General features: G+C 69.0%; 61 protein-coding genes, 4 tRNA genes and 1 pseudogene (1 of these 66 cut by a window edge). 62 read left to right on the forward strand and 4 right to left on the reverse strand.

The genetic code is table 11. From position 1 onward, the window contains the following. Positions 1-182, reverse strand: a pseudogene (locus ACZ6QQ_RS34835) (SigE family RNA polymerase sigma factor); the annotation flags it as partial. Positions 183-311: 129 nt separating this feature from the next. Between ACZ6QQ_RS34835 and ACZ6QQ_RS34840 the strand changes: the two are divergent. Together ACZ6QQ_RS34840 and ACZ6QQ_RS34845 are read left to right on the forward strand one after the other, a co-directional pair. Next, on the forward strand, positions 312-875 hold the full coding sequence (locus ACZ6QQ_RS34840) for an NADH-quinone oxidoreductase subunit B (RefSeq protein ID WP_465882158.1): 564 nt from the start codon (positions 312-314) through the stop codon (positions 873-875). A 53-nt stretch (positions 876-928) separates the two neighbouring features. Then, positions 929-2239, forward strand: a complete 1311-nt coding sequence (locus ACZ6QQ_RS34845; protein WP_465882160.1) for a DUF2252 domain-containing protein — start codon at positions 929-931, stop codon at positions 2237-2239. Between the two features lie 28 nt (positions 2240-2267). Here ACZ6QQ_RS34845 and ACZ6QQ_RS34850 read toward each other — a convergent pair whose 3' ends face one another. Then, positions 2268-3311, reverse strand: a complete 1044-nt coding sequence (locus tag ACZ6QQ_RS34850; protein WP_465882162.1) for a glucose 1-dehydrogenase — start codon at positions 3309-3311, stop codon at positions 2268-2270. A gap of 194 nt (positions 3312-3505) precedes the next feature. Here ACZ6QQ_RS34850 and ACZ6QQ_RS34855 point away from each other — a divergent pair, with 194 nt between their 5' ends. From ACZ6QQ_RS34855 to ACZ6QQ_RS34905, 11 genes are all read left to right on the forward strand, one after another. Beyond that, positions 3506-4081 (forward strand): NADH-quinone oxidoreductase subunit C, encoded by a 576-nt coding sequence (locus tag ACZ6QQ_RS34855; protein ID WP_465882230.1) that lies wholly within the window; start codon positions 3506-3508, stop codon positions 4079-4081. Further along, positions 4081-5043 carry a complex I subunit 1/NuoH family protein gene (locus ACZ6QQ_RS34860; protein WP_465882163.1) on the forward strand — a complete coding sequence of 321 codons (963 nt, stop codon included), beginning with the start codon at positions 4081-4083 and terminating at the stop codon, positions 5041-5043. Before ACZ6QQ_RS34855 ends, ACZ6QQ_RS34860 begins: the two co-directional genes overlap by 1 nt. 51 nt (positions 5044-5094) lie before the next feature. Further along, on the forward strand, positions 5095-5526 hold the full coding sequence (locus tag ACZ6QQ_RS34865; protein ID WP_465882164.1) for an ester cyclase: 432 nt from the start codon (positions 5095-5097) through the stop codon (positions 5524-5526). A 217-nt stretch (positions 5527-5743) separates the two neighbouring features. Continuing rightward, on the forward strand, positions 5744-6349 hold the full coding sequence (locus ACZ6QQ_RS34870) for a NuoI/complex I 23 kDa subunit family protein (RefSeq protein WP_465882165.1): 606 nt from the start codon (positions 5744-5746) through the stop codon (positions 6347-6349). Positions 6350-6416: 67 nt separating this feature from the next. Then, entirely contained in the window at positions 6417-6920 is a 504-nt protein-coding gene (locus ACZ6QQ_RS34875; protein WP_465882166.1) for an NADH-quinone oxidoreductase subunit J family protein, read from the forward strand. Further along, on the forward strand, positions 6917-7312 hold the full coding sequence (gene nuoK / locus ACZ6QQ_RS34880; RefSeq protein ID WP_465882168.1) for an NADH-quinone oxidoreductase subunit NuoK: 396 nt from the start codon (positions 6917-6919) through the stop codon (positions 7310-7312). Before ACZ6QQ_RS34875 ends, nuoK begins: the two co-directional genes overlap by 4 nt. After that, positions 7309-9204, forward strand: coding sequence for an NADH-quinone oxidoreductase subunit 5 family protein (locus ACZ6QQ_RS34885; RefSeq protein ID WP_465882170.1), 1896 nt, complete (start codon positions 7309-7311; stop codon positions 9202-9204). Before nuoK ends, ACZ6QQ_RS34885 begins: the two co-directional genes overlap by 4 nt. Further along, entirely contained in the window at positions 9201-10724 is a 1524-nt protein-coding gene (locus ACZ6QQ_RS34890; RefSeq protein WP_465882171.1) for a complex I subunit 4 family protein, read from the forward strand. Before ACZ6QQ_RS34885 ends, ACZ6QQ_RS34890 begins: the two co-directional genes overlap by 4 nt. Next, a complete protein-coding gene (locus tag ACZ6QQ_RS34895) occupies positions 10721-12265 on the forward strand; it encodes an NADH-quinone oxidoreductase subunit N (RefSeq protein WP_465882173.1) in 1545 nt (514 codons plus the stop codon). The genes ACZ6QQ_RS34890 and ACZ6QQ_RS34895 overlap by 4 nt, the downstream gene beginning before the upstream one ends. A gap of 151 nt (positions 12266-12416) precedes the next feature. Further along, complete coding sequence (gene htpX / locus ACZ6QQ_RS34900) at positions 12417-13298, forward strand: zinc metalloprotease HtpX (protein WP_465882174.1); 882 nt, start codon at positions 12417-12419, stop codon at positions 13296-13298. A gap of 227 nt (positions 13299-13525) precedes the next feature. Next, entirely contained in the window at positions 13526-14794 is a 1269-nt protein-coding gene (locus ACZ6QQ_RS34905) for an MFS transporter (RefSeq protein ID WP_465882175.1), read from the forward strand. A 99-nt stretch (positions 14795-14893) separates the two neighbouring features. Here the strand turns inward: ACZ6QQ_RS34905 and ACZ6QQ_RS34910 are convergent, their stop codons facing one another. Further along, complete coding sequence (locus tag ACZ6QQ_RS34910; RefSeq protein ID WP_363598879.1) at positions 14894-15388, reverse strand: YajQ family cyclic di-GMP-binding protein; 495 nt, start codon at positions 15386-15388, stop codon at positions 14894-14896. Positions 15389-15534: 146 nt separating this feature from the next. On the opposite strand from ACZ6QQ_RS34910, the gene ACZ6QQ_RS34915 reads away from it, so the two are divergent. Continuing rightward, positions 15535-15618, forward strand: a tRNA-Tyr gene (locus ACZ6QQ_RS34915). A 136-nt stretch (positions 15619-15754) separates the two neighbouring features. On the opposite strand, the gene ACZ6QQ_RS34920 is transcribed toward ACZ6QQ_RS34915, so the two are convergent. After that, positions 15755-15994: a hypothetical protein gene (locus ACZ6QQ_RS34920; RefSeq protein WP_465882177.1), complete on the reverse strand. Its 240-nt coding sequence runs from the start codon at positions 15992-15994 to the stop codon at positions 15755-15757. Positions 15995-17174: 1180 nt separating this feature from the next. On the opposite strand from ACZ6QQ_RS34920, the gene ACZ6QQ_RS34925 reads away from it, so the two are divergent. From ACZ6QQ_RS34925 to ACZ6QQ_RS35160, 48 genes are all read left to right on the forward strand, one after another. Continuing rightward, positions 17175-19730 carry a putative bifunctional diguanylate cyclase/phosphodiesterase gene (locus ACZ6QQ_RS34925; RefSeq protein ID WP_465882179.1) on the forward strand — a complete coding sequence of 852 codons (2556 nt, stop codon included), beginning with the start codon at positions 17175-17177 and terminating at the stop codon, positions 19728-19730. Between the two features lie 112 nt (positions 19731-19842). Next, positions 19843-19915: transfer RNA gene (locus ACZ6QQ_RS34930), tRNA-Thr, on the forward strand. A gap of 26 nt (positions 19916-19941) precedes the next feature. Next, positions 19942-20014: transfer RNA gene (locus tag ACZ6QQ_RS34935), tRNA-Met, on the forward strand. 131 nt (positions 20015-20145) lie between these two features. After that, positions 20146-20313: a 50S ribosomal protein L33 gene (gene rpmG / locus ACZ6QQ_RS34940; RefSeq protein WP_013288652.1), complete on the forward strand. Its 168-nt coding sequence runs from the start codon at positions 20146-20148 to the stop codon at positions 20311-20313. A gap of 146 nt (positions 20314-20459) precedes the next feature. Next, on the forward strand, positions 20460-20906 hold the full coding sequence (locus ACZ6QQ_RS34945) for an FAS1-like dehydratase domain-containing protein (RefSeq protein WP_465882181.1): 447 nt from the start codon (positions 20460-20462) through the stop codon (positions 20904-20906). Between the two features lies 1 nt (position 20907). Then, the gene (locus tag ACZ6QQ_RS34950) at positions 20908-21309 is read left to right on the forward strand and encodes a MaoC family dehydratase (RefSeq protein WP_465882183.1); all 402 of its coding nucleotides are present in this window, start codon (positions 20908-20910) and stop codon (positions 21307-21309) included. 206 nt (positions 21310-21515) lie between these two features. Then, a tRNA-Trp gene (locus ACZ6QQ_RS34955) sits at positions 21516-21588 on the forward strand. Positions 21589-21847: 259 nt separating this feature from the next. Continuing rightward, positions 21848-22243, forward strand: a complete 396-nt coding sequence (gene secE / locus ACZ6QQ_RS34960; protein WP_121158390.1) for a preprotein translocase subunit SecE — start codon at positions 21848-21850, stop codon at positions 22241-22243. 38 nt (positions 22244-22281) lie between these two features. After that, positions 22282-23013 (forward strand): transcription termination/antitermination protein NusG, encoded by a 732-nt coding sequence (gene nusG / locus ACZ6QQ_RS34965; protein ID WP_465882184.1) that lies wholly within the window; start codon positions 22282-22284, stop codon positions 23011-23013. Positions 23014-23212: 199 nt separating this feature from the next. Beyond that, a complete protein-coding gene (rplK, locus tag ACZ6QQ_RS34970) occupies positions 23213-23641 on the forward strand; it encodes a 50S ribosomal protein L11 (RefSeq protein ID WP_329107110.1) in 429 nt (142 codons plus the stop codon). Positions 23642-23730: 89 nt separating this feature from the next. After that, the gene (gene rplA, locus ACZ6QQ_RS34975) at positions 23731-24447 is read left to right on the forward strand and encodes a 50S ribosomal protein L1 (RefSeq protein WP_465882185.1); all 717 of its coding nucleotides are present in this window, start codon (positions 23731-23733) and stop codon (positions 24445-24447) included. A gap of 102 nt (positions 24448-24549) precedes the next feature. Beyond that, positions 24550-25434, forward strand: coding sequence for an ATP-binding cassette domain-containing protein (locus tag ACZ6QQ_RS34980; RefSeq protein ID WP_465882187.1), 885 nt, complete (start codon positions 24550-24552; stop codon positions 25432-25434). Beyond that, the gene (locus tag ACZ6QQ_RS34985) at positions 25431-26123 is read left to right on the forward strand and encodes a hypothetical protein (RefSeq protein WP_465882189.1); all 693 of its coding nucleotides are present in this window, start codon (positions 25431-25433) and stop codon (positions 26121-26123) included. The genes ACZ6QQ_RS34980 and ACZ6QQ_RS34985 overlap by 4 nt, the downstream gene beginning before the upstream one ends. Positions 26124-26432: 309 nt before the next feature. Beyond that, positions 26433-26978: a 50S ribosomal protein L10 gene (gene rplJ / locus ACZ6QQ_RS34990; protein WP_465882190.1), complete on the forward strand. Its 546-nt coding sequence runs from the start codon at positions 26433-26435 to the stop codon at positions 26976-26978. A gap of 57 nt (positions 26979-27035) precedes the next feature. After that, on the forward strand, positions 27036-27419 hold the full coding sequence (rplL, locus tag ACZ6QQ_RS34995; RefSeq protein WP_465882192.1) for a 50S ribosomal protein L7/L12: 384 nt from the start codon (positions 27036-27038) through the stop codon (positions 27417-27419). Positions 27420-28006: 587 nt separating this feature from the next. Next, on the forward strand, positions 28007-31438 hold the full coding sequence (gene rpoB, locus ACZ6QQ_RS35000; protein ID WP_465882193.1) for a DNA-directed RNA polymerase subunit beta: 3432 nt from the start codon (positions 28007-28009) through the stop codon (positions 31436-31438). An 87-nt stretch (positions 31439-31525) separates the two neighbouring features. Then, a complete protein-coding gene (locus ACZ6QQ_RS35005) occupies positions 31526-35413 on the forward strand; it encodes a DNA-directed RNA polymerase subunit beta' (protein WP_465882194.1) in 3888 nt (1295 codons plus the stop codon). 80 nt (positions 35414-35493) lie between these two features. Then, positions 35494-35850 (forward strand): hypothetical protein, encoded by a 357-nt coding sequence (locus ACZ6QQ_RS35010; RefSeq protein ID WP_465882232.1) that lies wholly within the window; start codon positions 35494-35496, stop codon positions 35848-35850. A gap of 213 nt (positions 35851-36063) precedes the next feature. After that, a complete protein-coding gene (locus tag ACZ6QQ_RS35015; RefSeq protein ID WP_465882196.1) occupies positions 36064-36489 on the forward strand; it encodes a hypothetical protein in 426 nt (141 codons plus the stop codon). Between the two features lie 463 nt (positions 36490-36952). Next, a complete protein-coding gene (gene rpsL / locus ACZ6QQ_RS35020; RefSeq protein ID WP_007465318.1) occupies positions 36953-37327 on the forward strand; it encodes a 30S ribosomal protein S12 in 375 nt (124 codons plus the stop codon). Between the two features lies 1 nt (position 37328). After that, complete coding sequence (gene rpsG, locus ACZ6QQ_RS35025; RefSeq protein ID WP_121158400.1) at positions 37329-37799, forward strand: 30S ribosomal protein S7; 471 nt, start codon at positions 37329-37331, stop codon at positions 37797-37799. A 71-nt stretch (positions 37800-37870) separates the two neighbouring features. Then, a complete protein-coding gene (gene fusA, locus ACZ6QQ_RS35030; protein ID WP_465882198.1) occupies positions 37871-39967 on the forward strand; it encodes an elongation factor G in 2097 nt (698 codons plus the stop codon). A gap of 235 nt (positions 39968-40202) precedes the next feature. Beyond that, positions 40203-41396, forward strand: a complete 1194-nt coding sequence (gene tuf / locus ACZ6QQ_RS35035) for an elongation factor Tu (RefSeq protein WP_326561097.1) — start codon at positions 40203-40205, stop codon at positions 41394-41396. A gap of 348 nt (positions 41397-41744) precedes the next feature. Continuing rightward, the gene (gene rpsJ, locus ACZ6QQ_RS35040) at positions 41745-42053 is read left to right on the forward strand and encodes a 30S ribosomal protein S10 (RefSeq protein ID WP_007073037.1); all 309 of its coding nucleotides are present in this window, start codon (positions 41745-41747) and stop codon (positions 42051-42053) included. Between the two features lie 11 nt (positions 42054-42064). Then, positions 42065-42730, forward strand: coding sequence for a 50S ribosomal protein L3 (rplC, locus tag ACZ6QQ_RS35045; protein ID WP_465882200.1), 666 nt, complete (start codon positions 42065-42067; stop codon positions 42728-42730). After that, on the forward strand, positions 42727-43398 hold the full coding sequence (gene rplD, locus ACZ6QQ_RS35050) for a 50S ribosomal protein L4 (protein ID WP_465882201.1): 672 nt from the start codon (positions 42727-42729) through the stop codon (positions 43396-43398). The genes rplC and rplD overlap by 4 nt, the downstream gene beginning before the upstream one ends. Then, positions 43395-43697: a 50S ribosomal protein L23 gene (gene rplW, locus ACZ6QQ_RS35055; RefSeq protein WP_329107134.1), complete on the forward strand. Its 303-nt coding sequence runs from the start codon at positions 43395-43397 to the stop codon at positions 43695-43697. Before rplD ends, rplW begins: the two co-directional genes overlap by 4 nt. A gap of 12 nt (positions 43698-43709) precedes the next feature. Continuing rightward, positions 43710-44549 (forward strand): 50S ribosomal protein L2, encoded by an 840-nt coding sequence (gene rplB / locus ACZ6QQ_RS35060; protein WP_465882202.1) that lies wholly within the window; start codon positions 43710-43712, stop codon positions 44547-44549. A 15-nt stretch (positions 44550-44564) separates the two neighbouring features. Further along, entirely contained in the window at positions 44565-44846 is a 282-nt protein-coding gene (gene rpsS, locus ACZ6QQ_RS35065; RefSeq protein ID WP_465882203.1) for a 30S ribosomal protein S19, read from the forward strand. Positions 44847-44882: 36 nt separating this feature from the next. Further along, positions 44883-45356 (forward strand): 50S ribosomal protein L22, encoded by a 474-nt coding sequence (rplV, locus tag ACZ6QQ_RS35070; RefSeq protein ID WP_326561092.1) that lies wholly within the window; start codon positions 44883-44885, stop codon positions 45354-45356. Next, entirely contained in the window at positions 45356-46234 is an 879-nt protein-coding gene (rpsC, locus tag ACZ6QQ_RS35075) for a 30S ribosomal protein S3 (RefSeq protein WP_465882205.1), read from the forward strand. Before rplV ends, rpsC begins: the two co-directional genes overlap by 1 nt. Before the next feature lie 3 nt (positions 46235-46237). Continuing rightward, on the forward strand, positions 46238-46663 hold the full coding sequence (rplP, locus tag ACZ6QQ_RS35080) for a 50S ribosomal protein L16 (RefSeq protein ID WP_121158410.1): 426 nt from the start codon (positions 46238-46240) through the stop codon (positions 46661-46663). Beyond that, positions 46663-46899, forward strand: a complete 237-nt coding sequence (gene rpmC / locus ACZ6QQ_RS35085; RefSeq protein WP_326561090.1) for a 50S ribosomal protein L29 — start codon at positions 46663-46665, stop codon at positions 46897-46899. The genes rplP and rpmC overlap by 1 nt, the downstream gene beginning before the upstream one ends. Next, complete coding sequence (gene rpsQ, locus ACZ6QQ_RS35090) at positions 46896-47189, forward strand: 30S ribosomal protein S17 (RefSeq protein ID WP_465882207.1); 294 nt, start codon at positions 46896-46898, stop codon at positions 47187-47189. Before rpmC ends, rpsQ begins: the two co-directional genes overlap by 4 nt. A 136-nt stretch (positions 47190-47325) precedes the next feature. After that, positions 47326-47694, forward strand: coding sequence for a 50S ribosomal protein L14 (gene rplN / locus ACZ6QQ_RS35095; RefSeq protein ID WP_007465279.1), 369 nt, complete (start codon positions 47326-47328; stop codon positions 47692-47694). Continuing rightward, positions 47691-48011: a 50S ribosomal protein L24 gene (gene rplX, locus ACZ6QQ_RS35100; RefSeq protein WP_363598836.1), complete on the forward strand. Its 321-nt coding sequence runs from the start codon at positions 47691-47693 to the stop codon at positions 48009-48011. Before rplN ends, rplX begins: the two co-directional genes overlap by 4 nt. Next, entirely contained in the window at positions 48011-48595 is a 585-nt protein-coding gene (gene rplE, locus ACZ6QQ_RS35105; RefSeq protein WP_396808542.1) for a 50S ribosomal protein L5, read from the forward strand. The genes rplX and rplE overlap by 1 nt, the downstream gene beginning before the upstream one ends. Before the next feature lies 1 nt (position 48596). Further along, positions 48597-48782, forward strand: coding sequence for a type Z 30S ribosomal protein S14 (locus ACZ6QQ_RS35110; protein WP_007465272.1), 186 nt, complete (start codon positions 48597-48599; stop codon positions 48780-48782). Positions 48783-48886: 104 nt separating this feature from the next. After that, positions 48887-49294, forward strand: coding sequence for a 30S ribosomal protein S8 (gene rpsH, locus ACZ6QQ_RS35115; RefSeq protein WP_161685893.1), 408 nt, complete (start codon positions 48887-48889; stop codon positions 49292-49294). A gap of 16 nt (positions 49295-49310) precedes the next feature. Then, positions 49311-49853, forward strand: coding sequence for a 50S ribosomal protein L6 (gene rplF / locus ACZ6QQ_RS35120; RefSeq protein ID WP_465882209.1), 543 nt, complete (start codon positions 49311-49313; stop codon positions 49851-49853). Continuing rightward, positions 49850-50239 (forward strand): 50S ribosomal protein L18, encoded by a 390-nt coding sequence (gene rplR, locus ACZ6QQ_RS35125; protein WP_465882211.1) that lies wholly within the window; start codon positions 49850-49852, stop codon positions 50237-50239. Before rplF ends, rplR begins: the two co-directional genes overlap by 4 nt. A 72-nt stretch (positions 50240-50311) precedes the next feature. Next, positions 50312-50926, forward strand: coding sequence for a 30S ribosomal protein S5 (gene rpsE / locus ACZ6QQ_RS35130; protein WP_121158417.1), 615 nt, complete (start codon positions 50312-50314; stop codon positions 50924-50926). Beyond that, on the forward strand, positions 50926-51108 hold the full coding sequence (rpmD, locus tag ACZ6QQ_RS35135) for a 50S ribosomal protein L30 (RefSeq protein ID WP_121158418.1): 183 nt from the start codon (positions 50926-50928) through the stop codon (positions 51106-51108). Before rpsE ends, rpmD begins: the two co-directional genes overlap by 1 nt. Next, complete coding sequence (rplO, locus tag ACZ6QQ_RS35140) at positions 51108-51551, forward strand: 50S ribosomal protein L15 (RefSeq protein WP_465882212.1); 444 nt, start codon at positions 51108-51110, stop codon at positions 51549-51551. The genes rpmD and rplO overlap by 1 nt, the downstream gene beginning before the upstream one ends. A gap of 234 nt (positions 51552-51785) precedes the next feature. After that, positions 51786-53108 (forward strand): preprotein translocase subunit SecY, encoded by a 1323-nt coding sequence (gene secY / locus ACZ6QQ_RS35145; protein WP_465882233.1) that lies wholly within the window; start codon positions 51786-51788, stop codon positions 53106-53108. Next, complete coding sequence (locus ACZ6QQ_RS35150) at positions 53109-53762, forward strand: adenylate kinase (RefSeq protein WP_465882214.1); 654 nt, start codon at positions 53109-53111, stop codon at positions 53760-53762. It abuts the gene before it with no gap. A gap of 191 nt (positions 53763-53953) precedes the next feature. Continuing rightward, a complete protein-coding gene (gene map, locus ACZ6QQ_RS35155; RefSeq protein ID WP_465882216.1) occupies positions 53954-54805 on the forward strand; it encodes a type I methionyl aminopeptidase in 852 nt (283 codons plus the stop codon). 96 nt (positions 54806-54901) lie between these two features. Beyond that, positions 54902-55159 carry the 5' end (the start) of a DUF1707 SHOCT-like domain-containing protein gene (locus tag ACZ6QQ_RS35160; protein WP_465882217.1) on the forward strand. It continues 420 nt past the right edge of the window, so only the first 258 of its 678 coding nucleotides appear in the window; the start codon lies at positions 54902-54904; its stop codon lies off the right edge, out of view.

Here is a 55159-nt window from a genome sequence, read left to right on the forward strand (position 1 = left end):
TGCACCAGATCCTGGGCCTGCCCCAGATCCCCCGTGTACGCACACAGATGCACCGTCATCGCCCTGAAATGAGCGTGGTAGAACGCATCGAACTCGACCCTCTCGCGTCTTTCCGGGCCCGCCTCCTCGGCGGGTCTCACCGGCGGTGAAGCGTCGACGCCCGGACCTGTCGTCACCGTCACTCGTTCCTCCCCGTCCGGGCCCCTGCCCGAGGACGCCGGTTACACGTGCCGGCGACGGCACCGGTTGCAGGCAAGTGGTACGGCGATGCTGTGGTTCACTGTCGGGTGCCGGACCGAGAGGGGGAGACCATGCAACTGCCCGGAGTGCTCGGCGAGCCGATCCGGTTCGTGCTCAACTGGGGCCGCCGCTACTCGTTGTGGGTCTTCAATTTCGGGCTGGCCTGCTGCGCGATCGAGTTCATCGCCACCAGCATGGGACGGCACGACTTCATCCGGCTCGGGGTCATCCCGTTCGCCCACGGCCCGCGCCAGGCCGACCTGATGGTGGTCTCCGGCACGGTCACCGACAAGATGGCGCCGGCGATCAAGCGGCTCTACGACCAGATGCCCGAACCGAAGTACGTCATCTCGTTCGGCGCCTGCTCGAACTGTGGTGGCCCGTACTGGGACTCGTACTCGGTGACCAAGGGCGTCGACCAGCTCATCCCGGTCGACGTCTACGTGCCCGGCTGCCCGCCCCGGCCGGAGGCGCTGCTGCACGGCATCCTCCGCCTCCAGGAGAAGATCGCCGCCGAGCAGTCCGGCCTCGGCGGGGTGTCCCGCCCCGATCCGCTCAGCGCACCCGTCGACGCCGGCACCGGTCGCAGCGTCGCGTCGCTGACCGCACCACCCGTGCGCCCGCCCACGAGCTGACCGCGTCACCGGTCCACCGGTGGGCCTGGTCGGGGCGGACTAGCCTGCGGAGCATGAACACTGATCAACGGGCGGACCAGCTGGTCGACGTCCTGACCGCCGAGTTCGGCGAGTCGATGGCCCTGGACCCGGCCGCGTTCCGGCGCAAGTTCCGCAAGATGGCCGCCACCCCGTTCGCCTTCTACCGGGGCAGCGCCTCGGTCTTCTACGCGGACCTGACCGGCGACTTCGCCGACGACCGCTTCCTCAACCCGCGCACCAGCCGGGTCTGGATCCACGGTGACCTGCACGCCGAGAACTTCGGCACCTACATGAACGGCTCCGGCCAGCTCGTGTTCAACGTCAACGACTTCGACGAGGCGTACGTCGGGCCGTTCTCCTGGGACCTGAAACGGTTCGTGGCCAGCGTCGCGCTGATCGGGTACGCCAAGGCCCTCTCGGATGACGTGATCACCGAGCTGGTGACCCGGTTCGCCGCCGCGTACCTGACCGAGCTGCGGGCGATCGCGGCCGGCGGGGAGGAGGCGATCGGGTCGATCACCCTCGACAACGCCGACGGGGTGTTGCGCACCGTGTTGCAGCGGGCCCGGTTGAGCACCCGGGTCGACCTGCTCTCCAACCAGACCACGATCGACAACTACGAGCGCCGGTTCGCGCTCGGCGACGGCGTGTTCGAGATCGACGACACGGCCCGCGCCGAGGTGGTGACCGCGTACGAGCGCTACCTCGGCACCCTGCCGGTGTCGACCACCGGCCTGCGTCCGGTCGCCGCGCAGATCAAGGACGTGGTGCTGCGCAAGGGGGTGGGCATCGGCTCGGCCGGTCTGCCGTCGTACAACCTGCTGCTGGAGGGGCACACCCAGGCGCTGGAGAACGACGTGGTGATCTACATGAAGCAGGCCCAGGTGCCGGCGGTCGCCCGGTACGTCGACGATCCCGGCGTACGCGGCTACTTCCAGCACCAGGGGCACCGGACCGCCGAGTCGCAGCGGGCGTTGCAGGCGCACGCCGACCCGTGGCTGGGCTTCACCGAGCTGGGCGGGGTCGGCCAGTTGGTCGCCGAGGTCTCCCCGTACGCCGCCGACCTGGACTGGTCCGACGTCAACGAGCCGGCGGAGCTGGCCGGGGTGATCGGCGACCTGGGCCGGGCGGTGGCCCGGATGCACTCGGTGGCCGACGACGAGTCCAGCCACGACCTGGTCGACTACTCCACCGAGGAGGAGATCGTGGCGGCGGTGGACAAAGACGAGGCCGGTTTCGTGGCCCACCTGGTCGAGTTCGCGCACACGTACGGGCTGCGGGCCCGCGAGGACCACCAGATCTTCGTCGACCTGTTCCGCAACGGCCGCCTGCCGGGCCTGTAACCGGGCCGGATCCCGCTGACGGCCGGACTCAGGCGAAGTCGAGTACGGTCTTGATCTCGTCGGGGCCGGGGGTGTACGCCTCGGCGTACGCCCCCAACGGCACCCGCCGGCTGATCAGGGAGCCCAACCACTGCCGGTCGGCCCTGGCCAGCGCGGTCGCGGCGAGGTCCCAGTGCCGCCGGTTGGCGTTGACCGAGCCGAACACCACGTTGTTCTCCAGCACCAGCTCCCGGTTGAGCGCCCCGGCGTCGAAGTCGATCATGCGGCCGCCGGTGGAGACTCCGGTGAGGCAGACGATCCCGTTCGGTGCCGCCTGGCACATCACGTCCAGGACCACCGACGGCGCACCGGTGCATTCGAGTACCACGTCCGGGGCGAAGCCGAGCGCGGCCATCCCCTCGGAGTGGTACTGCGCGCCGAGCGCCCGGACCAGCTCCGGCTTCGGTCCCGTCTGGGCGAGGTCGAGCACGTGCACGGTCAGCCCACGCTGGCAGGCCAGCAGGGCGGCCAGCAGGCCGATCGGTCCGGCCCCGGTGACCAGTACGGTCTCCGGCTGCCACACCGAGCGCTTGCCGATCCGTTCGATGTGTTCCCAGGCCTTCGCCACCACACTCGTCGGTTCGAGCAGCGTGCCGACCTCGGCCAGCGCCGGCTCCAGCAGGATGGCGTACTCCGGGTCGACCCGCCAGCGTTCCCGGGCGAAGCCGGCCCGGCCCTTGATGCCGTGTTCGGTGTACTGGCCGTTGCGGCACATGTCCCACTCGCCGGCCGCGCAGTTCGGGCAGGGGACCGGGTCGGGGTGCCGGACCACACCGGCGACCAGGTCACCGGCGCGCAGCGAACCGGTCGGGTCCTCGATCACCCGGCCGAGCGACTCGTGCCCGATGACGAGTTCCTGCGCGCCCGGCGGCGGCTCGCCGTAGTGCCCCGCGATGATTTCGTGATCGGTCCCGCAGATCCCCACCGCCAACGCCTCGACCAGCACCGGCCCCTCGTCGATCGGCGGCTCCGGATAATCCTCCGCAAGCCGCAACGAATTCCCCACCCCCGGAGTAACAGTCACAGCCCGCACACCCCCATCCTCCCCCACCCCCACCGCGATCTAGGGCGAATGCGTGTTTGTTGATCTCCGATCACCACCATTTGCCCTAGATCGCGGGAGGAGGGGCGGGAGGAGGGGCGGGAGGAGGGGCGGGAGGAGGGGCGGGAGGAGGGGCGGGAGGAGGGCATGGGGGGAGGGGGTTGGGGTCATAGGATCCGGGGGTGATGGCGGAGGAGATCGGTGCGCGGCTGGGGTCGGTGCTCGGGTGTGAGCAGGTCGCGGTCGGGGTGTCCGGCGGGCAGGCGTACGCGCGGGCGACCGTCGACGTGCCGCCGGGGCAGTGGCGGGACGCGCTCCGGGTCGCCCGCGACGACGCCGAGCTGAGCTGCGACTTCTTCGACTGGCTCTCCGCCGTGGACGAACTGGTGGACGGGTTCGACATCGTCGCGCACCTCTGGTCGACCCGGCACCGGCACGGGGTGCTGCTGCGTACCCGGGTGCCCCGGTCGCAGCCGCAGGTGCCGTCCGTCGTGGACCTCTTCCCCGGCGCCGCCTGGCACGAGCGGGAGACGCACGAGATGTTCGGCATCGGGTTCACCGGGCACGCCGACCTCCGCCCGCTGCTGCTGCCACCGGAATTCGAGGGGCACCCACTGCGCAAGGAGTTCGTCCTCGCGTCGAGGGTGGCCAAGCCGTGGCCGGGGGCGAAGGAACCCGGTGAGTCGGAGGCGGGGGCGGCCCGTCGGGCGCCGATGCGGCCGCCGGGCGTACCGGCGCCGGGTGAATGGGGCGACCGCTGATGCCGCTCTGGTTGGAACTGCTGATCCGGGTGGTGGCAGTGGTGGTCGCGTTCCTCACCCTGCCGCTCGTCGTCGGTCAGCTCGAACACAAGGTGATGGCGCACATGCAGGGCCGGCTCGGCCCGATGTACGCGGGCGGCTTCCACGGCTGGGCCCAGTTGATCGCCGACGGGATCAAGTTCGTGCAGAAGGAGGACATCACGCCCCGGGCCGCCGACCGGGCGGTGTTCCGGCTGGCGCCGGTGGTGGCGCTGGTGCCGTACCTGTTGGCTCTGCTGGTCATCCCGCTCGGACCGGGGGATCTGGTCGGGCAGCCGCTGGACATCGGCCTGTTCTTCGTCCTGGCCGTGATCGGCGTGGGTGTGGTCGCGGTGCTGATGTCGGCCTGGGCCTCGGCGAACAAGTACAGCCTGCTCGGCGGGTTGCGCGGGGCGGCCCAGCTGCTCGGCTACGAGCTGCCGCTGGTGCTGTCGGCGGCGAGCGTGGCGATCGCCGCCGGCACGCTGAGCCTGCCCGGCATCGTGCAGGCGTGGCAGCCGTGGTGGCTGATCTGGCAGGCGCCGGCCATGTTCGTCTTCTTCGTCGCCGGACTGGCCGAGATCCGCCGGCCCCCGTTCGACATGCCGATCGCCGACTCCGAGCTGGTCTTCGGGTACCTGACCGAGTACACCGGCCTGCGATTCGCCTTCTTCCTGCTCGCCGAGTACGTCGGCATCGTGGTGATCGCGGCCCTGACCACGGTCCTGTTCCTCGGCGGCTGGCAGGGCCCGTTCGGGGACGAGTACCTCGGTTGGCTCTGGACCCTGCTCAAGATCTTCGCGGTCTCCTTCGTGGTGATCTGGTTCCGGGTGGCCTACCCGCGCCTGCGCGAGGACCAGTTGCAGCGGCTCTGCTGGCTGGTGCTGGTCCCGGTGGCGCTCGGCCAACTGGTGCTCACCACGGCGGTTCGCGTCGTCCTCTGAGCGGAGCGTCGTTTTCTGGGCCCGGCCCTTCGAGGGCTAGGCTGACTCATCGTGGTCGACATCGACAGCGCGGTACGGCAGTTCGTCACGGACGTCTGGCACGACTCCCGCGAGGAGACGGCGTACGAGTTGGTCGCCGACGAGTGCCCCGGCCTCGGCGGCTCGGGGCCGGCGGCGGTGCTGGCCTGGCACCGGGAGCGTCGTACGGCCTTTCCGGACCTGCGCTACAAGATCGTCGACTTGATCGTCTCCGGTGAGCGGGCCGCCCTGCACTGGCGGGCCGCCGGCACCCAGCGGGGCGCGTTCGGCCCGGTGCCGCCGACCGGCCAGGTGGTCAGCTACTCCGGCGCGACGTTCCTGCGGTTCGACCCGGCCGGCAAGATCATCGACGTGTGGAGCGTCAACGAGCTGTTCCAGCTCCTGCAACAGCTCGGCGTCGAGGTGCTGCCACCGCTCGCCGGTGTCGGGGGACCAGCCGACTGATCATCGGTGTCAGGGGACCTGGTCCACCCGCCCGTCGGCGGGTAGGCGTCGCCGAGTGCGGAGGTCATGCACGTTCCTCTCACGCGGGACCCGATCCCCGAGCCCAGCGTACGGCACCCGGCACCGCCGGTAGGGCGGGAAGTGGCGGGTGGTGGTCGCGCCGGGGCGGGCGACAGTGCAGGATGGGCGGCATGAGCGAGCAGAGTGGGCCGGTGGCATGAAGGTGCCCGGAGAGGGTCTCGCGAAGGGGCTGGCGGTCACCCTCAAGACGATGGTCGGCCACTCGCACACCCAGCAGTACCCGGACGTCGAGCCCGAGCTGCCGCCGCGCTCGCGCGGGGTGATCGCCCTGGCCGAGGAGAACTGCACGGTCTGCATGCTCTGCGCCCGCGAGTGCCCGGACTGGTGCATCTACATCGACTCGCACAAGGAAGAGGTCCAGGTCCCCGGCGCGGCCCGGCCCCGGCAGCGCAACGTGCTGGACAAGTTCGACATCGACTTCTCCCTCTGCATGTACTGCGGCATCTGCATCGAGGTCTGCCCGTTCGACGCGCTCTACTGGTCCCCCGAGTTCGAGTACGCCGAGTACGACATCAAGGACCTGCTGCACGACAAGGACCACCTCGGGCAGTGGATGGCGACCGTACCGCCGCCGCCCGCGCACGATCCGAACGGTGAGCCGGCGAAGGAGGAGACCGCCGCCGCGCGCAAGGCCGTCACCCCGGCGCCGGGCGCGTCCCGCCCGACCGTCGCACCGGTACGCCCACAGCGTCCCGCCGCCCCGCCCGCCGCCAAACCGCCGGCCCCCACGGAGACGCCGTGACCGGGACGACAACCGTGACCGGGACGACAACCGGGGCCGGGACGGTGGCCGGCCGCAGGGAGCGGTCGTGACCGGGGCGGACGCGCTGCTGCTCGCCCTCGGGGCGGTCGCGGTCGGCTCCGGCGCGTTGGTGGTCAGCACCCGGCACCTGGTCCGGGCCGGCCTCTACCTGGTCGTCTGCCTCGGTGCGGTCGCCGGGCTCTACCTGGTGCTCACCGCCGAGCTGCTGGCCTGGGTGCAGGTGCTGGTCTACGTCGGCGCGGTGGTGGTGCTGCTGCTCTTCGCGGTGATGCTCACCCGCGCCCCGATCGGCGCCTCCACCGACCTGGACCGGCCCGGCTGGCCGGCCGCCCTGATCGGCGGCGGCACCGGGGCCGGGCTGACGTTGCTGCTCATCGACGCGTTCCGCTGGTCCACGGTGGACCTGCCGGAGCCGGGGACCGCCGAACGGCTCGGCGCGGAGATCTTCGGCCGCTGGGTGCTGCCGTTCGAGGTGCTCTCCGTGCTGCTGCTCTCGGCGCTGGTCGGCGCGATCGCGATCAGCGTACGGATTCCGGGGCGGCGCCGATGAGACCCGTGATCCCGTACGTCACCGCGGCGATCCTGTTCGGCCTGGGCGTCTACGGCGTGCTCCGCCGACGCAACGCGGTGCTGGTGCTGATGGCGGTCGAGCTGATGCTCAACGCGGTCAACCTGCTGCTGGTCACCGCCGACAGCACCACCCGGTCGGCGCTGCCGCACGGCGGGCAGGTGTTCGCCCTGTTCGTCATCGTGATCGCCGCCGCCGAGGTGGGCGTCGGTCTGGCCATCGTGTTGCAGCTCTACCGGCTGCGCGGCAGCGTCGCGCTGGACGAGGTGAGCCTGCACGAGCACCCACCGGACTCCGGACCGGAGCCGGCGGTCGCCGCCACCGGCAGCGGGAACGCCACCGGCTCCGCCGCCGACGGGGTGGGGGCCAGGTGACCCTCGACATCGTGCTCGGCTGGCTGCTGCCGGCCGTACCGTTCGGGGTGGCCCTGGCCGGGCTGCTGCTGCCGCAGCGGTCCCGGGCGGTCGCCGCCGGCCTCGGCATCGCCGGTGCCGCCGCGAGCCTGGTCATCGCGGTGTTCCTGCTCGTGTCCCTGGACGGCGCCGCCGCCGAGGGATCCGCGCTCTGGGTCGAGTTCGGTGACCTGGACGTGACCGCCGGGGTACGCCTCGACCCGACCGCCGCCCTGGTCGCGATCGCCGTGGCGGTGGTCGCTCTCGCCGTGCAGGTCTACTCGGTCGGCTACCTCGACCACGACGACCGGTACGCCCCCTACGCCGCCCAGATCAGCCTCTTCACCGCCGCCATGCTGCTGGTGGTCGTCGCCGGTGACCTGCTCCTGCTGCTGGTCGGCTGGGAGGTGATGGGCATCTGCTCCTACCTACTGATCGCGCACGACCGGCGGCTGCCGGAGGCACCGGCGGCGGCGGTGAAGGCGTTCCTGGTCACCCGGGTCGGTGACGTCGGCTTCCTGCTCGGCATCGCGGTGCTCGGCTTCACCGCCGGCAGCTTCCGGATCTCCGAGGTGCTCGCGCACGACTTCCACCCGACCACGCTCACCGTCGCCTGCCTGCTGCTGCTGGCCGGGGTGGCCGGCAAGAGCGCCCAGTTCCCGCTGCACACCTGGCTGCCGGACGCGATGGCCGGCCCGACCCCGATCTCGGCACTGATCCACGCCGCCACCATGGTCGCCGCCGGCATCTACGCGGTGACCCGGCTCTACCCGCTGTTCGTGAAGTCGCCGACGGCGTTGACCGTGCTCGGTGTGATGGGCGCGGTCACCCTGCTGCTCGGCGCGCTCGCCGCCACCGCCCAGGACGACATCAAACGGGTGCTGGCCTGGTCGACGGTTTCGCAGATCGGCTACATGGCCGGCGCGCTCGCCGTCGGCTCGCCCGCCGCCGCGCTGTTCCACCTGCTCAGCCACGCCGCCTTCAAGGCGCTGCTGTTCCTCGCCGCCGGCTGCGTCATCCACGCCACCGGCACCAACTCGATGGCGGCGATGGGCGGGCTGCGCCGCCGGATGCCGGTCACCTTCTGGTGCACGGTGATCGGGCTCGGCGCGCTCGCCGGGGTGCCGCCGCTGGCCGGGTTCTGGAGCAAGGACGGCATCCTCGCGGTCGCCGAACGGGCCGCGCTCGACGGTGCCGGCCCGGCCGGCGCACCGGTTGGCTGGCTGGTCTGGATCGCCGGCCTGGTCGGGGTCGCGGTCACCGCCTGGTACGCCACCCGCCTGCTGCTGCGCGCCTTCGCCGGCTCCTACCGGGGCGAGGCCGCGCCGCACGACCCGCCCGCCCTGCTCCGCTGGCCGGTGCTGCTGCTGGCGGTGCCGAGCACGCTGTTCGGGATGGTCGCGTTCGCCGGGCCGTTCGCCGGCTGGCTCCTGCCGCCGGCCACCGCCGAACACCCCTCGAACCTGATGCCGCTGGACGAGGAGCTGATCCACTTCGGCCCGCAACTGGTCTACCCGGTCGCCCTGCTGCTGCTGGGCGCGGGACTCGCCTGGTGGCGGTGGCGGCGGGACCCGGCCACCGACCCGGCGCTCGCGCTGGGCCCGCTGCGGCCCGCGTTCGACCGCGCGTTCTGGCTCGACGAACTCCAGCACACCCTGGTCGTACGCCCGGTGACGGCACTGGGCCGGATCGGGCGGCGCGGCGACGAGGTGCTGGTCGACGGGGCGGTCGAGGGCGTCGGCCGGGGCAGCGGTGCGCTCGGTGACTCCCTCGGCGTGCTGCACCGGGCCGGGCTGCCGAGGGCGGCGACCGCCGTACTGGCCGGGGCGTTGCTGATCGGGCTCGCCGCCGTGTTGATCGGAGTCGGCGGATGAACGCCGGACAGGTCGGACTCGTCGCCATCCTGGCCCTGCCGGCGGTCGGTGCGGTGATCGCCGCCGCCCTGCCCGAACGCCTCGACCGGGCGGGCCGGGCGGTCGCCACCGGTTTCGCCGCCGCCACGCTGGTGGTGAGCGTGCTGCTCTTCTTCGGTGTCGGGGGCGGCGGTTTCGCCCACCAGGTGCCGGAGCAGGGGCCGCCGGGCATCCACCCGTGGCACGAACTGGACTGGACCTGGGTGCCCGGCCTGGACCTGCGGTTCCACCTCGGCGTGGACGGGATCTCGTACCCGCTGGTCATCCTGACCACGCTGCTGACGCTGCTCTGCTGCGCGTACACCTGGTGGCGGGCACCGGCACCGGGCCGGGGCCGTACGCTGGCCGCCCTGCTGCTGGTCATCGAGGTCGGCATCCTGGGCACCTTCCTCGCCCTCGACCTGGTGTTGTTCTTCGTCTTCTTCGAGGTCGTCCTGCTCCCGATGTACGCGGTGATCGCGATCTGGGGCGGGGAGCGCCGGGTGCACGCGGCCCGGAAGTTCGCCCTCTACACCCTGTTCGGCTCGGTGCTGCTGCTGGTCGGCGTCTTCGTCGCGGTCAGCGCCGCCGGCACCGCCGACATCGTCGAGCTGACCGGCGGGACCGGGCTGTCCCGGACCACCCAACTGGTGGCGTTCACCCTGTTCGCGCTCGCCTTCGCGGTGAAGAGTCCACTCTGGCCGCTGCACTCGTGGCTGCCGGACGCGCACAGCCAGGCGCCGACCGTCGGCAGTGTCATCCTCGCCGGGGTGCTGCTGAAGATGGGCACGTACGGCCTGATCCGGATCGGGGTCGGGATCACCCCGGAGGGCGCCCGCTGGGCCGCGCCGGTGCTCGGGGCGCTCGCCGTCGCGGCGATCATCGTCGGCTCCCTGGTCTGCCTGGCGCAGACCGAGCTGAAGCGGCTGATCGCGTACTCCAGCGTCGGGCACATGGGGTTCGTCGTGCTCGGCATCGCCACCGTGACCACCACCGGAATCCAGGCGGCGCTGATCGGCAACATCGCCCACGGCGTCATCACCGGACTGCTCTTCTTCGTCGCCGGGGCGATCAAGGACCGGACCCACACCGGGGAGTTGGCCGCACTCGGCGGGCTGCGGGAGACCGCACCCCGGCTCGCCGGGCTGCTCGGCTTCGCCGCCATCGCCTCGCTCGGGCTGCCCGGACTCGCCGGCTTCTGGGGGGAGGCGTTCGCCATCGTCGCCGCCCTGCGGCACGGCGGACCGTACTGGACGACGCTCGGCGTGCTGGCCGCGTTCGGCGGGGCGCTCACCGCCGCGTACTTCCTGCGAATGCTGCGCCGGATCAGCCACGGCCCGGCGACGCCCGCCGTGGCCAACCTGACCCCCCGGGGGTACGGCGTCGAGCAGGCCATCTGGGCACCGCTGGTGGTGTTCACGCTCGCCATCGGACTGCTGCCGCCGATCGCGCTCGACGTCGCCGACGAACCGGTGAAGGCCCTGATCGAGGCGATCTCATGAACCTGACCCAGAGTGTGGACAACATCGCGCTGCTGCCGGCGTACCTGGCCGCCGGCACCGCCGTACTGGTGCTGCTGGCCGACCTGGTGGCGGGCCGGCGGGGCGCGACCAGCGCCGTGTTCGCGGTCGGCGCGGCCGCCACCGCCGTCGGGGCCCTGGTGGTCGGCGCGGGCGACAACCGGCAGACGTTCTGCGTCGGCGACGCCTGCTCGTTCCTGTCCACCGGCCGCAGCGGGCTGATCGGTGCCCTGTTCGCCCTGCTCACCCTCGGGGTGCTGGCGTTCTCGGTGCCGCTGCTGCGGGCCGGGGAGGTGCCGGCGGGGGAGTACTGCTTCCTTCTCGCCTGCTCGATGACCGGCGGTGTGGTGCTCGCCGGTGCCGGCGACCTGATCACCCTGATCGTGGCTCTGGAAACCCTGACCCTGCCGCTGTACGTGCTGGTCGGGCTCCGCCGCCGCAGCGTGGCCGGCGCCGAGGCCGCCGTCACCTTCTTCGTGGTGAGCGTGGTGGCGACCGCCGTCACCCTGCTCGGCGCGGCCCTGCTGTACGCGGTCACCGGGGCGCTGCACTTCCGCCTGCTGGCCACCGCCTTCGCCGCCGGACCGGACCTGCTGGACGTCCCGCTCACCTCGGCCGCGGTGGCGCTGGTGGTGCTCGGGCTGGCATTCAAGATCGCGGCGGTGCCGTTCCACGCCTGGGCCCCGGCCACGTACGACGGCGCCCCGCTGCCGGTCGCCGCGTACCTCTCCACCGCGTCGAAGCTCGGCGGTGTCGTCGCCCTGCTGGCGGTCACCGGGATCGTCGCCCCGGTGGCCGGTGCGGTGGTGTCGGACGGGTCGGTTCCGCTGGCGAACGCCGTACTGCCGGGGTCGGTGACCGGACCGGTGCTGGCCGCACTGGCGGTGCTGACGATGACCGTCGGCAACCTGGTCGCCCTCCGGCAGACCCGGATGGTCCGCCTGCTGGCCTGGTCCTCGGTCGCCCAGGCCGGTTACGTCATCGCCCCGCTGGGCGCGTTCGCGCTCGCCGACGGGCGCACCGGCGACGCGTTCGGGACGGCGCTGACCGCCGCGCTGGCGTACACCGTCTTCTTCGTGCTGCTGGAGCTGTCCGCGTTCGGTGCGGTGATCGCCCTGCGGGCCGGGCACGGTGACGGTGGGGAGATCGGTGACTACCGGGGCGCTGCCCGTCGCCGCCCGGCCGTCGGCATCGCGCTGGCGCTGGCGCTGGTCGGGCTCGCCGGGTTGCCACCCGGACTCGCCGGCCTGTTCGCGAAGGTCACCGTGGTCCGGTCGCTGCTGTTCGGCGGTTCCGACTGGCTGGCCCTGGTGGTGGCGGTCAACGCGGTGATCGGACTGGCCTACTACGTACGGGTCGCCGCCACCCTCTTCTCGCCCGCCGGGGACGCCACCGCGAGTGAGCGTCCGCCCGGCGTACGGGTGCCGTGGCCGGTCGCCGCGGCACTCGCCGCCGCCACCGTGGTGACGGTCGTCATCGGCTTCGCCCCACAACTCGTGCTGGACGCCGCCGCCGGTTGGTGACCGGTGGCGGCGAACCGGACTTCGGTGCCGAGAACTCCACCTCGTACCCCCGTCTTACAGGCAATTCTCAGCTATATGGGGATTGTTGATGGGTATCGAGTTGTTGGAACGGTCAGCGGTTTCACGAGAACCGCGCACCGAAGGAGTGATAGTGCACAGCCACCGCAACGGTCTCAAGACGGCCGCACTGCTCGGCCTGCTCACCGCGCTGATTCTCGGCGTCGGTTACGCGCTCGGCGGCAGCGGCGGTCTGGTCGTCGCCGTCCTGGTTTCGCTGGGTATGAACGCGGCCAGCTACTTCTGGTCGGACAAGCTCGCGCTCCGCTCGATGCGGGCGAAGCCGGTCACCGAGGCGGAGTTCCCGGCGCTTTACCAGATGGTCCGGGAGCTTTCCACCTCCGCCGGGCAGCCGATGCCCCGGCTCTACGTCAGCCCGACCATGCAGCCGAACGCGTTCGCGACCGGGCGTAACCCGCAGCACGCGGCGGTTGCCGTGACGACGGGCATCACCCAGATCCTCGACTACCGCGAGTTGCGGGGCGTGATCGGGCACGAGTTGTCACACGTCTACAACCGGGACATCCTGATCTCCAGCGTCGCGGCGGGTCTCGCCGGCATCATCACGATGCTGTCGTACTTCGCCTGGTTCCTGCCCATCGGTGGCGGGGACGACGACGACGGCCCGAACCCGGCGGCGCTGCTGCTCATGCTGATCCTCGGCCCGATCGCCGCCAGCGTGATCCAGCTCGCCATCAGCCGGAACCGGGAGTACGCGGCGGACGCCTCCGGCGCCACCATCACCCGTGACCCGCTGGCCCTGGCCAGCGCCCTGCGGAAGATCCACGAGGGTACGCAACGGCTCCCGTTGCCGGCCGACAACCGCCTCACCTCGACCGCCCACCTGATGATCGACAACCCGTTCAGGGGTGGCGGCCTGGCGGGTCTGTTCTCCACCCACCCGCCGATGCAGGAGCGGGTACGCCGGCTGGAGCAGATGGCCCAGAACTCCGGGCCGGTGCAGTTCCAGCGCTGAGCCGGTGCTGACTCGCTGAGCGCGTACCGACGCCACGGCGACCGGCGGGATCCCGAACCAGGGGTCCCGCCGGTTCGGTGTTCTCCGCGCCCGGTCCACCGCAACCTGGTACGCGTCGACGGCTTCCGGCCGGAGTAAGTCGTTTCACCCCGAGGCGACCGGGGCGTTAGGGTCGAGGGGCTTTCCGCTCGTTACACCCCCGTCCCGTGACCAGGAGGTCGATCCCCGTGGCTGCGCTGCGCCAGTATCTGTTGGTCTGGCGGATCCCCGGCGCGCCGATGCTGCTGATCACCGGCATCATCGGCCGGCTCGGCATCGGCATGACCCCGCTCGCGCTGCTCCTGGTCGTCGAACAGGTCACCGGCAGGTACGCGCTCGCCGCCGCGGCAGGAGGCGTGTACGCCCTGGCCGGCGCCGCACTCAGCCCGATCGCCGGCCGAATCGCCGACCGGATCGGCCCGACCCCGGTGCTCGTCGTCACCGCCGTGGCGCACCCGCTGGCCCTGGTCGGGCTCCTGCTCGCCAGCCGGGCCGGAGCGGACGCGCTCACCATGATCTACCTCATGTCGGGTGTCGCCGGTGCGACCTTCCCGCCGCTCACCGCCGCCATCCGGGGCGCCTGGAACGACCTCACCGAACCCGGCTCCGGCCGGTACGGGCTCCGCAACACCGCACTCGCCGCCGAGACCTCCCTGTTCGAGGTGGTCTTCGTACTCGGCCCGCTGCTGGTCGCGTTCTTCGTGCTGCTCGCCGACGCCACCGCCGCGCTGATCGGGGCGGCCGTGGTGACGCTCGTCGGCACCCTCGCCGTCGCGCTCGGGCGGGTCATGCGCGGCTGGCGCCCGCACCCCACCCACGCCCACGCCACCGGCCTCGGCCCACTGCGCTCCGGCGGCTTCTCCGCACTGCTGCTCTGCGCCGCCGGTCTGGGACTCGCGTTCGGCGCCGCCGGTGTGGCCGTGCCGGCGTACGCCTCCGCGCACGTCCCCGGCGACGCCGAGAGCCTGGCCGGTGTCCTGCTTGCCGTCTGGGGGGTCGGCAGTGCCATCGGCGGGGTCTGGTTCGGCACCCGGCGGCCGGCCCCGAACCTGACCCGACAGTTCGCGCTGCTGCTCGCCGCCGTCGCGGCCAGCTTCGCCGTCTTCGCGCTGATGCCGCACCCGGTCGCGCTCGGCGTCGCACTGGTGATCGGCGGGGCGACCATCGCACCGGCGCTGACCCTGGAGAACACCATGGTCGGGCGGATCTCGCCGGGCAGCATGCTCAATGAGGCGTACACCTGGTTGGTGACCGTGTCGGTGGCGGCGAGCGCCGCCGGTGGCGCGGCGGCCGGGTTGATCGTCGACCAGGTCGGCGTACCGTGGGCTTTTCTCTTCGCCGGTGCGGCGGTCGCCGTCGCGGCCGGGGTCGCGGCGCCCCGCCGGGGCCCGATCGCACGGGCCGAGGCCCGCGAGGCCGTACGCGTGGAGCAGGCGCTCGCCGCCGAACTCGTCTGACCCGCCCGGGCCGGTACGCGCTCCGGCGTGGACCGGCCCGGGTGACCCGCCCACGGCTCCGGCTGCGGCCCGCGCCGTCGGCGGGCCGCAGCGGACGTGTTACCGGTAGTTCGTGAATTGCAGGGCGACGCCGAAATCCTCGCTCTTGAGCAGCGCGATGACGGCCTGGAGGTCGTCCTTCTTCTTGGCGGTCACCCGCAACTGGTCGCCCTGGATCTGCGCCTGTACGCCCTTCGGCCCCTCGTCGCGGATCTTCTTGCCGATCGACTTGGCCTTCTCCGAGTCGATGCCCTGGATCACCTTGCAGTCGATCTTGTAGATCTTGCCGGAGGCGCGGGCGTCGCCGGCGTCCAGCGCCTTCATCGAGATGTTCCGCTTGACCAGCTTCTCCCGGAAGACGTCCAGCGCCGCCTTGACCCGCTCCTCCGTTTCGGCCTGCAGGCTGATCGCCTCCTCGCCGGACCAGGAGATCTCCGCGCCGGTGCCGCGGAAGTCGAAGCGCGTGCCGAGCTCCTTCTCCGTCTGCCGGAGGGCGTTGTCGATCTCCTGCCGGTCGACCTTGCTGACGATGTCGAACGACGGGTTGGCTGCCATGATCATGCTCCTGCTGGGTCGCGGTATGAAGATGTCCCGGACGGCTGCTGGGCTGTCCGACATGCCGACCATACCCAGTTGCGAAGGTGCCCGGTGCAACCGCTATCCTTGCTTCCGCTGCCGCGTTAACCGTGGCGGCACGCCCTGGCGGGTTGCCCGAGCGGCCAATGGGAGCGGACTGTAAATCCGTCGCGAAAGCTTCAGAGGTTCGAATCCTCTACCCGCCACCAGGTGCGGTTATCGCCCCTGACCAGCAGAGATGCCGGTCAGGGGCGATTCTCGTTGATCCAGCCGAGTCCAGCCAGATCCGGCCGTCCACGGCTCCCCGTGGGCAGACGGTGGGCGGGGGAGCCGCCCGGCAGCCGGTCACCGGTGCCAGAGTCGGCCCTCGCGCATCTTGTCGATCATCCACCGGCCGTACCCGCTGGCCTGTAGCACCGGCTCGATCTGCGCTGCGGACGCGTGCGCGGGAAGCAGTTGCGTGACGAGTCGTGCGATCGCGTCGCGGGTGTCCGCCAGTTCCACCGTCATCCGACGCTCCTCCTCGCACAGCCGGTGCAACTCGTCGTGACGCCAGTCGCTCCCGGAGCCAGGGGTATGGGGCATGGTGCGCACGCTAGAAGCCCGGCGGCCGGCTGTCACCCGCGTTTGCCGTCCGGCGGATCTCTGGTACGACCGCGCCGGAACCACCGACGGTCGAACGCGCCCGTGACGGGTAGCCGGAACCCCGGGAGCCACGTGACTTAGGTCACGTGGTGTCTGCCGCTGCTGTCCTCGTTTGCACTGTCGGTCGACGTCACCGAAGACCGGGCTCATGTCAAGACCTGCACCGGCACGAGCTGCCGATGCGCGGGTACGCCGGGAAAACAAGATCGGTGCGGGCGATCGGGTCGAAGGATGTTTCGTCGGCGATCGTGCCGATTGCCCACTCATGGTGATGTGGTGACCGCCGGCGGTGTGCTTATCGGGTGGCCGGCAACTGTCGTACCGGCTGACTCAATCACCGGTCCAAAGTGTACGAATACCTTCTGTGATTGGCGCCGCGACCTCGTATCGACTGTTTGTCGTACCCGATACCGAGATCTTTGCTCCGGCGGCACTCAAGTCGCCATGAATCGAGCCGTCGAGCGGTGGTCCGGAGGGGGCGTCCGCTGCCCGGAGGGCCTGGATTGCCACGCATTGTGTCGCCGGGGTGAGCGTTGCGTTGACGTCCGAGCTACGGTGCGGTGCAGCAGGTCGGAGGTCGGTTGGCCGGGGAAGACCGTCCGATATGGGGAGTCTTGAAGGCATAAGTTCGTTAGGTCGATTATGAGGTGGCACGCGATTTAGACCGGGTTTTCTGATTCGAGGAAAAGTTCACTTCGTGCGGTACGCGCACCAAGTCGGGGATCTGTGATACTTGGGGTTGCATCCAGCCGGCGGAGTTGTCCCTACCGTTCGGTTGGAATTTGCGGGATCGGCGGCGCGGCAGGCCCGTACCGCTTTGCTGCCTCCGGTAGCTGTGGCACCATCATGGAACCTCCACCTCCTCTCCGTCATTCTCTCGACAGGAGCCAACGATGTCTGCACGACGGCTGTGTCGGCTGCTTGGCCCAGCCCTTGCGCTGGCAGGTCTCTTCGGTGCGATGTTCGTCGCCGAGGAGGTTCATACCTTCACTCAGTTGACCTGGGAGTGGACGGCTGGCTTCGGTGCCGCATCTGCGGGGCCGGTGGGCGGGAGCGGCGTTTAGGACGACCTCGCGGCTCCGTCTCTCGGACCCGCTGGGAACGCAACCAAGGGAGCGGTATGGCCAGGCGGCAGTCCTCGTCACGACGACCCGCTGAGCACGCCTGGTTCCTCACCGCTCCGCTGGCCATCTTGGCGGTGCTCTGGTCCGTTGCGTTGGGGATCCTGGACATCCCGGCTACGGAGAGCCATCGCGTCGCCAGTTCCCCGGGCTATTGGCTGATCGCCATCATCCTGATGGTCGCCATGGTGGTGACCGAAGGGTCGATGACCCACTTCGTCATTCGGCGACAGACCTTCGGCGTCACCATCACCGAGATTCCACTGGTTCTGGCGCTGTACTTCCTGCATCCGCTGACCGTGGTGCTGGCCTACACCCTGGCGTCGGTGATCACCCAGCTCAGGCGCAAGTTCGGCACCGCGAAGGCCGTCTTCAATGTGGCGAAGACCGCGGCCGCGACCTCGCTGGCCGGACTGGTGCTGCAAGCGCTTCCCGCCATGGAGGGCGCCGGGCCGGCCACCTGGGGCATCCTGGCCGCCGGGGTCAGCACGATCACCCTCGTCACCGTTGCCGCCGTGGTCGGCGTGATCACGCTGATGCAGGGCCCTCAGGCGGGCTGGGAGGCGGCCCGGACCTCCCCACCGAGCCTCCTCGTTGCCGCAGCGAACGTGGCGCTCGGACTGATCGTGCTGATCGCGCTCGTCACCACCTGGTGGTCGGTGCTGCTGCTGGCCGTGCTCGGCGGCGGTCTGGCGTCACTCGGGCGGTCCTACGCACAGTTCTTCCGACAGCATCGCACGCTTGCCGACATATACGACCTCACCAGGGCGATCACCCGTAGCGGTCAGGACGGCACGTTGGCGGACGTGATGCTCGGCCGCGTCCGGTCACTGATGCAGGCCGAGTACGCGACCCTGTGGCTGCCCGCCCAGGGGCGTCACCCCGAGGTGCTGCTCACCGCGCGGGTGGACGATCCCGGCCTGCTCGACTTCGACCGGACACCACCGGTCCTCCGCGCCCGCGCGCAGCAGGAGATGCAGACCATCGCCGTCGGTAAACGAGTGGAGGACGACGAGAAGACGCGGCATGTGTTGCGCGCGGCGGGGGTCAAGGACGTGATCGTCGCTCCGCTCCGCTCCGGCCAGGCGGTGATCGGGACCCTTGAGGTGGTCAACCGGCTCGGTGGCGCCACGCATTTCGTGCCGGGGGACGTCCCCATCTTCGAGACGATCGCGGCCCACGTGGCGGTGGCGCTGGAGAATTCCCGGCTGGTCGACCGGCTGCGCCACGACGCGTACCACGACGGGCTGGTGGACCTGCCGAACCGGCGCCGGATGACCGAGGCCCTGGAAGAGGCGGTACGGGTCCGGGCGCCCGGTGAGGTGGTCGCCGTACTCCTTTTCGACGTGGACGGGCTGCGTCAGGTCAACGAGTCGCTCGGGCACGCGGCCGGCGACGAGGTGCTGACCGAGGTCGCCTCGCGGCTGCGGTCCTGCGCTCCGGCCGCCGCGCTGGTCGGCCGGGTCGGTGGGGACGAGTTCCTGGTGACTCTGCGGGTGGAGAACGCCGAGGCGGCCACCAACCTGGCCGCCGAGCTGCGCGAGCAGATCCAGGACCAGATGGTCTTCGGGACGCTGGTGCTCGACGTGGACACCGCCGTCGGGGTGGCGATCCACCCGGACCACGGCAACGACCCGGAGACGCTGCTGCGCCGGGTCGATCTGGCGGCCACCGCCGCGAAGTCCACCCCGGGCAGCATCCAACTGTTCAACCCGGCGCTGGAGTCCCGGTCGATGCACCGCCTCGGCCTCGCCGGTGACCTGCGCCGGGCGCTGGACAACGACGAGCTGGAGGTCTACTTCCAGCCCAAGGTGACCCTGGACGACCGGCGGCTGGTCGGGGTGGAGTGCCTGGCCCGCTGGGAGCATCCGGCGCACGGTCCGGTCTCGCCGGAGGACTTCGTGGCGGTCGCGGAGCACACCGGTCAGCTGGAGCGGCTGACCGAGGCGGTGCTGCGGGAGGGGCTGCGGCGCAGCCGGGACTGGACCGCTGGTGGCGAGCCGCTCGCGGTCTCGGTCAACCTCTCCGCCCGTACGCTGATCGACCAGCATTTCCCGGAACGGGTCCAGGAGTTGCTCGCCGAGTACGGCGTGGCGCCGGAACTGCTGACGTTCGAGATCAAGGAAGCCGGGGTGCTGGACGGGACCAACCGTCCGATGCCGACCCTGCGCCGGTTGCGCGAGGTCGGCGTACGCCTCTCGGTGGACGACTTCGGCACCGGTTACTCGTCCCTGTCGTACCTGCGCCGCTTGCCGGTGGACGAGGTCAAGGTCGACCGTTCCTTCGTGCAGGGGATGGCGACCGACCCGGTGGACCTGGCGATCGTGAACGCGGTGGTGACGCTCTCCCAGCAGTTCGGCCTCTCGGTGGTCGCCGAGGGCGTGGAGAGCGAGCTGACCCTGGAGCTGTTGCAGGACATCGGCTGCCAGATCGGCCAGGGGTTCCTGTTCAGCCGGCCGCTGCCGTACGAGCGGCTGGAGGCCTGGTTCGGTGCCCAGGCGGAGCCCGAAGCCGCCGCGGCCACCGACGTACGCCGGCTCCGCGCGGTCCCGTGAGGCCGGTCGGATGGCCGGTGTGCAGGTGTTACGCGACGCCCCGGGATCCGATTTCCCCACCGCTGGATCGCCGTGTACTCTTACCCCTGCGCGCCGAAAGCAAGATCGCGTCGCCCCCTTAGCTCAGTCGGCAGAGCGTCTCCATGGTAAGGAGAAGGTCTACGGTTCGATTCCGTAAGGGGGCTCAGAGGGTTCAGCTGGACCCGCCTGCGGCGGTGTAGCTCAGATGGTAGAGCAAGCGGCTCATAATCGCTGTGTCGCCGGTTCAAGTCCGGCCACCGCTACTCTCGGCGCCCGGGCCAGGTCCGGAAACCGAAGTGAAGGGCGCCAAGTGGCGCCCACTTTGCATGTCCGCGTAGTAGGCAGGTAGGCTGCTACGTCGTAGTTGATCCTTAAGCGAGGAAGGCACTCCGCCGTGGCGAAGGCGACCGATGTCCGTCCGAAGATCACTTTGGCGTGTGTGGAGTGCAAGGAGCGCAACTACATCACGCGTAAGAACCGTCGTAACGACCCGGACCGTATCGAGCTGAAGAAGTTCTGCCCCCGGGACGGCAAGCACACCGTTCACCGCGAGACCCGCTAGCACCGCTGGCCGGTTTGTCGCCGGCCGCGCAGTCTTTCCCACATCGCCGTACCGATCGGGCTTTCGCCCTCGGTGCGGCGATCGTGTTTGTCCGACCGGCGTCTCGCCAAACGGTGATCGAGGATCCGGGAGTGTAGGTTCGCGGCATGTCGTTGGACCCGTCTTTTGTTGGCCGCAGTTATCCGCCGACCGTCCCCTACCAGGTGGGGCGGGAGAAGATCCGTGAGTTCGCGACCGCGATCGGCGCGACCGATCCGGCGTACCACGATCCGGAGGCCGCGCGGGCGCTCGGACACGGCGACGTGGTCGCCCCGCCGACCTTCCCGGTGCTCATCACGATGGCGGCGAGCCAGCAGCTCATCGACGATCCCGCGCTCGGCATCGACTACAGCCGGGTGGTCCACGGCGACCAGCGGTTCGCCTACGCCCGCCCGGTGGTCGCCGGGGACGAGCTGGTCTGCGTCAACACCGTGGAGGCGATCACCTCGCGCGGTGGGCACGATTTCCTGACCACCCGGACCGACGTCTCGACGGCCGCCGGCGAGCCGGTGGTCACGGTCTGGTCAAAGCTTGTCGTACGCGGGGAGGGCTGACGTGGAGCTGCCGGTCAAGACGTTCCGGGTCACCAGGGCGGATCTGATCCGCTACGCGGGTGCCTCCGGTGACTTCAACCAGATCCACTGGAGCGACCGGGTCGCGACCAAGGTGGGGTTGCCCGGAGTGATCGCCCACGGCATGTTGACCATGGCGTTGGTCGGCCGGGCGGTCACCGAGTGGGCCGGTGCCCCCGACGCGGTGGTCGAGTACGGCGTCCGGTTCACCCGGCCGGTGGTCGTGCCCGACGACGACGAGGGCACCGAGATCGAGGTACGCGCGGTGGTCCGCGAGGGTGCCGAGCCGGGTCTGACCAGGCTCGACCTGACCGCGACCTGTCTGGGTGAGAAGGTGCTGGCGCAGGCGCGGGCGATCATCCGCGGCCCGATCGCCGCAGCCTGACCGTCGATCTTCGCCCGCGCCCGTCCGGCCCCGATCGGCTTGCCGCACCGGGCGTTCGGCTACTGCGGGTGAGGTGCCGGCGGGGAGTTCGGCACGCGGTGGTGGCCGGTTGGGAAAGTCGGTCGTCTACCCGTACACTGGTCCGCCGTGGGGCAAGTAGGCCCTACTCAGGCACGCATGCCCGGGTAGGAACGGCTTTCCCGCACAGGGGTGTAGCTCAATTGGCAGAGCAGCGGTCTCCAAAACCGCAGGCTGCAGGTTCAAGTCCTGTCACCCCTGCGCCTTAGGCCTGACCGTTCCCGGGGGTCGGAGTCGCTGACGCGACGATCGTCCCGTGGTGGTGGCATCGGCGGGGCTGTTCTGGAGCGGGTCGCCCCCGCCGAAGGCAGTTTCCGTCGGCTCCGCCGGCCGCGGCCCGTCCCGGGGGACGGTAGGGTCCGGGTTTCGGCCGAGCGCGGTACTCGTACTCGGTCGGCGTGACCAGCGTGTCGTGCGTCCACCCGACGTACGAACCCAGCACCCCCCGACGGAGGGCGAAGTGGCCGAGAGCAACCGGCGCGGCGAGGACGCCGCGGACGACGACCGTCTTGACGACGAGACGATCGACGACGCTGTCGACGATGACGCCGACGAGGGCGAGGAGCCGGTCTCGCGCGGTGGCACCGCCACCCGTTCCCGGACCAAGGCGGAGTCGGCGGACAGTCGGCCGAAGGCCAAGTCGGAAACCCAGCGGGTGGGATTTTTCGGCCGGATCGCCCGGTTCTTCCGCGAGGTCGTAGCCGAACTGCGTAAGGTCATCTGGCCAACCCGGAAGGAACTGCTGACCTACACCGCCGTGGTGGTCGTCTTCGTCGCCGTGATGTTGACGATCGTGGCCGGGCTGGACTACGGGTTCGCCCAGGGCGTGTTGTGGGTCTTCGGTAACCCCAGCTGACCAGCTGTCGCAGCTGATAGTGACGGAAGTGAGCAAGCGTGCCTGAGTACGACGAGACCGCCGGACCCGTGGACGAGCAGTCCGCGGTGGCGACGGCGGCCGGTGACGAGTCGGTCGAGGCCGCCAGCGAGCCGGATTTCGATGAGATCACCGAGTCGGAGCCGGACGAGGACTACGACCCCGTCGCTGAGCTGCGGCAGAAGCTGCGCTACGCGCCGGGTGACTGGTACGTCGTGCACTCCTACGCCGGATACGAGAACAAGGTCAAGACCAACCTGGAGACCCGGATCACCAGCCTTGACATGGAGGAGTTCATCTTCCAGGTCGAGGTGCCGACCCGCGAAGAGGTCGAGGTCAAGAACGGCAAGCGGTCCCAGATCCAGGCGAAGGTCTTCCCCGGTTACATCCTCGTCCGGATGGAGCTGACCGCGGAGTCCTACTCCTGCGTGCGGAACACTCCGGGCGTGACCGGCTTCGTCGGCGCGACCGACCGGGTCGACCGGCCGGCTCCGCTCTCGCTGGACGAGGTGCTCAAGTGGCTCGCGCCGGCGGTCGAGGCCGAGACCAAGGGCGGTAAGGCGAAGCCCGAGGTGCGGGTGCTCGACTTCGAGGTCGGTGACTCGGTGACCGTGACCGACGGTGCCTTCGCGTCGCTGCCGGCCACGATCAGTGAGATCAACCCGGACCAGCAGAAGCTCAAGGTGCTGGTGTCGATCTTCGGTCGGGAGACCCCGGTGGAGCTCAACTTCAACCAGGTCGCCAAGATCTGACGTACGTGGATGGGCGTCGGGTCCGGTCGGGCCCGGCGCCCATCGTCGTCTCGTCGGCCACGACGGCGACCTGGGCGGATCGCCGGGCTACGGCCTGCGCTATCCTAGAACGTCGCCCCGTTGGTCGCGCTGACCGTGCGCGCCCCGTGACGGCAACGTCCGGTGCACAACCACCAGATATCAAGCCCCAGGAAGAGACATGCCTCCGAAGAAGAAGCTCGTCAAGACGTTCACGCTTCAGCTGCCGGCGGGTCAGGCCACTCCGGCTCCGCCGGTCGGCCCGGCGCTGGGTCAGCACGGCGTCAACATCATGGAGTTCTGCAAGCAGTACAACTCGCAGACCGAGTCGCAGCGTGGTGACATCGTCCCCGCCGAGATCAGCGTCTTCGAGGACCGGAGCTTCAGCTTCGTGCTGAAGACCCCGCCGGCCGCGCGTCTGCTGATCAAGGCCGCCGGTGTGGCCAAGGGCTCCGGGGTGCCGCAGAGCGAGAAGGTCGGCTCGATCACCCAGGCGCAGCTCCGCGAGATCGCCGAGAAGAAGATGGTCGACCTCAACGCGAACGACGTGGAGCAGGCCGCGAAGATCATCGCCGGCACCGCCCGCTCGATGGGCATCACGATCAAGTGAAGCTCTCCACCCTCGGGGTGGCGAGTTCGGAATTCGTGGGAGGGCGCGCCGACGGTGCGACCCGCCAGACACCACAGGAGTGACGAGAGATGCAGCACAGCAAGAACTACCGCAAGGCCAGCGAGGTCATCGACCGGGACAAGCTCTACACCCCGGCCGAGGCGGTCAAGCTCGCCAAGGACACCAGCAAGGTGAAGTTCGACGCCACGGTCGAGGTCGCGATGCGCCTCGGCGTCGACCCGCGTAAGGCCGACCAGATGGTCCGCGGGGTGGTCAACCTGCCGCACGGCACCGGTAAGACCGCCCGCGTGATCGTGTTCGCCGCTGGCGCGAAGGCCGACGAGGCCGTTGCCGCCGGAGCGGACGAGGTCGGCACCGACGAGCTGGTCGCCCGGATTCAGGAGGGCTGGCTCGACTTCGACGCGGCGATCGCCACCCCGGACCAGATGGCCAAGATCGGCCGGATCGCGCGGATCCTGGGCCCGCGCGGCCTCATGCCGAACCCGAAGACCGGCACCGTGACCATGGACGTCACCAAGGCCGTCTCGGACATCAAGGGTGGAAAGATCACCTTCCGGGTGGACAAGCACTCGAACCTGCACCTGATCATCGGCAAGGCCTCCTTCACCGAGACCCAGCTGATCGACAACTACGCCGCCGTCCTCGACGAGGTGCTGCGGGCCAAGCCGTCGGCGGCCAAGGGCAAGTACCTGAAGAAGGTCACCGTCGCCACCACCATGGGCCCCGGCGTGCCGGTCGACCCGAACGTGGTGAAGAACCTGCGGGGCGACGCGGCCGAGGCCTGAGTCACCCTCGGGCCTCCGGGCCCGATCGCGTACGAGGTGAAGGGGCTCCACCCGCGACGGGTGGGGCCCCTTTCCGTACCCGGATCTGGCAAGCTCGTCGGCATGCGTCTCGACGATGTCTGGCTGCGCTACCGGCGGCGTACGCCGTGGGTGCTGCGGTCGGTCGAGCTCGACCTGGCGCCCGGTCGGGCGGCGGTGGTGCTGGGGCGCAACGGGGTGGGCAAGTCCACCCTGCTCCAGTTGACCGCCGGGGTGCTGCGGCCGACCCGGGGCGTCGTACGCGACCGGCCCCGGGTGGTCGGGTGGGTGCCGGAGCGTTTTCCGGCCGACCAGCCGTTCACGATCGAGGGATACCTGACCTCGATGGCGCGGGTGCGTGGCCTCTCCCCGGTAGCGGCCGGGCGGGCGACGGCGGCGTGGACGGAACGGCTCGGGGTGGCGCGGTACCGCGATGTCCGGCTGCCGGAGCTGTCCAAGGGCACGGCGCAGAAGGTCGGCCTCGCCCAGGCGCTGCTCGTACCGCCGGAGCTGTTGATCCTCGACGAGCCCTGGGAGGGGCTCGACGCGGCTTCCCGCGAGCTGGTGCCCGACCTGATCACGGAGGTGCTCGCGGCGGGCGGGTCGGTGCTGGTGAGTGATCATCGGGGCGAGACGGTGCGGCTGCCGCAGGCGGCGCACTGGATGGTCGACGACGGCACGGTCACCGTCGGCAGGCCGACCCCGGCCGCCGGCAGCACGGTGGTGGAGATCGAGGTCCCGACCGCCGACGCCACCGGCACCGTCGCCGCCCTGCGCGCCGCCGGCCACCGGGTGATCCGGGTACGCCCGGCGCCGACCGCGCCCGCCTCGGCCGCCGGTGGCCCGCCGCCCTCGTCGACTCCGGCCGCCGGTGGTGTGCCGCCCGCGCCGACCACGGCTGCCGGTGGCGCGCCGACCGGCGACCCGTCGAGCCGGGGCGAGTTGACCGGAAGCGAGCTGACGCCATGATCCCGTTGGCCCGGATGCGGCTGGCCGGGTTCGTCCGGACCGGTCGGGCGATCGCGCCCCTGATCGCCGGTCTGGTCGTGCTGACCGTGCTCTACGGCGGGGGGCGGGCTCAGGCGGGGGAGGCGTACGGCGTCTCCGCGGTGGTCCTCTTCCCGGTCCTGGCCTGGCAGACCAAGCTGCTGCTCGACGTCGAGCCGGACGTGGCCCGCCGGTTGGCCCTGGTGGCGGTCGGCAGCCGGGGCCGGGAGCTCTCAGCCGGTCTGGTCGCCGCCGCGGTGGCCGGGTTCGGCACGGTGCTGATCGCGTTGGTGCTGCCCTGGCTCGTCGGTGGGGTGACCGGCCCGGAGAAGCCCGAGCATCTGCCGCTGGCCGAGGGCATCGCCCTCGGCGTCTGGGCGCACCTGCTGGTGCTGCCGGCGGCGGTGGCGCTCGGCGCCCTGGCCAGCCGGGCCGCCACCGACAGCCCGTTGTACGGGGTGCTGATCCTGGTCGGCGGGGTGGTCGGGGCGATCGTCTTCGGGCTGCGGGACTCGGTGCTGCCGTGGGTGGCCCCGCCGCTGATGGCGACCGCACGGGCGACCATGGCCGGGCCGAGCGGAGTCACGGTGGCGGAGCTGACCGGACACGCCGTGGCCTGGAGCGCCGCCGCGCTGGCCCTGTACGCCTGGCTGCGTCGGCGCCGGGCGTGACCCGGCTCACCCGGCGTGGCCCGTTCGGCTACTGATTTGGTGGGAGCGGACGCGTCCCGTACGCTTGACAAGTTGCCTGAGCTTCGACTCGGGTGACCGTAACCACCAAAGACCGCTGGCCACCGTGCTCCGGCACGGTTGAAGGTCCCGTTCGACGGGCGGCCCGCGCAGGCGGAAACGGTAGCGCTCCGGTCATGATCACGTGACCCTGTCGCCCCGTGCGCCTCGCGCCGGGGCGTTTCTCGTTGCTGCGGTTCCTTCCTACCTTTCACGAAGGTAACCAGCCTTTAGCAATGAGAGAGGAGGGACATGGCGGACAAGCCGGTTCGGGCCGACAAGGCCACGGCCGTCGCCGAACTCACCGAGAGCTTCCGTAGCTCGGGTGCCACCGTGCTGACCGAGTACCGCGGCCTGACGGTCGCCCAGCTGACTCAGCTGCGGCGCTCGCTGGGTCGGGACACGACCTACTCGATCACCAAGAACACGCTGGCCAAGCGCGCTGCGACGGACGCTGGTATCCAGGGTCTCGACGAGCTGTTCACCGGTCCTACCGCGCTGACCTTCGTCGGCGGCGACGTCGTCGAGGCGGCGAAGGGCCTCCGGGACTTCGCGAAGGCCAACCCGAAGCTCGTCATCAAGGGTGGCGTCTTCGAGGGTCGGGCCATCTCCGCGGAAGAGGTCACCAAGCTCGCCGACCTCGAGTCCCGTGAGGTGCTGCTGGCGAAGCTGGCCGGCGCGATGAAGGGCAACCTGAGCAAGGCCGCGGCGCTGTTCCAGGCGCCGCTGTCCAAGACCGCCCGCCTGGCTGCGGCGTTGCAGGACAAGCGCGAGAAGGAGGGCGCCGAGGCGGCCTGACGGCCGGCTCGAGCGCACCCGATCAACTTTCGAAAGTACGAGGAAAGGACGCCAGCCATGGCGAAGCTCAGCACCGACGAGCTGCTCGACGCGTTCAAGGAAATGACGCTGATCGAGCTGTCGGAGTTCGTGAAGCAGTTCGAGACCACCTTCGAGGTCACCGCCGCCGCTCCGGTCGCCGTTGGCGTTGCCGGCCCGGCCGGCCCGGCCGCCGAGGCGGAGCCGGAGCAGGACGAGTTCGACGTCATCCTGGAGGCTGACGGCGGCAAGAAGATCCAGGTCATCAAGGTCGTGCGTGAGCTGACCGGCCTGGGCCTGAAGGAGGCCAAGGACCTCGTCGAGGCCGCCCCCAAGGCTGTCGTCGAGAAGGTCAACAAGGAGACCGCGGACAAGGCCAAGGCCAAGCTCGAGGCCGAGGGCGCGAAGGTCACCCTCAAGTAGTTCCACCCGGCGCACGGTTCCGGGTGGCGTTGGCGCCAGCACCACCCGCGTACGTGAGCTGACGCACACCGCGTCGTCGTGGGCGGCGGTCCGAGATCGGATCGCCGCCCGCTGCTGTCTGCTGACAGCAGGTGATCAGGGATTTGGCGCGCCGGCCCGGCTGCCGGGTGGGGCGTGGACCGGCACTGTCGGGGGAAAGACGTTGCTTGACCGGGGTTCCAGCCCTTGACGGGGCAGGGCACCGGCAGGCACGCTGACACAAGCAAGACCTTCCGCGCTTGCTACGGCCATCACCTGGGTCGTGCTGTCGGCACCCGCCGGCGACGCTCCTGGTGGCCCTGCGGGGAGCGTGCGAAAGACGTGCGAGCGCGTATCTGAACGCGTGGCGGCCTCGGGCCTCGGCACGTTTCGCAACGCCCTGCCGTGCCGGGCTGGACAGCGGTTAGCCGCTCGGCTACACTGCTAGTTTGCGCTGCCTTCCGACTTGACCCCTGCTCGGAATGTCCGATTGTGGATATTTCTAGTGGGGTCATTGGAGTGCACGCGAAACAGCCGTTCTGCAGCACCGGTCCTCGGAAGGACGCATCTTGGCAGCTTCCCGCCCTGCGAAGACCAGTCGTACGTCGAGCGCATTCGCGCCCCGCCGAATCTCATTCGGCAGGATTACCGAACACCTCGAGGTCCCCAACCTCCTCGCCATCCAGAACGAGTCCTTTGACTGGCTGGTCGGCAACGAGGCTTGGCAGGGCCGGTCGGCCGACGACCCGCACGCACGCTCGGGTCTCGCGGAGATCCTCGACGAGATCAGCCCGATTGAGGACTTCTCCGGCACTATGTCCCTGTCCTTCTCCGCTCCGCGCTTCGACGAGGTCAAGGCCTCGATCGAGGAGTGCAAGGAGAAGGATCTGACCTACTGTGCTCCGCTCTTCGTGACCGCGGAGTTCACCAACAACACCACTGGCGAGATCAAGAGCCAGACGGTGTTCATGGGTGACTTCCCGATGATGACGCCGAAGGGCACCTTCATCATCAACGGCACCGAGCGCGTCGTGGTCAGCCAGCTCGTCCGGTCTCCGGGCGTCTACTTCGACAAGCAGCCGGACAAGACCTCCGACCGCGACCTCTCCAGCGTCAAGGTCATCCCGAGCCGGGGTGCCTGGCTGGAGTTCGACATCGACAAGAGAGATACGGTCGGTGTCCGCATCGACCGTAAGCGCCGGCAGGCCGTCACCGTCCTGCTCAAGGCGATCGGTTGGACCGGCGAGCAGATCCGCGAGCGGTTCGGCTGGTCCGAGCTGATGATGACCACCCTGGAGAAGGACCACATCGCCGGGGTGGACGAGGCGCTGCTCGACATCTACCGCAAGCTCCGGCCGGGTGAGCCGCCGACGCGCGAGAACGCCCAGACCCTGCTCGACAACCTCTTCTTCAACCCGAAGCGGTATGACGTAGCCAAGGTCGGCCGGTACAAGTTCAACAAGAAGCTCGAACTGCAGGTGCCGATCACCACCGGCACGCTGACCGAGGACGACGTCGTCGCCACCGTGGAGTACCTCTGCCGGCTGCACGCCGGTGAGGACGGCTACGAGGCCGACGACATCGACCACTTCGGCAACCGGCGTCTGCGTACCGTGGGCGAGCTGATCCAGAACCAGGTCCGGGTTGGTCTTTCCCGGATGGAGCGGGTCGTCCGCGAGCGGATGACCACCCAGGACGTCGAGGCGATCACGCCGCAGACCCTGATCAACATCCGCCCGGTGGTGGCGGCGATCAAGGAGTTCTTCGGTACGTCGCAGCTGTCCCAGTTCATGGACCAGACCAACCCGCTGGCGGGTCTCACCCACCGGCGCCGGCTGAGCGCGCTCGGCCCGGGTGGTCTCTCCCGTGAGCGGGCCGGCTTCGAGGTCCGGGACGTGCACCCGTCGCACTACGGCCGGATGTGCCCGATCGAGACGCCGGAAGGCCCGAACATCGGCCTGATCGGTGCGTTGTCCACCTTCGGGCGGGTCAACCCGTTCGGCTTCATCGAGACGCCGTACCGCAAGGTCGTCGAGGGTCAGGTCACCGACCAGATCGACTACCTCACCGCGGACGAGGAGGACCGGTTCGTCAAGGCGCAGGCCAACGCCCCGTTGCGGGCCGACGGTCACTTCGCCGAGGACCGGGTCCTGGTCCGTCGGAAGGGCGGTGAGGTCGACTACGTCGCCCCCACCGCGGTCGACTACATGGACGTCTCGCCGCGGCAGATGACCTCGGTCGCGACCGCCATGATCCCGTTCCTCGAGCACGACGACGCCAACCGGGCACTGATGGGCGCGAACATGCAGCGCCAGGCGGTGCCGCTGGTCAAGGCGGAGGCGCCGCTCGTCGGAACCGGCATGGAGTACCGTGCCGCGGTCGACGCCGGTGACGTGGTCGTCGCCGAGGTCGGCGGTGTGGTCGAGGACCTGTGCGCCGACTACGTGACGGTGCACCAGGACGACGGCCACCGTCGTACCTATCTGCTGCACAAGTTCCGTCGCTCCAACGCCGGCTCCTGCGTCAACCAGAAGCCGGTCGTCTTCGAGGGCGATCGGGTCGAGGCCGGCCAGGTCATCGCCGACGGTCCGTGCACCGACGAGGGCGAGATGGCGCTCGGGCGAAACCTGCTCGTCGCGTTCATGCCTTGGGAGGGGCACAACTACGAGGACGCGATCATCCTGTCGCAGCGCCTCGTCCAGCAGGACGCCCTCACCTCGATCCACATCGAGGAGCACGAGGTCGACGCCCGCGACACCAAGCTGGGCCCGGAAGAGATCACCCGCGACATCCCGAACGTCAGCGAGGAAATGCTCGCCGACCTCGACGAGCGCGGCATCATCCGGATCGGTGCGGAGGTCGTACCCGGCGACATCCTGGTCGGCAAGGTCACGCCGAAGGGCGAGACCGAGCTGACCCCGGAGGAGCGTCTGCTCCGCGCGATCTTCGGTGAGAAGGCGCGTGAGGTCCGGGACACCTCGCTGAAGGTGCCGCACGGCGAGACCGGCACGGTCATCGGTGTGCGTACCTTCTCCCGCGAGGACGGCGACGAGTTGCCGCCGGGGGTCAACGAGCTGGTCCGCGTCTACGTGGCCCAGAAGCGGAAGATCCAGGACGGCGACAAGCTCGCCGGCCGGCACGGCAACAAGGGTGTCATCTCCAAGATCCTTCCGGTCGAGGACATGCCGTTCCTGGAGGACGGCACGCCGGTCGACATCGTGCTCAACCCGCTCGGTGTGCCGAGCCGGATGAACATCGGTCAGGTGCTGGAGACCCACCTTGGCTGGGTGGCCAAGACCGGGTGGCAGGTCGAGGGTGACGACGCCGACTGGAAGCGTCAGCTGCGCTCGATCGACGCCGACTCCTCGGTGCCGGACACCAACGTCGCGACGCCGGTCTTCGACGGTGCCCGCGAGGAGGAGATCGCCGGTCTGCTCTCGTCGACCCTGCCCAACCGGGACGGCAAGCAGCTGATCGGGGCGAGCGGTAAGGCACAGTTGTTCGACGGTCGTTCCGGCGAGCCGTTGCCGAGCCCGATCGCGGTTGGCTACATCTACATCCTGAAGCTGAACCACCTGGTCGACGACAAGATCCACGCTCGGTCGACCGGCCCGTACTCGATGATCACGCAGCAGCCGCTGGGTGGTAAGGCGCAGTTTGGTGGCCAGCGGTTCGGCGAGATGGAGTGCTGGGCGATGCAGGCGTACGGCGCCGCCTACGCCCTGCAGGAGTTGCTGACGATCAAGTCCGACGACGTTCTGGGCCGGGTCAAGGTCTACGAGGCGATCGTCAAGGGCGAGAACATTCCCGAGCCGGGTATCCCGGAGTCGTTCAAGGTGCTGCTCAAGGAGCTGCAGTCGCTCTGCCTGAATGTTGAGGTGCTCTCCAGCGACGGCGTGGCCCTGGAAATGCGCGAGACCGACGACGAGGTCTTCCGGGCGGCGGAGGAACTTGGCATCGACCTGTCCCGGCGCGAGCCGAGCTCGGTCGAGGAAGTTTGAGGTTGAGGGCTGGGGGTCGGCTCGTCCGACCTCCAGCCCCAACGGAAGCCAAGCAGTAAGTACGACACGACACGAGGGATACATAACGTGCTCGACGTCAACTTCTTCGACGAGTTGCGCATTGGCCTGGCTACCGCGGACGACATCCGCCAGTGGTCGCACGGCGAGGTTAAGAAGCCCGAGACGATCAACTACCGCACCCTGAAGCCGGAGAAGGACGGGCTCTTCTGCGAGAAGATCTTCGGTCCGCAGCGGGACTGGGAGTGCTACTGCGGTAAGTACAAGCGAGTCCGGTTCAAGGGCATCATCTGTGAGCGCTGCGGCGTCGAGGTGACTCGCTCCAAGGTGCGTCGTGAGCGGATGGGCCACATCGAACTGGCTGCCTCCGTCACCCACATCTGGTACTTCAAGGGCGTCCCGAGCCGGCTGGGCTACCTGCTCGACCTGGCTCCCAAGGACCTCGAAAAGATCATCTACTTCGCATCGTACGTGATCACGAGCGTCGACACCGAGGCACGTCACCGCGACCTGTCCACGGTCGAGAACGAGATCCTGGCCGAGAAGCGTCAGTCGGAGAACAGCCGCGACTCGGAGATCGAGAAGCGGGCCGCCAAGCTGGAGGCCGACCTCGCCGATCTCGAGGCCGAGGGTGCCAAGGCCGATGTGCGCCGCAAGGTCAAAGAGGGCGGCGAGCGCGAGATGCGCCAGATCCGCGACCGGGCGCAGCGCGAGATCGACCGGCTGGACGAGGTGCTCGACACCTTCCGCAAGCTGGACGCGAAGCAGTTGGTCACGGACGAGCTGCTCTACCGGGAGCTGCGGGACCGGTTCGGTGAGTACTTCACCGGCGGCATGGGTGCCGAGGCGATCAAGGCGCTGGTCCAGAACATGGACCTCGACGCCGAGGCGGAGAACCTCCGCGAGATCATCCGGTCCGGCAAGGGTCAGCGGAAGATCCGGGCGCTCAAGCGGCTGAAGGTGGTCGCGGCGTTCCTGAACACCCGCAACTCGCCGCTCGGCATGGTCCTCGACTGCGTACCGGTGATCCCGCCGGACCTGCGCCCGATGGTGCAGCTCGACGGTGGCCGGTTCGCGACCTCGGACCTCAACGATCTCTACCGCCGGGTGATCAACCGGAACAACCGGCTCAAGCGCCTGATCGACCTGGGCGCGCCGGAGATCATCGTGAACAACGAGAAGCGGATGCTGCAGGAGGCCGTCGACGCGCTGTTCGACAACGGCCGCCGTGGCCGGCCGGTCACCGGTCCGGGTAACCGCCCGCTGAAGTCACTCTCCGACATGCTCAAGGGCAAGCAGGGCCGGTTCCGTCAGAACCTGCTCGGCAAGCGCGTCGACTACTCCGGCCGTTCGGTCATCGTCGTCGGCCCGCAGCTCAAGCTGCACCAGTGCGGTCTGCCCAAGCAGATGGCGCTGGAGCTGTTCAAGCCGTTCGTGATGAAGCGGCTGGTCGACCTCAACCACGCGCAGAACATCAAGTCCGCGAAGCGGATGGTCGAGCGGCAGCGGCCGGTCGTCTGGGATGTGCTGGAAGAGGTCATTGGCGAGCACCCGGTGCTGCTCAACCGGGCGCCGACCCTGCACCGTCTCGGCATCCAGGCCTTCGAGCCGCAGCTGGTCGAGGGTAAGGCGATCCAGATCCACCCGCTCGTCTGCACCGCGTTCAACGCGGACTTCGACGGTGACCAGATGGCGGTGCACGTGCCGCTCTCCGCCGAGGCCCAGGCCGAGGCGCGGATCCTGATGCTGTCGTCGAACAACATCCTCAAGCCGGCCGACGGCAAGCCGGTGACCATGCCGACCCAGGACATGGTGATCGGGCTCTACTACCTGACCCACCTCACCCCCGGTGAGGTCGGCGAGGGTCGGGCGTTCAGCTCGGACGCCGAGGCCCGGATGGCCTTCGACAACGGTGAGCTGCACCTGCAGACCCCGATCAAGATCCGTCTGCACGGCGTGATCGGTGTCGACAACGGGGCGGGCCAGCCGAAGTGGACCGAGCCGGAGGGCTGGGTCCAGGGCGAGGCGCTCACCGTGGAGACCACGCTGGGTCGGGTGCTGTTCAACGAGACCCTGCCCCAGGGCTACCGCTTCGTGAACTACGAGATCCGCAAGGGTCAGCTCTCCGCGATCGTCAACGATCTCGCCGAGCGGTTCCCGAAGGTGGCGCTGGCCGCGACCCTCGACGGGCTCAAGGAGGCCGGTTTCCACTGGGCCACCTGGTCCGGCGTGACGATCGGTATGCAGGACGTCATCGCGCCCCCGCGCAAGCCGGAGATCCTGGAGCGGTACGAGAAGGAAGCCGACCGGATCGACAAGCAGTACCAGCGGGGTCTGATGACCGCCGAGGAACGTCGCGGCGAGCTCATCGAGATCTGGACCAAGGCGACCAACGAGGTCGCCAAGGAGATGGAGACCGCGCTCCCGCAGGAGAACCCGCTCTGGGTCATGATCAACTCAGGTGCTCGCGGTAACCTGCTCCAGCTGCGCCAGATCGCCGCGATCCGTGGCCTGGTGGCCAACCCCAAGGGTGAGATCATCCCGCGGCCGATCAAGGCCAGCTACCGGGAGGGTCTGTCCGTACTGGAGTACTTCATCTCCACGCACGGTGCCCGTAAGGGTCTGGCCGACACCGCGCTGCGTACCGCCGACTCGGGTTACCTGACCCGTCGTCTGGTGGACGTCTCGCAGGACGTGATCATCCGCGAGGAGGACTGCGGTACGGACCGTGCCATCCCCATGCAGGTCGGCGAGTTCCTCGGCGGCAAGCTGGTGGTGCACACGCACGCCGAGACCGGCGTGCACGCCCGTACCCTGGCCGACGACATCAAGGGCGCCGACGGCAACGTGGTCGCCGAGCGGGGGATGGACCTCAACTCCATCCTGGTGGACAAGATCGTCGAGGCCGGTGTCGAGACGGTCCGGGTGCGCTCCGTGCTCACCTGCGAGTCCAAGCTCGGGGTCTGTGCGGCCTGCTACGGCCGTTCGCTGCCGACCGGTAAGTCGGTCGACATCGGCGAGGCGGTCGGCATCATCGCCGCCCAGTCCATCGGCGAGCCGGGTACGCAGCTGACCATGCGTACCTTCCACACCGGTGGTGTCGCGGGTGAGGACATCACCCAGGGTCTGCCGCGTGTGCAGGAGATCTTCGAGGCCCGGGTGCCGAAGGGTAAGGCGCCCATCGCCGACACCCCCGGTCGCATCCGGATCGAGGACGGCGAGCGGTCGCGCAAGATCATCGTGGTGCCGGACGACGGCAGCGAGGAGATCGTGTACGACAAGATCTCCAAGCGGGTCAAGCTCCGGGCCCACGACGGCGACCACGTCGAGGTCGGGCAGAAGCTCACCGAGGGCACCATCGACCCGCACGAGCTCCTGCGCATCCTCGGCCCGCGCGCGGTCCAGGTCCACCTGACCCAGGAGGTCCAGGAGGTCTACCGCTCGCAGGGTGTGCTGATCCACGACAAGCACATCGAGATCATCATCCGCCAGATGCTCAAGCGGGTCACGGTGATCGACTCCGGTGCGACCGAGTTCCTGCCGGGCGTGCTGGTCGACCGCGCGCTGTTCGAGTCGGAGAACCGCCGGCTCGTCTCCGAGGGCGGCGAGCCCGCGGCCGGTCGGCCGGTGCTGATGGGTATCACCAAGGCATCGCTGGCCACCGACTCGTGGCTGTCGGCGGCCTCCTTCCAGGAGACCACCCGGGTGCTCACCGACGCGGCGATCAACGCCCGTAGTGACTCGCTCATCGGTCTCAAGGAGAACGTCATCATCGGAAAGCTCATCCCGGCGGGTACCGGCATCAGCAAGTACCGCAACGTCCGGGTGGAGCCGACCGAGGAGGCGAAGGCCAAGGTCTACTCGATGACCGGGTACCCCGAGACCGACTACGGTTTCGGGCCGGCCAGCGGGCAGGCGGTTCCGTTGGACGACTTCGACTTCGGGTCGTACCGCTAACCAGAACGGGTCCGGGCGCCTCACGTGTCGTACTCACGGCGCGTGGGGCGCCCGCCTGTTTGTAGGCTGGCCGGGTGGAGATGACGCCGGTGACCCTGCCCGGACCGCTGTTGCGGCACCCGCTCGACCCGGACCCGGTGCGCTCGACGAAGGCGCGGGCGGTCTTCGCGCTGGGCCTGGTGGCCGCGCTCACCGGGGTGTTCCTCGGTGGGATCGTGCCGGCCACGGTCGCACTGCTGCTGGCACGGCAGGCGCGCCGGGAGGCGTACGCCTCGGCCGGCTACCTGACCGGCGCCGCGTTGCTGCACCGGGGCGAGCGTCTGGCCCGGGCCGGCATCACGCTCGCCGTCGCCACGGCGCTGGTGGTGGCCGTGATCGGGCTGCTGCACCTCGCCGGCACGCCCGGCGGCCAGGACTTCGCCCCCACCATCGACTAGCGCGCCGCCCCGGCGGGACACCGCCTAGAGTGTGAGGACCCGTGGGAGGACCGCTCCGGTCCGCGCCCCGGGGAACATGGCTGTCGGAGGGGGACGTCGGTGACGGAAGAGGCGCGGCCACCCTCGGGACCGGGGAGCCGGCCACCGGCGTACCCGTCGTCGGGTTTTCCGTCGACCATGCCGCCGCCGGCCGGCCCCGGCGGACCGGCCCCGGTGCCCCAGCCCCCGCGCGAGACGTGGCGCCCACCCCGCCGGGTCGACCCCGTTCCCGGTACGCCGTTCGGCCTGGCCTACCTGGATGTGCCGCCGATCACCTCCGGGCTGGCGGTCGGCGCGCTGGCCGCCGGCATCGCGGGCATCCTGGTGTCGCTGCTGGTGCTCTGCTTCGGGCTGTTCGGGGCGGGTGAGGGGTGGGGTGCCTGGGTGGCCGGGGCCTTCGGGGTCCTGGGCGGGCTGCTCGGCGGCGCGGCGATCATGCTCGGTGTGCTCGGGCGGCGGCAGACCCGACCCGACGCGCCCTCGTCCGGGGTCCGGTTCGTCGGCACCGGGCTGGCGGTCTCCGGGATCTGGTGCGGTGCGGCGGGGCTCACGCTGACCGTGGTCGCGTTCGGGCTGGCGGTGCTCCTACAGCTCAGCTGAGCCGGTGCCGGCCCTGGTCCGGGGGCCGGCCGGGCCGAATCCCTGCGGGGCCGGTACACTTGCTGCTAGTGGTGCCTGCTGCGGGCGCACGGGCGGAACGGGCCGGGGAGCCGGGAGCGGCTCTTCGGGGAACCCCCGTTTTGACCTGGGTGCTTCTGGTAGGTACCCTTCCCCTCGTGCCCGGGCTCGCCCGGGCAACTCGTGCGTGCTCCCGAGCCGGTATCCGGCCATCGAGCAGCGTCACGACACAGTCGAAGAGGTCGGCGGGCACCGCTCGCTGACCGGATAAAACCGGTGCGGGCGAAAGCGCGCAGCGGGACCGCGGACGGGCGACACGCCCGACCGCGGGTGCCGGAGCCATCCACGGACGGGTTCGGTTCGGAATGTAGGAGAGTCACCCACCCGGGCGACTACGACCAAGGCGCGACCGCCGGGCAGGCGGTCGGAGGGAGCGGAAAACCCGGTGCCCACCATTCAGCAGTTGGTCCGAAAGGGCCGCCAGGCTAAGACAACGAAGACCAAGACGCCCGCGCTGAAGGGCAGCCCGCAGCGGCGCGGCGTGTGCACGCGTGTTTACACCACTACCCCGAAGAAGCCGAACTCGGCGCTGCGCAAGGTCGCCCGTGTGAAGCTGAGCAGCCAGATCGAGGTGACCGCGTACATTCCCGGCGTCGGGCACAACCTGCAGGAGCACTCGATCGTGCTGGTTCGTGGCGGCCGGGTGAAGGACCTCCCCGGCGTGCGCTACAAGATTGTCCGCGGCTCGCTGGACACCCAGGGCGTTCGTAACCGCAAGCAGGCGCGCAGCCGTTACGGCGCGAAGAAGGAGAAGAGCTGACATGCCGCGTAAGGGACCCGCTCCGCGCCGGCCGTTGGTCGCCGACCCGGTATACAACTCGCCGCTGGTCACCCAGCTGGTGAACAAGATCCTGCTTCGTGGCAAGCGTCAGCTCGCCGAGCGCATCGTCTACGGCGCCCTTGAGGGCTGCCGGGAGAAGTCGGGCACTGACCCGGTAGTCACCCTCAAGCGGGCGATGGACAACGTGAAGCCGACCCTGGAGGTGCGCAGCCGCCGGGTCGGTGGCGCGACCTACCAGGTGCCGGTCGAGGTGCGCCCGGCCCGGGCGACCACCCTCGGTCTGCGCTGGCTGGTCACGTACTCCAAGGCGCGTCGGGAAAAGACGATGATCGAGCGCCTGATGAACGAGCTGCTCGACGCGAGCAACGGCCTCGGTGCCGCCGTCAAGCGGCGCGAGGACACGCACAAGATGGCCGAGTCGAACAAGGCCTTCGCGCACTACCGCTGGTAACACGCCTCGTGCCGCCGCCGCAGGGCGGCGGCACGACCAGGTTGTCGAGACGACGATAAGTAGGGATTGAAGTGGCCGCCGCAGACGCGCTCGCCAAGGTACGCAACATCGGCATCATGGCGCACATCGATGCTGGTAAGACCACGACCACCGAGCGGATCCTGTTCTACACCGGCATCACGTACAAGATCGGCGAGGTCCACGAGGGCGCCGCCGTCATGGACTGGATGGAGCAGGAGCAGGAGCGGGGGATCACCATCACCTCCGCCGCCACCAAGTGTGAGTGGCATGGCCACACGATCCAGATCATCGACACGCCCGGCCACGTCGACTTCACGGTCGAGGTCGAGCGGTCGCTGCGGGTGCTGGACGGTGCGGTCGCGGTATACGACGGGGTCGCCGGTGTCGAGCCGCAGACCGAGAACGTCTGGCGCCAAGCGGACAAGTACAACGTTCCCCGGATGTGCTTCGTCAACAAGCTCGACCGGACCGGTGCCGACTTCTTCCGCTGCGTGCAGATGATGATCGACCGGCTGAACGCCACCCCGCTGGTGCTCCAGATCCCGATCGGGCTCGAGGGTGACCACATCGGTGTCGTCGACCTGATCGGGATGCGCGCGCTGACCTGGCGTGGCGAGACCCAGAAGGGCGAGGACTACGCGATCGAGGAGATCCCGGCCGACCTCGCCGAGTCCGCCGCCGAGTGGCGCGACAAGCTGCTGGAGACGCTGGCCGACGTCGACGACTCGGTGATGGAGAAGTACCTCGAGGGTGAGGACATCACCGTCGACGAGATCAAGGCCGCCATCCGGCGGGCCACGATCGCGGGCAAGGCGAACCCGGTGCTCTGCGGTTCGGCGTTCAAGAACAAGGGCGTCCAGCCGATGCTCGACGCCGTGGTCGACTACCTGCCGTCGCCGCTGGACATCCCGGCCGTCGAGGGCACCGCGACCGACGGCGAGACCGTCCTGCTGCGCAAGCCCTCGAACAGCGAGCCGTTCGCCGGTCTGGCCTTCAAGATCCAGACCGACAAGCACCTCGGCAAGCTCACCTACGTGCGGGTCTACTCCGGCACGCTCGAGTCCGGTTCCCAGGTGGTCAACTCCACCAAGGACCGCAAGGAGCGGATCGGCAAGATCTACCAGATGCACGCCAACAAGCGGGAAGAGCGTCCGTCGGCCCAGGCCGGCGACATCATCGCGGTCCAGGGTCTGAAGCAGACCACCACCGGTGACACGCTCTCCGACCCGGCGAACCCGGTCATCCTGGAATCGATGACGTTCCCGGAGCCGGTCATCAACGTGGCGATCGAGCCGAAGACCAAGTCCGACCAGGAGAAGCTCGGCACCGCGATCCAGCGGCTGGCCGAGGAGGACCCGACCTTCCGGGTCCGGCTCGACGAGGAGACCGGCCAGACGGTCATCTCCGGCATGGGCGAACTGCACCTGGACATCCTGGTCGACCGGATGCGCCGCGAGTTCAACGTCGAGGCCAACATCGGCAAGCCGCAGGTGGCGTACCGCGAGACCATCCGCCGCAAGGTGGACAAGGTCGAGCACACGCACAAGAAGCAGACCGGTGGTTCGGGTCAGTACGCCCGGGTCATCGTCAGCCTCGAGCCGCTGCCGCTCGGCAACGACCAGCCGACGTACGAGTTCGTGAACGCGGTCAGCGGTGGTCGTATCCCGCGGGAGTTCATCCCGTCGGTGGACGCCGGCGCCCAGGACGCCATGCAGTACGGCACCCTGGCCGGTTACCCGCTGGTCGGCCTGAAGCTGACGCTGCTCGACGGGCAGTACCACGAGGTCGACTCGTCCGAAATGGCGTTCAAGATCGCCGGCTCGATGGTGCTCAAGGAAGCGGCCCGCAAGGCCGATCCCGCACTGCTCGAGCCGATGATGGCCGTCGAGGTCACCACCCCTGAGGAAAACATGGGTGACGTCATCGGCGACATCAACTCCCGCCGCGGCATCATCCAGGCCATGGAGGAGCGGAGCGGTGCTCGCATCGTCCGCGCCCTGGTGCCGCTGTCGGAGATGTTCGGCTATGTCGGCGACCTGCGGTCGAAGACCCAGGGCCGGGCTAGCTACAGCATGCAGTTCGACTCCTACGCCGAGGTTCCCGCGAGCGTCGCGAAGGAGATCATCGCGAAGGCGACGGGTGAGTGAGCGGAGACGCTTCGCTCGCCCGATGCCGGGCCGGTGATACCGCTAGGGCCACGGGCGGGTAATCTCGCCCGCGGTCTGCCCGGGCCGGGCTGCAAGAGACCAGGCCTGAAGGTTTCACCGCCGCAAGACCCAAGTACTTCCCGGCCGGAAATCGGTCGGTAAGGCTGTCGACAGAGTCCTGAACGCCGAATGGCGTGCCGGGCGTACGAACCAAGAAGTCCACAGGAGGACACCAGTGGCGAAGGCGAAGTTCGAGCGGACTAAGCCGCACGTCAACATCGGCACCATTGGTCACATCGACCACGGTAAGACGACGCTGACGGCGGCCATCACCAAGGTCCTGCACGACAAGATGCCCGACCTGAACCCGTACACGCCGTTCGACGAGATCGACAAGGCGCCGGAGGAGAAGGCCCGCGGCATCACGATCTCGATCGCACACGTCGAGTACCAGACCGAGGCGCGGCACTACGCGCACGTTGACTGCCCCGGTCACGCCGACTACATCAAGAACATGATCACCGGTGCCGCGCAGATGGACGGCGCGATCCTGGTGGTCGCGGCGACCGACGGCCCGATGCCGCAGACCCGCGAGCACGTGCTGCTGGCCCGCCAGGTTGGCGTGCCGTACATCGTCGTGGCGCTGAACAAGAGCGACATGGTCGATGACGAGGAACTCCTTGAGCTCGTCGAGCTCGAGGTTCGGGAGCTGCTCTCGAACCAGGAGTACCCGGGCGACGACCTGCCGGTCGTCCGCGTCTCGGCGCTGAAGGCGCTCGAGGGCGACCCGGAGTGGACCGACAAGCTCATGGACCTGATGAGCGCGGTCGACACCTCGATCCCGCAGCCGGCTCGCGAGACCGACAAGCCGTTCCTGATGCCGGTCGAGGACGTGTTCACGATCACCGGTCGTGGCACGGTCGTCACCGGCCGGGTCGAGCGTGGCGTTCTCCTGCCGAACGAGGATGTTGAGCTCGTCGGTATCAAGGAGAAGAGCTTCAAGACCAAGGTCACCGCGATCGAGATGTTCCGCAAGACCCTGGAGGACGCTCGCGCAGGCGAGAACGTCGGCCTCCTGCTGCGCGGTACCAAGCGCGACGAGGTCGAGCGTGGCATGGTCGTGGTGAAGCCGGGGTCGAACACCCCGCACACCGAGTTCGAGGCGACCGTCTACATCCTCTCGAAGGAAGAGGGTGGACGGCACACCCCGTTCTTCCAGAACTACCGTCCGCAGTTCTACTTCCGGACCACGGACGTTACCGGCGTTGTCACGCTGCCCGAGGGCACCGAGATGGTCATGCCGGGCGACAACACGACGATGTCCGTCAAGCTCATCCAGCCCATCGCGATGGAGGACAACCTCAAGTTCGCGATTCGTGAGGGTGGCCGGACGGTCGGCGCCGGGTTCGTCACGAAGATCATTAAGTAAAAGGTAACCCCGATTAGCGTTGCCGTCGGTAGTACGGCATACTACTCAGGTTGCGTACCGACCGTTTGTTGGCGCGTGCCCGGGAGTCCCGGGTAGGCGTCGACGAAGAGTCGCGCGTAGGGTGGTTGACCGCCACAGTGGTCAACCACCCTCGCACGGCGTCCGCACCATGTTTTGCATGACGGACGCCTCGACCGACCCGCGAAGGTCAGATCGCCTCGGGTAACCCCGGGCGGAGTCTGATCCCGGAGCGCGACACGCCCGACCGCGGGGGTCGGCGAAGTGGGGCTCTACCAGGTGGTGAGCACCCGCAAGACAGCGGCATCGAGAGAAGGAACAGAAGCCACCATGGCGGGACAGAAGATCCGCATCCGGCTCAAGGCCTATGACCACGAGGTCGTCGACTCCTCGGCGCGGAAGATCGTGGAGACGGTGACGCGCACCGGGGCGCAGGTCGCGGGCCCGGTGCCGCTGCCCACGGAGATCAACCGTTTCTGCGTGATCCGTTCGCCGCACAAGTACAAGGACTCGCGCGAGCACTTCGAAATGCGCACGCACAAGCGTCTGATCGACATCATCGACCCGACCCCGAAGACGGTCGACTCGCTCATGCGCCTCGACCTGCCGGCTGGCGTCGACATCGAGATCAAGCTGTAGGGACCGGACTAATGGACAGGCAAGTTAAGGGCATCCTGGGCGCCAAGCTCGGCATGACCCAGGTCTGGGACAACAACCGCGTTGTCCCCGTGACCGTGGTGCAGGCCGGCCCGTGCGTCGTGAGCCAGGTCCGTACCACCGACAAGGACGGGTACTCCGCGATCCAGTTGGCGTACGGCGTAGTTGACCCGCGCAAGGTCAAGAAGCCGCGGGCCGGGCACTTCGCGAAGTCCGGTGTGGCCCCCCGGCGGCACATCGTCGAGCTGCGCACGGCCGACGCGTCGGAGTACGAGCTCGGTCAGGAGGTGACCGTCGACTCCTTCGCCCCGGGCGGGTCGATCGACGTGACCGGCCGGACCAAGGGCAAGGGCTTCGCCGGTGTCATGAAGCGGCACGGCTTCCACGGCCTGCGCGCCAGCCACGGTGTCGAGCGCAAGCACCGCTCGCCCGGTTCCATCGGCGCCTGCGCGACCCCCGGTCGCGTCTTCAAGGGCGTGAAGATGGCCGGTCGGATGGGCGCGCGTCGCTTCACCGTGCAGAACCTGGTGATCCAGGCGGTCGACGCCGAGCAGAACCTGCTGCTCGTCCGCGGCGCCATCCCGGGCCCCAAGGGCGCCCTGGTGCTGGTTCGTTCCGCGGCCAAGGCGCAGGCGAAGAAGGGCGGTGTGGCGAAGTGACCTCCGTTGACGTGCGCACCGTCGAGGGTGGCAAGAGCGGCTCGGTCGAGCTGCCCGACAGCATCTTCGACGTGCAGGCGAACCTCTCGCTGATGCACCAGGTCGTGGTGGCCCAGCTGGCCGCCGCGCGCCAGGGCACGCACAAGGCGAAGACCCGCGGCGAGGTCGCCGGTGGCGGCAAGAAGCCGTACAAGCAGAAGGGCACCGGTCGCGCCCGTCAGGGCTCGATCCGCGCGCCGCAGTTCGCCGGTGGTGGCGTCGTCCACGGCCCGGTGCCGCGTGACTACAGCCAGCGGACCCCGAAGAAGATGAAGGCCGCCGCGCTGCGCGGTGCCCTGTCGGACCGGGCGCGCGCTGGCCAGGTGCACGTGGTGGAGTCGTTCGTCGGTGCCGAGAAGCCGTCGACCAAGGCGGCCCTGGCCACGCTGACCAAGCTGACCGAGGCCAAGCGGGTCCTGGTCGTGCTGAGCCGGACCGACGAGATCAACTGGCTCTCGCTGCGCAACGAGCCGCGGGTGCACCTGATCGAGGCCGGCCAGCTCAACACGTACGACGTGCTGGTGGCCGACGACGTGATCTTCACCCGGGACGCGCTGGACGAGTTCCTGCGGGTTCCGGCGGCGGCACAGGGTGCGGACGAGTCCGGAAGTGAGGGCGACGAGAAGTGACAACGATCGCCGACCCGCGGGACATCATCGTCGCGCCGGTCGTCTCCGAGAAGAGCTACAGCGAGCTGAACCGTAACTGGTACACCTTCCTGGTGCACCCGGACGCGAACAAGACCGCGATCAAGATCGCTATCCAGCAGATCTTCGACGTGCGCGTCCTGACGGTCAACACGCTGAACCGCGAGGGCAAGCGCAAGCGGACCCGTAACGGGTTCGGCCAGCGCAAGGCCACGAAGCGCGCGATGGTGAAGCTGGCTGACGGCGACCGCATCGAGGCCTTCGGCGGCCCGGTCAGCTGAGGGGTGTAGACAATGGCAATCCGTAAATACAAGCCGACGACGCCTGGCCGACGTGGCTCCAGCGTCGCCGACTTCGCCGAGATCACCAGGTCGACTCCCGAGAAGTCGCTGCTGGCTCCGCTGCCGAAGAAGGGTGGGCGTAACGCCCACGGCCGGATCACCACCCGGCACCACGGCGGTGGGCACAAGCGGCAGTACCGGCTGATCGACTTCAAGCGGGTCGACAAGGACGGCGTGCCGGCCAAGGTCGCGCACATCGAGTACGACCCGAACCGCACCGCGCGGATCGCGCTGCTGCACTACGCCGACGGCGAGAAGCGCTACATCGTGGCGCCGAAGGACCTGAAGCAGGGCGACGCGGTGGAGTCGGGCCCGACCGCCGACATCAAGCCGGGCAACAACCTGCCGCTGCGCAACATCCCGGTGGGTACCACCATCCACTGCGTGGAGCTGCGTCCGGGCGGCGGGGCCAAGATGGCCCGCTCGGCCGGTGTCGGCATCCAGCTGCTGGGTCGCGAGGGCGCGTACGCCACGCTGCGTATGCCGTCCGGTGAAATCCGGCGCGTGGACGTGCGCTGCCGGGCGACCGTGGGCGAGATCGGCAACGCCGACCAGTCAAACATCAACTGGGGCAAGGCCGGCCGCATGCGGTGGAAGGGCAAGCGCCCGACCGTCCGTGGTGTCGCGATGAACCCGGTCGACCACCCGCACGGTGGTGGCGAGGGCAAGACGTCCGGTGGTCGTCACCCGGTGAACCCGCAGGGTAAGCCCGAGGGCCGCACCCGTCGTAAGGGCCAGCCGAGCGACCGGCTGATCGTCCGCCGCCGCTACGCGACCCGCAAGCGCGGCTAAGGGAGTTAGGTAGACATGCCTCGCAGCTTGAAGAAGGGCCCGTTCGTCGACGACCACCTGCTCAAGAAGGTGGAAGTACAGAACGAAAAGGGCTCGAAGAACGTCATCAAGACGTGGTCCCGGCGTTCGATGATCATTCCGGACATGCTCGGACACACGATCGCCGTGCACGACGGGCGCAAGCACGTTCCGGTGTTCGTCACCGAGGCGATGGTCGGGCACAAGCTCGGCGAGTTTGCGCTGACCCGCACGTTCAAGGGTCACGAGAAGGACGACCGGAAGAGTCGCCGGCGCTGAGCCGGGCCACGGATAAAGGATCAAGGGGTTTCAGCGATGCCAGTTAAGGGCGACGCTCCGGTGCTTCCGGGCGCGCGGGCGGTTGCGCGGCACGTGGGCATCTCGGCGACGAAGGCTCGCCGGGTGGTCAACCTCGTCCGCGGCCTGCCCGCGAAGGAGGCGCTCACGGTGCTCCAGTTCGCGCCGCAGGCTGCGAGCGAGCAGGTCTACAAGGTGCTCGCGAGTGCGATCGCCAACGCCGAGAACAACGAGCGGCTGGACCCCGACGCGCTGCTCGTGAGCGAGGCGTACGTCGACGAGGGCCCGACGATGAAGCGGTTCCGGCCGCGGGCGCAGGGCCGGGCGTACCGGATCCGCAAGCGGACCAGCCACATCACGATCGTGGTCGAGGCGGTCGCGCCAGCCACGCCGAAGCGGGGCGGGGCGAAGAAGGCCGCACCGGCCAAGGTCGCGCCGGCCACCGAGGCCGAGGCTGCCGACACGCAGAGCAAGACGGAAGGTGCCGAGTAATGGGTCAGAAGGTTCACCCGATTGGGTTCCGGCTTGGCATCTCGACCGACTGGAAGTCCCGCTGGTTCGCGGACAAGCTCTACAAGGACTACATCGGCGAGGATGTCAAGATCCGCCGGATGATGTCCAAGGGCTTGGAGCGGGCCGGCATTTCCAAGGTCGACATCGAGCGCACCCGGGACCGGGTCCGGGTCGACATCCACACCGCACGGCCGGGCATCGTCATCGGCCGTAAGGGCGCGGAGGCCGACCGGATCCGTGGCGAGCTGGAGAAGCTGACCGGCAAGCAGGTGCAGCTGAACATCCTCGAGGTGAAGAACCCCGAGTCGGACGCGCAGCTCGTCGCACAGGCTGTGGCCGAGCAGCTCTCCAGCCGGGTCAGCTTCCGTCGGGCGATGCGCAAGTCGATGCAGTCGGCGATGAAGAACCCGATCGTCAAGGGAATCCGGGTGCAGGTTTCCGGCCGCCTCGGCGGCGCGGAGATGAGCCGTACCGAGTTCTACCGCGAGGGTCGGGTGCCGCTGCACACGCTGCGGGCCAACATCGAGTACGGCTTCTTCGAGGCGCGGACCACCTTCGGCCGGATCGGCGTGAAGGTGTGGATCTACAAGGGTGACGCCGTACCCGGTCGGGAAGCTCCGGCCGAGACCGGTCCGGCCCGTCCGCGTCGCGACCGTAGTGACCGGCCCGAGCGGCCGCGTCGTGGGCGGTCCGGTTCGTCCGGCACCACCGCCGGCGGCACCGAGGCCGGGCGCGCGGCGGCGGCGGAGTTCGCCGGCACCCCGGCCGAGGCCACGAACGACCAGGCCGCGCCGGCTAGCGCCGCGCCGGCCACTCCGGCTCCGGCCGGATCGGACAGCTCAGCGCAGGAGGGCTGACAGATGCTGATGCCGCGCAAGCCCCCGAAGGGCTTCCGCAAGCCGCACCACCCCGACCGCCACGGCGCGTCGAAGGGCGGCAACCGGGTGGTGTTCGGCGAGTTCGGAATCCAGGCGCTGGAGCCCGCGTACGTCACCAACCGGCAGATCGAGTCAGCGCGTATCGCGATGACCCGACACATCAAGCGTGGTGGCAAGGTCTGGATCACGGTCTTCCCGGACCAGGCCCTGACCAAGAAGCCCGCTGAGACCCGGATGGGTTCCGGTAAGGGCTCGCCCGAGTGGTGGGTCGCCAACGTCAAGCCGGGACGGGTGCTCTTCGAGATGTCCTTCCCCAACGAGCAGACCGCGCGAGAGGCAATGCGTCGCGCGATCCACAAGCTCCCGATGAAGTGCCGAATTGTGACACGCGAAGTGGGTGAAAGCTGATGGCCGCGGGCGTCAAGGCCGGCGAGCTGCGCGAGCTCTCCGAGGAGGAGCTGGTCGCGAAGCTGCGCGAGGCCAAAGCGGAGCTGTTCAACCTCCGTGTGCAGGCCGCGACCGGCCAGCTGGACAACAATCGCCGGCTGCAGGTCATCCGTCGGGAGATCGCCCGGATCTACACGATCATGCGTGAGCGCGAGCTGGGTCTCTCGGCCGCGCCGACTGAGGTGACTGCATCATGAGCGAGACGACCGCCCCGGAGGGGACCACCACCACCGCCCCGCGGGCCCAGCGCAAGGTGCGCGAGGGCCTCGTGGTCAGCGACAAGATGGACAAGACCGTCGTGGTCGAGGTTGAGGACCGGGTCAAGCACGCGCTGTACGGCAAGGTTCTGCGCCGTACGCGCAAGCTGAAGGTGCACGACGAGCAGAACGCGTGTGGCGTTGGCGACCGCGTACTGCTCATGGAGACCCGTCCGCTCTCCGCCACCAAGCGGTGGCGGGTCGTGGAGATCCTCGAAAAGGCCAAGTAGAGCCGGACGGGCTGCGTAAGCGGACCGGACCAGCAAGCTCAGGGTTCCGCCAGGCTCAGACGGCATGAGTTTCCGGCTGGAAGGCACAAGCCGGAGACACCAGCCGTCTGAGAACCGGCAGACATAGGAGATAGACGTGATTCAGCAGGAGTCGCGACTGCGCGTCGCCGACAACACGGGTGCTCGGGAGATCCTGTGTATCCGGGTTCTCGGTGGCTCCGGTCGGCGCTACGCGAGTATCGGCGACGTCATCGTGGCCACGGTCAAGGACGCCATTCCCGGTGCTGGTGTGAAGAAGGGCGACGTCGTCAAGGCGGTCGTCGTCCGCACCGCCAAGGAGCGGCGGCGGCCGGACGGCTCGTACATCCGCTTCGACGAGAATGCCGCCGTCATCATCAAGGACGGTGGCGACCCGCGCGGTACCCGTATCTTCGGCCCGGTGGGCCGGGAGCTGCGGGACAAGCGGTTCATGAAGATCATCTCTCTCGCGCCGGAGGTGTTGTGACCGTGAAGGTCAAGAAGGGCGACACGGTCGTCGTCATCGCCGGCAAGGACAAGGGTGCCAAGGGCAAGGTCATCGCGGCCTACCCGCGGCAGGACAAGGTCCTGGTCGAGGGCGTGAACCGGGTCAAGAAGCACACCCGCATCAGCACCACCCAGCGTGGCGCCAAGACCGGTGGCATCGTCACCCAGGAGGCTCCGATCCACGTGTCGAACGTGCAGCTCCTGGACTCCGACGGCAACCCGACCCGGGTCGGGTTCCGGATCGACGACAGTGGCCAGAAGGTCCGCGTCGCGCGTAGCACCGGTAAGGACCTGTGATGAGCACGGCTACCGAAGCCAAGACCATGCCGCGCCTCAAGGAGCGGTACCGCAACGAGATCGCGGCCGCCCTGCGCGAGCAGTTCGGTTACCAGAACCCGATGCAGGTGCCGGGTCTGGTCAAGATCGTCGTCAACATGGGTGTCGGCGAGGCTGCTCGTGACGCCAAGCTGATCGACGGCGCGGTTCGCGACCTGGCCACCATCACCGGCCAGAAGCCGCAGGTGCGACGGGCGACCAAGTCCATCGCGCAGTTCAAGCTGCGTGAGGGGATGCCGATCGGCGCGAAGGTGACCCTCCGGGGTGACCGGATGTGGGAGTTCCTGGACCGGCTGCTCTCCATCGCGCTGCCGCGTATCCGTGACTTCCGCGGCCTGGACGGGCGCAAGCTCGACGGGCACGGCAACTACACCTTCGGTCTGACCGAGCAGTCCGTGTTCCACGAGATCGACCAGGACAAGATCGATCGGCAGCGGGGCATGGACATCACGGTGGTCACCACGGCCACGAAGGACGACGAGGGTCGGGCGCTTCTGAAGCACCTGGGCTTCCCGTTCCGTGAAGACCCGAGCAAGGAGAACTGAGATGGCGAAGAAGGCGCTGATCATCAAAGCGGCCGCGAAGCCGAAGTTCTCGGTTCGCGCCTACACCCGGTGCCAGCGGTGTGGTCGCCCGAAGGCGGTCTACCGCAAGTTCGGGCTCTGCCGCGTGTGCATCCGGGAGATGGCCCACCGTGGTGAGCTGCCCGGTGTCTCCAAGGCATCCTGGTAAAGGCCCAGCAGCGTCCTGACCGTTGGTCGGGGCGAGGATCGCAACGCCGTAGGCCCCGGGCCGTGTGCCCCGGGAACCGCGGTGAGAAAGGCTGACAAACACCAATGACTATGACTGACCCCATCGCAGACATGCTCACGCGTCTGCGTAACGCCAACCAGGCGTACCACGACCGGGTGACGATGCCCTACTCGAAGATCAAGGCGAACATCGCCGAGGTCCTCAAGACCGAGGGTTACATCGCCACCTGGTCGGTCGAGGAGCCCGAAGAGGGCGCCGTCGGCAAGCGACTGGTCGTCGAGCTGAAGTACGGCCAGAGCCGCGAGCGGAGCCTGGCGGGTATCAAGCGCGTCTCCAAGCCCGGTCTGCGGGTGTACGCCAAGTCGGACGGGCTCCCCCGGGTGCTCGGCGGGCTGGGCGTGGCGATCATTTCGACGTCCCAGGGCCTGCTCACCGACCGGCAGGCTCGCAAGCGGAGCGTTGGCGGGGAAGTCCTCGCCTTCGTCTGGTAACGGGAGACAGGTAGAAATGTCGCGTATTGGACGTAAGTTGATTCCGGTTCCCGCCGGTGTCGACGTCACGATCACCGGGCCGACCGTGAAGGTCAAGGGCCCCAAGGGCGAGCTCACGCACACCCTGGCCGAGCCGATCAAGGCAGAGCGGGGCGAGGACGGACAGCTGGAGGTGACCCGTCCCAACGACGAGCGTCGCGCCAAGGAGCTGCACGGCCTGAGCCGTACCCTGGTGGCCAACATGATCGTCGGGGTGACCGAGGGTTACCGGAAGACGCTGGAGATCGCCGGCACCGGTTACCGGGTCACCGCCAAGGGCAGCGACCTCGAGTTCGCGCTCGGGTTCTCGCACCCGGTGATCGTTCCGGCCCCGGCCGGGATCACCTTCACCGTCGAGCGGCCGACCCTGTTCCACGTGGCCGGCATCGACAAGCAGCAGGTCGGTGAGGTCGCCGCCAAGATCCGGAAGATCCGGCCGCCGGAGCCCTACAAGGGCAAGGGCGTGAAGTACCAGGGCGAGGTCATCCGCCGCAAGGCTGGAAAGGCAGGTAAGAAGTGAGCGCCACGCTGCTCAAGCGCCGTCGCGGCGTTGCCGCCAAGCGCGCCGTCGGGCGGGCGCGGCGACACTTCCGGGTTCGCAAGAACGTCAGTGGCACCGCCGACCGTCCCCGGTTGGTCGTCACCCGCTCGCTGCGGAACATCACGGCCCAGGTGGTCGACGACACCAAGGGACACACCCTGGCGTCGGCGTCGAGCCTGGACACGTCGCTGCGCGGCGGCGAGGGCGACAAGAGCGCCCTGGCCGGCAAGGTCGGCGCACTGCTGGCCGAGCGGGCCAAGGCCGCCGGCATCTCCAAGGTCGTCTTCGATCGCGGTGGCAACCGGTACGCGGGGCGAATCGCCGCGCTCGCCGACGCCGCCCGCGAAGCCGGGCTCGAGTTCTGACGGGCGTCTGATGCGCGTCGGACGAGGATCGCAAGTTAGTAACCCCGTCACGAGAGATAAGGAAGGCTGCTGATGCCAGGTCAACAGCGCCGTGGCGGCGGGTCCGGTGGCAACGAGGGTGGTCGCCGCGACAACCGCCGTGAGGGCGGCCGCGGAAACGCGCCCGTCGAGAAGACGCCGCACATCGAGCGGGTCGTCGCGATCAACCGTGTCGCAAAGGTCGTGAAGGGTGGTCGTCGCTTCAGCTTCACCGCTCTGGTGATCGTTGGCGACGGCGACGGCACGGTCGGCGTGGGCTACGGAAAGGCCAAGGAGGTGCCCGCGGCCATCGCCAAGGGTGTCGAGGAGGCCAAGAAGCACTTCTTCAAGGTGCCGCGGATCGCCGCGTCGATCCCGCACCCGGTGCAGGGCGAGGACGCCGCTGGCGTCGTCCTGCTCAAGCCGGCCAGCGCCGGTACGGGTGTCATCGCCGGTGGACCGGTGCGGGCCGTGCTGGAGTGCGCCGGGATCCACGACGTGCTCTCCAAGAGCCTCGGATCGTCGAACCCGATCAACATCGTGCACGCCACCGTCGCGGCCCTGAAGGGGCTGGAGTCGCCGGAGGCGGTCGCGAAGCGTCGCGGCCTGCCGGTGGAGGATGTCGCGCCGGCCGCCATGCTGGCGGCGCGGGCGGGGGTGACCCGCTGATGGCTCGGCTCAAGGTCACCCAGCTCCGGTCCGACATCGGGACCAAGCACAACCAGCGGGAGTCCCTGCGGTCGCTCGGTCTCAAGCGGATCAATGACGTGGTGGTCAAGGAGGACCGTCCCGAGATTCGGGGCATGATCTTCACCGTGAGCCACCTCGTGAAGGTCGAGGAGGTCGAGTAATGACGATCAAGGTCCATCACCTGCGCCCGGCGCCGGGATCCAAGACCGCCAAGACCCGCGTGGGTCGTGGTGAAGGCTCCAAGGGCAAGACCGCCGGACGGGGCACCAAGGGCTCCAAGGCGCGCAAGAACATCTCGGCGGCGTTCGAGGGTGGGCAGATGCCCATCCACATGCGCCTGCCGAAGCTGAAGGGCTTCAAGAACCCCTTCCGGGTCGAGTTCCAGGTCGTGAACCTGGACCGGCTCGCGGAGTTGTTCCCGAACGGCGGCCAGATCGGTCCGGCCGAGCTCGTCGAGGCGGGTGCGGTCCGCAAGGGCCAGCCGGTCAAGGTGCTCGGTGCCGGGGATCTCGGTGGCGTGACGCTCCAGGTCTCCGCGCACGCGTTCAGTGCGTCGGCCAAGGAGAAGATCGCTGCTGCTGGCGGCTCGGCCACCGAGCTGTAGGACGTAACGCGGCCGTGACGCCCGTCAGTTGTTTTCAACTGACGGGCGCTACGGTCTACTAAGGGACGGTGTCCCTCGTTAACATCGGACCCGGTGTATGTTCGTGGGCACACCTGCCCGGATCACCGCCGGGCTGTTAGAGTCCGATCCCAGCACTGGTATCGGGCTACCGCTCGACGACCACCCTAAGCCGCGCCGGACCACCGGCGGCCCGCCTCGCGCAGGAGGATGAAGTTGCTCTCCGCCTTTTTCAGTGCGTTTCGTACGCCTGACCTGCGCAAAAAGCTGCTGTTTACAGTAGCTATCATCGGCGTCTACCGACTCGGTGCGACGCTGCCCAGCCCGGGTGTGTCCTTCGGCAACGTGCAGAAGTGCCTGGACACGATCCAGACCGACGGCGTCCTGTCGCTGTTGAACCTCTTCTCCGGCGGCGCGCTGCTGTCGCTGTCGGTCTTCGCGCTGGGCATCATGCCCTACATCACCGCCTCGATCATCCTGCAGCTGCTCACCGTGGTGATTCCGCGGTTGGAGCAGCTCCGCAAGGAGGGTCAGTCCGGTCAGGCGAAGATCACGCAGTACACCCGCTACCTGACGCTCGGCCTTGGCGTCCTCCAGGCGTCGGCGTTCGTGGCTCTGGCCCGCTCCGGGCAGCTCTTCAACAACCAGTGCAACGAGTTCCCGATCGTTCCGGAGAACACCGGGCTGCCGATGTGGCTCACCCTGGCGGTGCTGGTCATCACGATGACCGCCGGTACCGGTGTGGTCATGTGGCTCGGTGAGTTGATCACCGACCGGGGCGTCGGCAACGGCATGTCCGTGCTGATCTTCACCTCGATCGCGGCCCGGCTGCCCGGTGAGGGCTGGTCGATCAAGACCTCCAAGGGCTGGGACATGTTCCTCCTGGTCATCCTGCTGGTCCTGGTGGTCATCACGCTGGTGGTCTTCATCGAGCAGGCGCAGCGCCGGATTCCGGTCCAGTACGCGAAGCGCATGATCGGCCGGCGGATGTACGGCGGCACCTCGACCTACATCCCGCTCAAGGTGAACCAGGCGGGTGTGATTCCGGTCATCTTCGGCTCGTCGCTGCTCTACCTGCCGCAGCTGGCGCTGCAGTTCTTCGACCAGAACAACCCCGGCGACGTACAGACCTGGGTCCAGAACAACCTGGTCGACCCGAGCAGCCCGACGCACATCGTCGCGTACTTCCTGCTGATCATCTTCTTCACGTACTTCTACGTCTCGATCACGTTCAACCCGACCGAGGTCGCGGACAACATGAAGAAGTACGGCGGGTTCGTGCCGGGTATCCGCCCGGGCAAGCCGACCGCCGACTACCTGGACTTCATCCTCAGCCGGATCACCCTCCCGGGTGCCTTCTACCTGGGCGCGATCTCGATCCTCCCGAACTTCTTCTTCATCTGGCTGGACAACCAGCAGTACCAGAACTTCCCGTTCGGTGGTACTGCGGTGCTCATCATGGTCGGCGTCGGTCTGGAGACCGTGAAGCAGATCGAGAGCCAACTGATGCAGCGGAACTACGAAGGGTTCCTGCGCTAGATGCGACTCGTTCTGGTTGGTCCCCCTGGGGCGGGCAAGGGGACCCAGGCCGAGTTCATCGCCGCCCAGCTGGCCGTGCCCAAGATCTCGACGGGTGACATCTTCCGCGCCAACGTCACCCAGGGCACGCCGCTGGGGGTCGAGGCCAAGCGCTACATGGACGCCGGCAAGCTGGTGCCCGACGAGGTGACCATCAACATGGTGCGCGGCCGGCTCGCTGAGCCGGATGCCGCCGAGGGATTCCTGCTCGACGGCTTCCCGCGCACCACGCCGCAGGCGGCAGCCCTGGACAAGCTCTTGGCCGACCTGGGCACCGCGCTCGACCTGGTGATGGAACTGGTCGTGGACGACGACGAGGTGATCCGCCGGCTCTCCGGCCGGCGGACCTGTCGGGGCTGCGGCAAGATCTGGCACATCGAGTTCGACGCGCCGACCCATGAGGGCATCTGCGACCGCTGTGGGTCCGAGCTGTTCCAGCGGGACGACGACAAGGCCGAGACGATCGCCGAGCGGCTCCGCGAGTACGCGGACAAGACCGCACCGCTGGTCGACTACTACGGCGCCCAGGGCAAGCTGGTGGGGATCGACGCCACCGGACCGGTGGAGGATGTCACGGTCCGGGCTATCGATGCGCTCCGCTCCTACGGGGGATAGGGTCGGGTAACGGTGTGGGGTTGGGCCCCACCGTGCCCCGCTCTGGGCGGTCAGGCTTGATCCCGCCGCGGGTCACGGTGGGGCCCAACCCAGCGTCCGTCCGGCAGCCGGGGAGCGCGTCACACCATCCGTTGACGAAGAGTGCGGGTGTCAGGGTGGTCTCTGGGCCGGTGAGCGAAAGGTAGAGCGGCATGCGCCGTCACCAGCTGGATATCCAGCTGAAGACCCCGGAGCAGATCGACAGGATGCGGTCTGCCGGACTGGTCGTCGCGGCGGCGTTGGCTCGCATGCGCGAGGCGGTCGCACCCGGGGTCTCCACCGCCGATCTCGACGCGATCGCCGAGTCGGTGATCCGGGACGCGGGTGCCATCCCGTCGTTCAAGGGCTACCACGGCTTTCCGGCGTCGATCTGCTCCTCGGTCAACGAACAGGTGGTGCACGCCATCCCGTCGGCGGACCAGGTGCTGCGGGACGGCGACCTGATCTCCATCGACTGCGGTGCGGTGCTCGACGGCTGGCACGGCGACGCGGCGATCACGGTCGGCGTCGGCGAGGTCCGGCCGGAGCTGCTCCGGATGGCCGAGGTCGCCGAGGACGCGATGTGGGCGGGTATCGCCGCCGCCGCGCGGGGCTCGGCCAACGGCCGGGGCCGGCTCACCGACATCTCGGCGGCGGTGGAGATCGCCGTACGCAAGGGCGGGCGGTACGGCATCGTCGACGGGTACGGCGGACACGGCATCGGCACCGAGATGCACCAGGACCCGCACGTGCTCAACCACGGGCGGCCGGGCCGGGGTCCCCGGCTGGTGCCGGGCATGGCCCTGGCGATCGAACCGATGATCACCCTCGGCTCGCCCCGGACGGCGGAACTCGACGACGGCTGGACCGTGGTGACCCGCGACGGCTCGGTGGCGGCGCACGTCGAACACTCGATGGCCCTGCTGCCGGACGGGGTGTGGGTGCTCACCGCCGCCGACGGTGGCCGGGCCCGTCTCGGTGATCTGGTCACCGCCTCGCAGCCGGCCACCTCCGACTCCGTCTGAGCGACGGCGAGTTGCCGGCCGGGGTACCAGCCCGGACGAGCCACCGGGCGACGGAGGCGCTCGCCAACGTGGCGCGGCGGTGGCATCCTCGTACTCATGCAGCGGCGGGGCGAGATGCGGGCGGCGGATGCCGATCGGCAGCTGGTCGCCGAGCGGCTCCGGGTCGCGGTCGACGAGGGCCGGCTCGACCTGTACGAGTACGACGAGCGGTTGCGTGCGGCGTACGCCGCGAAGACGTACGCCGAGTTGGACGCCCTGGTGGCCGACCTGCCTGAGCCGGCGTTGGCGCCGCGCGCGGGTCTGACCCCGGCCGGCGCTACGGCGACGCGCGACCCGCTGGTTCCCGGTCCGAAC

This window comes from Micromonospora sp. NPDC049529, assembly GCF_055586685.1.

What these genes read in the sequence shown, in the direction of transcription:
- ACZ6QQ_RS34840 (WP_465882158.1), top strand. Translation starts at nt 312, where the DNA reads ATGCAACTGCCCGGAGTGCTCGGCGAGCCGATCCGGTTCGTGCTCAAC.
- ACZ6QQ_RS34845 (WP_465882160.1), top strand. Translation starts at nt 929, where the DNA reads ATGAACACTGATCAACGGGCGGACCAGCTGGTCGACGTCCTGACCGCC.
- ACZ6QQ_RS34855 (WP_465882230.1), top strand. Translation starts at nt 3,506, where the DNA reads ATGGCGGAGGAGATCGGTGCGCGGCTGGGGTCGGTGCTCGGGTGTGAG.
- ACZ6QQ_RS34860 (WP_465882163.1), top strand. Translation starts at nt 4,081, where the DNA reads ATGCCGCTCTGGTTGGAACTGCTGATCCGGGTGGTGGCAGTGGTGGTC.
- ACZ6QQ_RS34870 (WP_465882165.1), top strand. Translation starts at nt 5,744, where the DNA reads ATGAAGGTGCCCGGAGAGGGTCTCGCGAAGGGGCTGGCGGTCACCCTC.
- nuoK (WP_465882168.1), top strand. Translation starts at nt 6,917, where the DNA reads ATGAGACCCGTGATCCCGTACGTCACCGCGGCGATCCTGTTCGGCCTG.
- ACZ6QQ_RS34890 (WP_465882171.1), top strand. Translation starts at nt 9,201, where the DNA reads ATGAACGCCGGACAGGTCGGACTCGTCGCCATCCTGGCCCTGCCGGCG.
- ACZ6QQ_RS34895 (WP_465882173.1), top strand. Translation starts at nt 10,721, where the DNA reads ATGAACCTGACCCAGAGTGTGGACAACATCGCGCTGCTGCCGGCGTAC.
- ACZ6QQ_RS34910 (WP_363598879.1), bottom strand. Translation starts at nt 15,388, where the DNA reads ATGGCAGCCAACCCGTCGTTCGACATCGTCAGCAAGGTCGACCGGCAG.
- ACZ6QQ_RS34920 (WP_465882177.1), bottom strand. Translation starts at nt 15,994, where the DNA reads ATGCCCCATACCCCTGGCTCCGGGAGCGACTGGCGTCACGACGAGTTG.
- ACZ6QQ_RS34925 (WP_465882179.1), top strand. Translation starts at nt 17,175, where the DNA reads ATGGCCAGGCGGCAGTCCTCGTCACGACGACCCGCTGAGCACGCCTGG.
- ACZ6QQ_RS34945 (WP_465882181.1), top strand. Translation starts at nt 20,460, where the DNA reads ATGTCGTTGGACCCGTCTTTTGTTGGCCGCAGTTATCCGCCGACCGTC.
- rplK (WP_329107110.1), top strand. Translation starts at nt 23,213, where the DNA reads ATGCCTCCGAAGAAGAAGCTCGTCAAGACGTTCACGCTTCAGCTGCCG.
- rplA (WP_465882185.1), top strand. Translation starts at nt 23,731, where the DNA reads ATGCAGCACAGCAAGAACTACCGCAAGGCCAGCGAGGTCATCGACCGG.
- ACZ6QQ_RS34980 (WP_465882187.1), top strand. Translation starts at nt 24,550, where the DNA reads ATGCGTCTCGACGATGTCTGGCTGCGCTACCGGCGGCGTACGCCGTGG.
- ACZ6QQ_RS34985 (WP_465882189.1), top strand. Translation starts at nt 25,431, where the DNA reads ATGATCCCGTTGGCCCGGATGCGGCTGGCCGGGTTCGTCCGGACCGGT.
- rplJ (WP_465882190.1), top strand. Translation starts at nt 26,433, where the DNA reads ATGGCGGACAAGCCGGTTCGGGCCGACAAGGCCACGGCCGTCGCCGAA.
- rplL (WP_465882192.1), top strand. Translation starts at nt 27,036, where the DNA reads ATGGCGAAGCTCAGCACCGACGAGCTGCTCGACGCGTTCAAGGAAATG.
- ACZ6QQ_RS35010 (WP_465882232.1), top strand. Translation starts at nt 35,494, where the DNA reads ATGACGCCGGTGACCCTGCCCGGACCGCTGTTGCGGCACCCGCTCGAC.
- rpsG (WP_121158400.1), top strand. Translation starts at nt 37,329, where the DNA reads ATGCCGCGTAAGGGACCCGCTCCGCGCCGGCCGTTGGTCGCCGACCCG.
- rpsJ (WP_007073037.1), top strand. Translation starts at nt 41,745, where the DNA reads ATGGCGGGACAGAAGATCCGCATCCGGCTCAAGGCCTATGACCACGAG.
- rplC (WP_465882200.1), top strand. Translation starts at nt 42,065, where the DNA reads ATGGACAGGCAAGTTAAGGGCATCCTGGGCGCCAAGCTCGGCATGACC.
- rplB (WP_465882202.1), top strand. Translation starts at nt 43,710, where the DNA reads ATGGCAATCCGTAAATACAAGCCGACGACGCCTGGCCGACGTGGCTCC.
- rpsS (WP_465882203.1), top strand. Translation starts at nt 44,565, where the DNA reads ATGCCTCGCAGCTTGAAGAAGGGCCCGTTCGTCGACGACCACCTGCTC.
- rplV (WP_326561092.1), top strand. Translation starts at nt 44,883, where the DNA reads ATGCCAGTTAAGGGCGACGCTCCGGTGCTTCCGGGCGCGCGGGCGGTT.
- rpsC (WP_465882205.1), top strand. Translation starts at nt 45,356, where the DNA reads ATGGGTCAGAAGGTTCACCCGATTGGGTTCCGGCTTGGCATCTCGACC.
- rplP (WP_121158410.1), top strand. Translation starts at nt 46,238, where the DNA reads ATGCTGATGCCGCGCAAGCCCCCGAAGGGCTTCCGCAAGCCGCACCAC.
- rpmC (WP_326561090.1), top strand. Translation starts at nt 46,663, where the DNA reads ATGGCCGCGGGCGTCAAGGCCGGCGAGCTGCGCGAGCTCTCCGAGGAG.
- rpsQ (WP_465882207.1), top strand. Translation starts at nt 46,896, where the DNA reads ATGAGCGAGACGACCGCCCCGGAGGGGACCACCACCACCGCCCCGCGG.
- rplE (WP_396808542.1), top strand. Translation starts at nt 48,011, where the DNA reads ATGAGCACGGCTACCGAAGCCAAGACCATGCCGCGCCTCAAGGAGCGG.
- ACZ6QQ_RS35110 (WP_007465272.1), top strand. Translation starts at nt 48,597, where the DNA reads ATGGCGAAGAAGGCGCTGATCATCAAAGCGGCCGCGAAGCCGAAGTTC.
- rpsH (WP_161685893.1), top strand. Translation starts at nt 48,887, where the DNA reads ATGACTATGACTGACCCCATCGCAGACATGCTCACGCGTCTGCGTAAC.
- rplF (WP_465882209.1), top strand. Translation starts at nt 49,311, where the DNA reads ATGTCGCGTATTGGACGTAAGTTGATTCCGGTTCCCGCCGGTGTCGAC.
- rpsE (WP_121158417.1), top strand. Translation starts at nt 50,312, where the DNA reads ATGCCAGGTCAACAGCGCCGTGGCGGCGGGTCCGGTGGCAACGAGGGT.
- rpmD (WP_121158418.1), top strand. Translation starts at nt 50,926, where the DNA reads ATGGCTCGGCTCAAGGTCACCCAGCTCCGGTCCGACATCGGGACCAAG.
- rplO (WP_465882212.1), top strand. Translation starts at nt 51,108, where the DNA reads ATGACGATCAAGGTCCATCACCTGCGCCCGGCGCCGGGATCCAAGACC.
- ACZ6QQ_RS35150 (WP_465882214.1), top strand. Translation starts at nt 53,109, where the DNA reads ATGCGACTCGTTCTGGTTGGTCCCCCTGGGGCGGGCAAGGGGACCCAG.
- map (WP_465882216.1), top strand. Translation starts at nt 53,954, where the DNA reads ATGCGCCGTCACCAGCTGGATATCCAGCTGAAGACCCCGGAGCAGATC.